At 62.7% G+C, this 57,671-nt stretch carries 45 protein-coding genes (1 of these 45 running past the window's edge); 28 read left to right on the top strand and 17 right to left on the bottom strand.

The features are described 5' to 3' along the window. Together H488_RS24155 and H488_RS24150 are read right to left on the bottom strand one after the other, a co-directional pair. A protein-coding gene (locus H488_RS24155; protein ID WP_017832713.1) for an endonuclease/exonuclease/phosphatase family protein crosses the window boundary here: on the bottom strand, positions 1-830 show its 5' portion. It extends 268 nt beyond the left edge of the window; only the first 830 of its 1,098 coding nucleotides appear in the window; its start codon is at positions 828-830; its stop codon lies off the left edge, out of view. A gap of 548 nt (positions 831-1,378) precedes the next feature. Continuing rightward, positions 1,379-1,969 (bottom strand): recombinase family protein, encoded by a 591-nt coding sequence (locus H488_RS24150; protein ID WP_017832712.1) that lies wholly within the window; start codon positions 1,967-1,969, stop codon positions 1,379-1,381. 239 nt (positions 1,970-2,208) lie between these two features. Here H488_RS24150 and H488_RS24145 point away from each other — a divergent pair, with 239 nt between their 5' ends. The 3 genes from H488_RS24145 (at position 2,209) to H488_RS37090 (ending at position 5,307) form a co-directional block, all read left to right on the top strand. Next, on the top strand, positions 2,209-2,685 hold the full coding sequence (locus H488_RS24145; RefSeq protein ID WP_017832711.1) for a hypothetical protein: 477 nt from the start codon (positions 2,209-2,211) through the stop codon (positions 2,683-2,685). A 156-nt stretch (positions 2,686-2,841) separates the two neighbouring features. Continuing rightward, complete coding sequence (locus tag H488_RS0118155) at positions 2,842-3,147, top strand: histone-like nucleoid-structuring protein Lsr2 (protein ID WP_031282613.1); 306 nt, start codon at positions 2,842-2,844, stop codon at positions 3,145-3,147. A 603-nt stretch (positions 3,148-3,750) separates the two neighbouring features. Further along, complete coding sequence (locus tag H488_RS37090) at positions 3,751-5,307, top strand: hypothetical protein (protein WP_150110316.1); 1,557 nt, start codon at positions 3,751-3,753, stop codon at positions 5,305-5,307. A 239-nt stretch (positions 5,308-5,546) separates the two neighbouring features. Here the strand turns inward: H488_RS37090 and H488_RS24140 are convergent, their stop codons facing one another. After that, entirely contained in the window at positions 5,547-5,888 is a 342-nt protein-coding gene (locus tag H488_RS24140; RefSeq protein WP_150110315.1) for a hypothetical protein, read from the bottom strand. Positions 5,889-6,212: 324 nt separating this feature from the next. On the opposite strand from H488_RS24140, the gene H488_RS0118150 reads away from it, so the two are divergent. The 3 genes from H488_RS0118150 to H488_RS24130 all read left to right on the top strand — a co-directional run bounded on the left by H488_RS0118150 (position 6,213) and on the right by H488_RS24130 (position 10,112). Beyond that, positions 6,213-6,701, top strand: a complete 489-nt coding sequence (locus H488_RS0118150; protein WP_150110314.1) for a hypothetical protein — start codon at positions 6,213-6,215, stop codon at positions 6,699-6,701. A gap of 131 nt (positions 6,702-6,832) precedes the next feature. Next, the gene (locus H488_RS24135) at positions 6,833-9,073 is read left to right on the top strand and encodes an N-6 DNA methylase (RefSeq protein WP_017832707.1); all 2,241 of its coding nucleotides are present in this window, start codon (positions 6,833-6,835) and stop codon (positions 9,071-9,073) included. An 82-nt stretch (positions 9,074-9,155) separates the two neighbouring features. Beyond that, on the top strand, positions 9,156-10,112 hold the full coding sequence (locus H488_RS24130; RefSeq protein WP_017832706.1) for a GIY-YIG nuclease family protein: 957 nt from the start codon (positions 9,156-9,158) through the stop codon (positions 10,110-10,112). Here H488_RS24130 and H488_RS24125 read toward each other — a convergent pair. Further along, complete coding sequence (locus H488_RS24125; protein ID WP_017832705.1) at positions 10,087-11,202, bottom strand: HNH endonuclease; 1,116 nt, start codon at positions 11,200-11,202, stop codon at positions 10,087-10,089. The two genes, H488_RS24130 and H488_RS24125, sit on opposite strands and share 26 nt — an antisense overlap. Positions 11,203-11,232: 30 nt before the next feature. On the opposite strand from H488_RS24125, the gene H488_RS24120 reads away from it, so the two are divergent. Next, a complete protein-coding gene (locus tag H488_RS24120; RefSeq protein ID WP_017832704.1) occupies positions 11,233-11,538 on the top strand; it encodes a nucleoside triphosphate pyrophosphohydrolase in 306 nt (101 codons plus the stop codon). Positions 11,539-11,684: 146 nt separating this feature from the next. Here H488_RS24120 and H488_RS24115 read toward each other — a convergent pair whose 3' ends face one another. The 3 genes from H488_RS24115 to H488_RS38505 form a co-directional block, all read right to left on the bottom strand. Further along, positions 11,685-12,623 carry a hypothetical protein gene (locus tag H488_RS24115; protein WP_017832703.1) on the bottom strand — a complete coding sequence of 313 codons (939 nt, stop codon included), beginning with the start codon at positions 12,621-12,623 and terminating at the stop codon, positions 11,685-11,687. Positions 12,624-12,941: 318 nt separating this feature from the next. Beyond that, entirely contained in the window at positions 12,942-16,403 is a 3,462-nt protein-coding gene (locus H488_RS36475) for an NACHT domain-containing protein (RefSeq protein WP_081615732.1), read from the bottom strand. Between the two features lie 584 nt (positions 16,404-16,987). Further along, the gene (locus tag H488_RS38505) at positions 16,988-17,500 is read right to left on the bottom strand and encodes a competence protein CoiA family protein (protein WP_441295097.1); all 513 of its coding nucleotides are present in this window, start codon (positions 17,498-17,500) and stop codon (positions 16,988-16,990) included. Positions 17,501-18,024: 524 nt separating this feature from the next. Between H488_RS38505 and H488_RS24110 the strand changes: the two genes are divergently transcribed. The 5 genes from H488_RS24110 (at position 18,025) to H488_RS24095 (ending at position 26,181) form a co-directional block, all read left to right on the top strand. After that, positions 18,025-19,998: an HIRAN domain-containing protein gene (locus H488_RS24110; protein ID WP_017832701.1), complete on the top strand. Its 1,974-nt coding sequence runs from the start codon at positions 18,025-18,027 to the stop codon at positions 19,996-19,998. Positions 19,999-20,113: 115 nt separating this feature from the next. Further along, positions 20,114-21,010, top strand: a complete 897-nt coding sequence (locus tag H488_RS36465) for a restriction endonuclease (protein ID WP_081615728.1) — start codon at positions 20,114-20,116, stop codon at positions 21,008-21,010. A gap of 597 nt (positions 21,011-21,607) precedes the next feature. Beyond that, positions 21,608-22,819, top strand: a complete 1,212-nt coding sequence (locus tag H488_RS24105; RefSeq protein WP_150110313.1) for a hypothetical protein — start codon at positions 21,608-21,610, stop codon at positions 22,817-22,819. Continuing rightward, on the top strand, positions 22,816-25,515 hold the full coding sequence (locus tag H488_RS24100; RefSeq protein ID WP_017832698.1) for a phospholipase D-like domain-containing protein: 2,700 nt from the start codon (positions 22,816-22,818) through the stop codon (positions 25,513-25,515). The genes H488_RS24105 and H488_RS24100 overlap by 4 nt, the downstream gene beginning before the upstream one ends. Positions 25,516-25,851: 336 nt before the next feature. Next, a complete protein-coding gene (locus H488_RS24095) occupies positions 25,852-26,181 on the top strand; it encodes a histone-like nucleoid-structuring protein Lsr2 (RefSeq protein ID WP_017832697.1) in 330 nt (109 codons plus the stop codon). Between the two features lie 470 nt (positions 26,182-26,651). On the opposite strand, the gene H488_RS24090 is transcribed toward H488_RS24095, so the two are convergent. Next, positions 26,652-26,999 carry a hypothetical protein gene (locus H488_RS24090; RefSeq protein WP_017832696.1) on the bottom strand — a complete coding sequence of 116 codons (348 nt, stop codon included), beginning with the start codon at positions 26,997-26,999 and terminating at the stop codon, positions 26,652-26,654. Then, entirely contained in the window at positions 26,996-27,766 is a 771-nt protein-coding gene (locus H488_RS24085) for a ParA family protein (protein WP_031282607.1), read from the bottom strand. The genes H488_RS24090 and H488_RS24085 overlap by 4 nt, the downstream gene beginning before the upstream one ends. A gap of 285 nt (positions 27,767-28,051) precedes the next feature. Between H488_RS24085 and H488_RS24080 the strand changes: the two genes are divergently transcribed. Beyond that, positions 28,052-28,249: an antitoxin VbhA family protein gene (locus H488_RS24080; RefSeq protein WP_017832694.1), complete on the top strand. Its 198-nt coding sequence runs from the start codon at positions 28,052-28,054 to the stop codon at positions 28,247-28,249. Then, complete coding sequence (locus tag H488_RS24075; protein WP_017832693.1) at positions 28,242-28,874, top strand: Fic/DOC family protein; 633 nt, start codon at positions 28,242-28,244, stop codon at positions 28,872-28,874. The genes H488_RS24080 and H488_RS24075 overlap by 8 nt, the downstream gene beginning before the upstream one ends. Before the next feature lie 81 nt (positions 28,875-28,955). On the opposite strand, the gene H488_RS24070 is transcribed toward H488_RS24075, so the two are convergent. The 6 genes from H488_RS24070 to H488_RS0118130 all read right to left on the bottom strand — a co-directional run bounded on the left by H488_RS24070 (position 28,956) and on the right by H488_RS0118130 (position 34,501). Beyond that, complete coding sequence (locus tag H488_RS24070; protein ID WP_017832692.1) at positions 28,956-30,569, bottom strand: replication initiation protein; 1,614 nt, start codon at positions 30,567-30,569, stop codon at positions 28,956-28,958. A gap of 164 nt (positions 30,570-30,733) precedes the next feature. Continuing rightward, complete coding sequence (locus tag H488_RS24065; RefSeq protein WP_017832691.1) at positions 30,734-30,952, bottom strand: hypothetical protein; 219 nt, start codon at positions 30,950-30,952, stop codon at positions 30,734-30,736. Positions 30,953-31,015: 63 nt separating this feature from the next. After that, positions 31,016-31,597 carry a hypothetical protein gene (locus H488_RS24060; RefSeq protein ID WP_017832690.1) on the bottom strand — a complete coding sequence of 194 codons (582 nt, stop codon included), beginning with the start codon at positions 31,595-31,597 and terminating at the stop codon, positions 31,016-31,018. Continuing rightward, positions 31,594-32,712 carry a transglycosylase SLT domain-containing protein gene (locus tag H488_RS24055; RefSeq protein ID WP_017832689.1) on the bottom strand — a complete coding sequence of 373 codons (1,119 nt, stop codon included), beginning with the start codon at positions 32,710-32,712 and terminating at the stop codon, positions 31,594-31,596. Before H488_RS24055 ends, H488_RS24060 begins: the two co-directional genes overlap by 4 nt. Positions 32,713-32,745: 33 nt before the next feature. Beyond that, a complete protein-coding gene (locus H488_RS37085) occupies positions 32,746-34,227 on the bottom strand; it encodes a hypothetical protein (protein ID WP_150110311.1) in 1,482 nt (493 codons plus the stop codon). 10 nt (positions 34,228-34,237) lie between these two features. Next, complete coding sequence (locus tag H488_RS0118130) at positions 34,238-34,501, bottom strand: helix-turn-helix domain-containing protein (protein ID WP_190274501.1); 264 nt, start codon at positions 34,499-34,501, stop codon at positions 34,238-34,240. Positions 34,502-34,630: 129 nt separating this feature from the next. Here H488_RS0118130 and H488_RS24045 point away from each other — a divergent pair, with 129 nt between their 5' ends. The 14 genes from H488_RS24045 to H488_RS37075 all read left to right on the top strand — a co-directional run bounded on the left by H488_RS24045 (position 34,631) and on the right by H488_RS37075 (position 54,976). Continuing rightward, positions 34,631-35,263: a DUF6668 family protein gene (locus H488_RS24045; RefSeq protein WP_017832685.1), complete on the top strand. Its 633-nt coding sequence runs from the start codon at positions 34,631-34,633 to the stop codon at positions 35,261-35,263. Then, positions 35,260-35,559, top strand: coding sequence for a hypothetical protein (locus H488_RS24040; protein WP_017832684.1), 300 nt, complete (start codon positions 35,260-35,262; stop codon positions 35,557-35,559). The genes H488_RS24045 and H488_RS24040 overlap by 4 nt, the downstream gene beginning before the upstream one ends. A gap of 42 nt (positions 35,560-35,601) precedes the next feature. Beyond that, complete coding sequence (locus tag H488_RS24035; protein ID WP_017832683.1) at positions 35,602-36,351, top strand: hypothetical protein; 750 nt, start codon at positions 35,602-35,604, stop codon at positions 36,349-36,351. Then, positions 36,344-38,191, top strand: a complete 1,848-nt coding sequence (locus tag H488_RS35995; protein ID WP_017832682.1) for a type IV secretion system protein — start codon at positions 36,344-36,346, stop codon at positions 38,189-38,191. The genes H488_RS24035 and H488_RS35995 overlap by 8 nt, the downstream gene beginning before the upstream one ends. Continuing rightward, on the top strand, positions 38,172-39,686 hold the full coding sequence (locus tag H488_RS24030; protein ID WP_017832681.1) for an SCO6880 family protein: 1,515 nt from the start codon (positions 38,172-38,174) through the stop codon (positions 39,684-39,686). Before H488_RS35995 ends, H488_RS24030 begins: the two co-directional genes overlap by 20 nt. After that, the gene (locus H488_RS37395) at positions 39,686-41,440 is read left to right on the top strand and encodes a hypothetical protein (RefSeq protein WP_017832680.1); all 1,755 of its coding nucleotides are present in this window, start codon (positions 39,686-39,688) and stop codon (positions 41,438-41,440) included. Before H488_RS24030 ends, H488_RS37395 begins: the two co-directional genes overlap by 1 nt. Next, positions 41,437-43,245 carry a type IV secretory system conjugative DNA transfer family protein gene (locus tag H488_RS24020; RefSeq protein ID WP_017832679.1) on the top strand — a complete coding sequence of 603 codons (1,809 nt, stop codon included), beginning with the start codon at positions 41,437-41,439 and terminating at the stop codon, positions 43,243-43,245. The genes H488_RS37395 and H488_RS24020 overlap by 4 nt, the downstream gene beginning before the upstream one ends. A gap of 3 nt (positions 43,246-43,248) precedes the next feature. Next, positions 43,249-43,680: a DUF4913 domain-containing protein gene (locus H488_RS24015; protein ID WP_017832678.1), complete on the top strand. Its 432-nt coding sequence runs from the start codon at positions 43,249-43,251 to the stop codon at positions 43,678-43,680. A gap of 415 nt (positions 43,681-44,095) precedes the next feature. Continuing rightward, positions 44,096-45,202: a hypothetical protein gene (locus tag H488_RS24010; protein WP_017832677.1), complete on the top strand. Its 1,107-nt coding sequence runs from the start codon at positions 44,096-44,098 to the stop codon at positions 45,200-45,202. Between the two features lie 52 nt (positions 45,203-45,254). Beyond that, positions 45,255-46,025 (top strand): DUF1326 domain-containing protein, encoded by a 771-nt coding sequence (locus H488_RS24005; protein ID WP_017832676.1) that lies wholly within the window; start codon positions 45,255-45,257, stop codon positions 46,023-46,025. A gap of 11 nt (positions 46,026-46,036) precedes the next feature. Then, the gene (locus H488_RS0118120) at positions 46,037-46,912 is read left to right on the top strand and encodes a DUF2182 domain-containing protein (RefSeq protein ID WP_017832675.1); all 876 of its coding nucleotides are present in this window, start codon (positions 46,037-46,039) and stop codon (positions 46,910-46,912) included. A 79-nt stretch (positions 46,913-46,991) separates the two neighbouring features. After that, positions 46,992-52,922 (top strand): multicopper oxidase domain-containing protein, encoded by a 5,931-nt coding sequence (locus H488_RS24000; RefSeq protein ID WP_150110307.1) that lies wholly within the window; start codon positions 46,992-46,994, stop codon positions 52,920-52,922. A gap of 107 nt (positions 52,923-53,029) precedes the next feature. Then, positions 53,030-53,353, top strand: a complete 324-nt coding sequence (locus H488_RS37080; RefSeq protein WP_150110306.1) for a hypothetical protein — start codon at positions 53,030-53,032, stop codon at positions 53,351-53,353. A gap of 108 nt (positions 53,354-53,461) precedes the next feature. Beyond that, the gene (locus H488_RS37075; RefSeq protein ID WP_150110305.1) at positions 53,462-54,976 is read left to right on the top strand and encodes a hypothetical protein; all 1,515 of its coding nucleotides are present in this window, start codon (positions 53,462-53,464) and stop codon (positions 54,974-54,976) included. Positions 54,977-55,346: 370 nt separating this feature from the next. On the opposite strand, the gene H488_RS23990 is transcribed toward H488_RS37075, so the two are convergent. After that, on the bottom strand, positions 55,347-56,267 hold the full coding sequence (locus tag H488_RS23990) for an ATP-binding protein (protein ID WP_441295096.1): 921 nt from the start codon (positions 56,265-56,267) through the stop codon (positions 55,347-55,349). 68 nt (positions 56,268-56,335) lie between these two features. Next, positions 56,336-57,671: Mu transposase domain-containing protein (locus H488_RS23985; RefSeq protein WP_017832671.1), on the bottom strand; the 1,336-nt coding region annotated here is incomplete at its 5' end.

Genomic DNA, 57,671 nt, shown 5'->3' with positions numbered 1-57,671 from the left:
CCGCCCGTGGAGGCCGGCAGCGGGTCTTGCACCCGCGGGTGCTCCAGCAGCTGCTGGATCGCCCCGGGCCACGAGTCACCGTCGTGCGGGTCCGCGTTTTGGTCGCCCATCACGACGAACCGCCCCCCGGGTTCCAGCCCGCCGCGCGCTCCGGTGTCGTCGTAGATGTACGACGACACCGCCGGGTCGCGCACGTAGTCGGCCCAGAAACGGATCTCGTCGTGGTTGCGCCGCCCGTTGCGGTCCTCGGGGCCGTCGAAGCCGGGCGGGGTGGGGTGGGAAGCGAGCACGTGCACGGTCCGGTCGCCGATCCGCACCGGCACGTCCCAGTGGGACTTGCTGGACAACCGCAGCTGCTCTGCCTGCTCGGGCGGGTAGAAGCCTGTGGGCAGTAGATTGCCGGGCATGTCCGCCCAGCGGAAGTGTCGGAACGTGCGGACACCGGCGGTGTCGATGGGGTGCTTGGAGTAGACGACCATCCCGTACTGACCCGGGAAGGCCCCGAAGCCCCAGGCGTCGCCACCGCCGCCCACCGTCCCGTCCTGGTCGAGGTCCAACCCCGAGGGCACCCCGGTGTTCACGGGCGCGGTATAGGCGTAGGGGTAGTCCACCGGTTCCTGGCCGTTCTGGCCGACGGCGAGGTAGTTGTCGCGGAACAGCTGCGCGGACCGGCCCTCGTCGTCGTGGTCGAACTCGTTGACGAGCAGCACGTCCGGGTCGTTGCGCTGGATCACCTCCGCGACCGCCTGCGCCTGGACGTTGCCCGGGGTCGCGAGGTCGCCCTGCAGCTGCCCCTCGGTCCCGCGGTTGAGGGAAGCGTTGTAGGTCATGAACCTCACCGACTCCCGGCTGCCCCTGGTGCTTCCTTGCTCGTGGACATGGTGCTGCCCCGCCACGGCCGGCGCACCGACACCCACCATCAGCATCGCGGCCGCACTGGCCATCACCATCGACCGATTGAAACCCATGGTGCTCCTCCTGCATCCGGCTCGTGCACCGACCGTAGCCAGAATCGACAAATACCACCTGAACCGGTGCCCACACGATAGTCACGAGCCAGCCGTAGAGGGTGGTGCACGAGCAGGGGCCACCCAANTAGCCAGAATCGACAAATACCACCTGAACCGGTGCCCACACGATAGTCACGAGCCAGCCGTAGAGGGTGGTGCACGAGCAGGGGCCACCCAATCCTGTCCCGTGACGGTTCACTCCGCTTGTCCACCGAGTCGGTGATGCGCTCTCGTTTGATATCCAGCTCCATTTGAGCCAAAGCGGCCATCCCGGGGAAGACCATCGACCCCATCGGAGTGCGAGCATCCACTTCTCTCCCACCGAGACTCAGCACCCACAACCCTGCTCATCCCAACTGAGCACCTCGTCAGATGGTCGCGTGTGGGAGCTCGCGAATCCGTCGGTAGAGAGTGGCCCGGGACATTCCAAGGTCTCGAGCCACCTGAGTGGCCGGCTCTCCGCCCTCGATGAGGCGGAGCGCATTGCGGATCTGGGAGTCAGTGAAAGTCTGCCTGCGTCCGCCGAGGTCCTTGCCGGCGGCCCTGCGCTTGGCCACCGAGTCGGTGATCCGCTCTCGTTTGATCTCCAACTCCATCTGCGCCAGCGCGGCCATGACGGTGAACACCATCGAGCCCATCGGGGTAGCCGTATCCACATCTCCCCCACCGAGATTCAGCACCCGCAATCCGGCGCCTCTCCCCCGCAGTGCCTCGGCGAAGGCCAGCATGTTCTGCGTGGACCGCCCCAACCGGTCCAGCGTGGTGATGACCAACGTGTCACCGTCCTCGAGCGCAGCCACCGCCTTGTCGAAGTGTGGACGCGAAGCACGCCCTCCAGACACTCCGCTGTCCACGTAGAGGTCATCGCGCCGCACGCCGGCACCCAGAAGGTCGGACACTTGACGGTCCGCGTCCTGCTGCCGCGTCGACACGCGCGCGTACCCGATCAGCTTCCCCACGTCTACCTCCCCTGTCTCGCAACTAACGTTGAGTATCCGATTCTAGAGGCATGGATAAAGCACAAGGATGCGAGACAGGCTGAACCGCGGAAACATGCGGGCGCAAATTCCTCGGACGAGACGTCTCGCATCCCTAGCCTTCAAAGACACCTCGATGAGCCTCAAGTGACTGTCGTGCACATGCGGGCAATGGTTACGATGAAGCTCACCGTTGTTTGTCATACGCCATAGGAGGAACAATGCCGTTCGAGGTGTTCGACAAGAGAATGACTCCATTGGCTAAGGCGCCGAGCGTGACGATCCAGAAGCGCGGAGTGATTTCGCTGAACAAAGCCGCTCACGACCTAGTCGATAACGCTGAGACCGTGGAACTGCTCTACGACCGTGATCGCCAGGTAATGGCGCTGCGCGCCACCGATGACTCCTCCCCGCACGCCTACGCTGTCCGCAGTGGGTCCAAGCGCGGTCCGGGGCAGGCGATCATCTCAGCCACGGCTTTCACCGCGCACTACAGCATCGACACCACCGCCACCAGACGATGGAAACCCTTCATGGAGGACGGCATGCTCTGCGTGGACCTCACCCAGGAGGGCACCGTCATCACCGGCAACCGCACCAAAACAACGGCACCGGCAAACGCAGTGGAATCAGCAGGAATATCTGACGCCAGGATGCCTTCCGCCACGTCTGCCCAAGATGATCCCTACCACCCCTAACCTCNGGAGGGCACCGTCATCACCGGCAACCGCACCAAAACAACGGCACCGGCAAACGCAGTGGAATCAGCAGGAATATCTGACGCCAGGATGCCTTCCGCCACGTCTGCCCAAGATGATCCCTACCACCCCTAACCTCGCTTCCCCACCCGAATAATGGAAGGAACGCCGCCTGTAGCTCAAAAAGTCGAAGTGCATTTCGAGGACGACCTCGACAGCGGACCCGCCGACGACGCCGTCACCCTCGCCCTCGCCGGCAAGGACTACGAGAATGATCTCTCTACCACCAACGCCGAGAAGCTTCGCGAGGCGCTGCACCCCTTCGAGGAGGCCGGCCGCAAGGCCAGCCGCCGCAGCAGCACCCGGTCCCGGGCCTCGGACAGCGCCCCGGACACCGCGAAGATCCGAGCCTGGGATAAGGAGAACGGATATAAGGTCTTCGACCGCGGCCGCATCCACTAGAGCGTGAGGGGCGCCTAATACGCCGCCCACTGACCCAACCAATTTACGGCACGTCCTGCGAAGACGAGCCATGGCGCCTCTCATCCCATTACAGCCACGAGGCACGAATAATTAGCGCACGCCATTAAAGCACCTACACGCAGGCATAGTTTAATGAAATGCATGCACGGCACTGGCATTGCCCATGCACACCGAAACAACCCCCGTAGATCATCACAAATAAATTTTACTTGACTAACATTAAACCCATTGATATAATTAGAGGTTATAAATAATTGCTATACTTAAGCGAAAAGGTAGGGCTAAAGGTGGCTGGAAGCACTGCGGAAAAAGGACTTGGAAAATCGAAAGTAATTTTCAAGCGACAACCGCGGGTATCTTCACGTCGACGGAAGGCTACCGAAGCGACGGCTGTGGATAGCAACTCCGCAGGCATCATGTCCCGTTTCGTCACCACCTCGAAAGTCTCGCGCTCCCGTGATGTAGCCCCCATCACGGGCCCCCGGGCTCTTTTAGTGCAACCTGCAAGGCGCAGTTAATAGCATTCCATGTAGAAATAACAGCATATCCAGGACCTCGAGGTCCCCTCCCCCCAGGACCATAGTGGAATCGACAGACAAAAAAATTGGAAAATTTTTTCTGAGATTATTCTCCGAGAATGACTGGATATCCCGGCGTGTCGAGCGGGTAGAATATCTGGACTTTGATGGAACTCGTCGGGATATTTCACTTGACATTGATATCAGCCGGCTTTTGTCCATTGCCGATGAATGCGGGCTCAAAAACAGCACACATCTTCCCATACCACTTGGCCTGGTGGACAAAAGCCTATATCTAGAATTCGATATAAAAGACTCACAAGGCATTTCTCAGTCTCTGTACACAAGCGACGAAAACGCCGCCATAGCTACAGAGGTGCTACTTGCAGTTATTGAAGATGAGGGATTTAACGCTGAGGGCTTACACGATGGAATTAAAAAACATATAAAATCCATAGCTCGTGGGGGTCTATCCCCTGAGGAAAGAAAAGCGTTCAGAGAGGCAGAAGAGGGCAAAGGTAGTCAAATTGATTCCTGGATGATACCTCAAGACTTAGTCAGTGAAGAGCATGTCTGGCTAAATCTATTTACAAGGGAAAAAATAGTTAGCTGGTTTATCGTATTTACGCGATCGTTTATGCCGATAATCAAGATTCCCACTAACGGGACAGATGGTCGCTCACTTCTCAAATACGGCTACCTTGAATATAACGATTCCAACCGGGAAACGGAATTGTTTCGCTCTGCTTTATCTTACTCGAGAAGGAATGAAGAAGGGTACTGGGCGAACTGGCTAGAAGCGCTCATTCATGCCTATCGCGTACTTCCTGAACGTCTTGCCATAAAACCACGGCCCTTATTTCTTACTGTCGATGGCATTGGCATGTCTAGCCGAGACCACGTACGAGTGAATGCACCGCCTGGAGTCTTTTTTACAGAGCTGGCTTTTGGTCCTTATGCCGAATCTAGCCCTGCACAGGAAATTTCCAATTCTGACGCAGCCGCCAACGATACCGAACAGTCGCAAGCTCCTGTTCGTCCCCGTTCTTCTTGGCAAGAGTATTCATGTCGCATTGCACCCGAAACAGCCGTAGTCTATTTCCGAAACATTCCCCGTCATGCCTGGGAAATTGAGCTGTACTGGAGGCCTAAGTTAGAGGGATTTATCCTCCCCTCTATCGTTGCCTGCATGTCAGGGGTCTTCCTTTTAATGGGAGGTGGCATCGCCCAACTTTTCGGAAAGTTCCTCGAAACAAGGATGTACTCTCAAGATGGGCTGAGTAATAGTGCAGGGGCGGCCGTGGCCATCATGTTGCTAGTACCGACTTTGTTTGCTGCAACTCTAGCTCGTCCGGGGGATCATCAGGTGCGGGCTGAGGCCCTTTTTTGGCCACGAGTAGTTGTTGGATTTTCTGGGCTTGCTACGGCCTTGGCTGCCGTGTCTGTCGTTATTGGCTTGAAGGGCCTACTGTTGGCTACTATATGGATTTTGCTGGGATCCATTTGCCTTATCGTTGCTACGATCCTTGCGTGGGCGCGTCATTGCGAGAAGTTAGATTTTATGGCAGTCGTAGGTGCGTCGGCAGACACGGACATCAGGAAGATTACGCTACCTAGCTAATTTTCAGTAACATCATTTATTAATTTTCAAACTCCCTCTAATGTATCAACTTTTGCTTTTCGCACCCTGGCTCAGCACGACCATTGGATGGGACTTATACACGTTGGAGTGGCAGCCACGGCACGGATATGTCTCGTAACTGGATTGCCTTACAGCCCATGACCTGCGAGACGCGCCAACGCGCCGAAAGCTGATAAGACTCGGTCTCACCAGCCGGCGAACCCGTACCGAATGCAGGGTCAGTCGGTGAAACGTTCGTAGGCACTCTGCCGGGAGGTGTTCAACGCCCAACCAACCCCGGCCCACGAGGCCCCACTCCCCCGGGCATCATTAACAGCATCGTGCAGCGCCACGCCGGCCCCGCGCTCGAGCAGACGCAAGAACCTCACCCGCTCCAGAGCACGGTCAGCGGCTTCGTCGGTCTTTGCGGCGGCCCACGCATCAGCGGCCATGCGCAGAAACTGAGCCACCGCCACCCCGTCACGGTCGTCCACGGGCACGGAGTGATCAGCCAGGGACGCCCCCAGCTCCCATGCCGCATGCGGCGCCGTCACGCCCTGCAGTCCATCGTGCTCGAGCACGCCCACCTCCGCCATGTCACGAAACCCTGACACTGTCAGGATTACCTGACATGACGGCAAGGTCAAGCACCAAAGTAAGCACCAGAGCGCGCACTTCTTCGCGCCGGCTCAAGTCTTGCAACGAAGGCATCGCGCAACCCTTGGCTTGAGAGACATCCGCGCTTTTCCGCATGTACCCCAAACTGCCTCCTCGCCAATGCGTGTCCTCCTGAAAGCCCACAGTGTTACGTTCACATCCAGAATTTTCGGGATTGCACTTGCGAACCCTTCTGGCGCCGTCTACGTTGTGAACACATCAGAAACACGTTTCAGGCGGGGGTAGTCATGAACATGCTGAAGTCGCACCGGGGGCGTTCCATCCACCTCATCGACATCGAGAACCAGTTGGGCACGCCGTTCTTTGTGGCTGAGGCGGTCAATGGGTGGTTCGAGGACTATGCCCGCCTTGCCAACTACCAGCTCGGGGATCTGGTCGTGGTGGGCACTACTGCCCGAGCAACTGTGTGGGAGATCGAGCGCTCTGCGGTGCCGTGCCGCAAGCTTTTCCGCCTCGGCCCTGATGGGGCGGATCGGGTTCTGCAGGAAGTGATGTGGGATGAGAATCTGCCCGCGCGGTTTGACCGCATTGTGTGCGCCAGCGGCGATGGAGGATTTACCGACGTGGTGGCCGCACTGGGCGCTGCCGGTGGGTGCGTCGTGGTGGTGTCACGGTTGTCCTGCCTGTCGAAGCGGTTGCGTATGGCCGCTGGCGAGGTAATCGTTCTGCCCGAGAACCGGTTCTACACGCCTCCGACCGCACGGCAAGCTGCCTGAATGCCCACCCCCACGAAGCCCCGACGCCCCTTGGACACCACTAAGAGCAGGATGACCGGGCAGATCAAGTGAGGGGCTGCGGCCTAGTGCCTGAATTCTCCTCCCGAGTCCGTACACACCCCGAAGGACACATGATGAACGCCACCCACACCTACCAGCACATCAGTCCTTCTGGGATTGCCCGATTGGCTGGGGTGTCTACCTCGACCGTGAGTAACTGGCGGGCCCGGTATCCGGACTTCCCGCAGGCCACCGCCGGGACCCAGAGCCGACCGCTGTTCCCCTTGCCGGCGGTTCTGCAGTGGCTGGAATCGAAGAACAAGCCGATCAAGCAGGACCCGGACCAGGCTGACTTCGCCCTGCTCAGCAGCCTGCGCGGCATCGTCCCGGCAGAAGATATGGTCCCGATCCTTCTGCCCCTCTTGTGGTGGGCTAAATGGAGCCAGGACCCGCAAACCCCTCTGCCGGACTATGCCCAGTTCCCCTTGGACCAGGCCATTAGAGGCCCCATCGGTGCAATGAGCTATGTGACCACGGCTTCGCGTTACGACAACGAGTACGTCTCCGATGCCCTTTGCCGGGTTGACGGCTGGCTAGATGGGCTGCCTAGTCCTCGTGGACAGATGCTCGAGCATATCGGCGCCGCCTTGGGGAATGCGGATCCTCACCGCGTAGCTGAGCAACTGATCAAGGCCGCAACGGAACGAGCCCGCGGAGGCCTGGCCGCCACCATGACCTCCCCCGCCTTGAGCCAACTGCTAGTCCGATCGATCGGGGAACATGCCACCACGATCGCTGACCTAGCGTGCGGGGCGGGTCAGACGCTGCTGGATGCCCACAACACTCATCCCCACGCCGAGCTGCACGGCAATGACCCCGATAAGGAAGCCCTTGAGATCACCGCCTGCCGGCTCTCCCTGGCTGACGTCCCGGCACAGCTGAGCGCCCAGGACGCTCTCACCATTGATTCCACTTTCGATGCTGTCATCATGCACGGCCCCTCGGGGATGCTGCATGGGGAGCAAAAGGCATGGGCAGCTCAATTGCCCTTCGGTGGAGTCACCGGCAGTAGGTCTGACCTCGCTTGGGCCCTGGCGGCTTATCAAGCCCTGAATCCCGGAGGCCAGGCCGCCGTTGTGCTGCCGCAGCNCACTTTCGATGCTGTCATCATGCACGGCCCCTCGGGGATGCTGCATGGGGAGCAAAAGGCATGGGCAGCTCAATTGCCCTTCGGTGGAGTCACCGGCAGTAGGTCTGACCTCGCTTGGGCCCTGGCGGCTTATCAAGCCCTGAATCCCGGAGGCCAGGCCGCCGTTGTGCTGCCGCAGCGGGCCTTATCCCGGGCCGGTAGCTCCAATCAAGCACTGTCCTGGATGATCGCCGAAGGAGTGATCGAGGCGATCATTTCCCTACCGGCCAGCATCCAGCGCTATACCAAAACTCCCAGCTACATCGTGGTCCTCCACCGCCTGACTGAGCCTCGATCCTCAAATGAGGTCTTGCTCATCGACCTCAGCCAGCATTCGGCTGCCGGAATGACCGAGGCGGTCCTCGATGAGGCCATCACCGCCCTGCACACCTGGCGCGCCGGCGAGCCCGTCGAGCATCCGAGGGCCATCACGGTGTCCGCCACCAAACTGCTCTCCCCCGACGCGTCCCTCATTCCGCAGGCCTGGCTCCAGACGGTTCAGCCAGTGGGTGACCAAGAACTGCTCGAAGGGTTCGAGCACGCCCAAGCAGAGTTGAAGGACGCCGAACAGGCCTTGCAGACCCTGTCGATCCCGTCCACATCTCTCGATGCTCTGGAGACGGCAGTGGAGACGTACCCCATTGGTAACGCCTTTCCCGCTCACCGTGGCACCGCCCAAACTCACCGCACCGACACCGACCCAGACGCTGAGCCGGTCCATGTACTCACACCGCAATCCGTCGTAGACGGACGCGCCGAGCACCTGCCGATCACGATGCCGGACTCCCCGTATGCCTCGATCACTTCCCGCCCCGGACAGGTCGCGGTCACCATCCGAGGCAACCGCATCATTGCCCGGGTCTGGAACACCGAAGGGCTGCCGGTCGCCCGAGGGGTGATCCTCCTCGACGTCAACCCCGCTACCCACGACCCGGAATTCGTCGCCCACATGCTAACGGCTGACATTAACCAAGCCACCCTCAGCGGCCAGATGACCCCCACCGTCAAGGTGGAGAAACTGCGCCTACCCCGGCTGCCCTTGGACGCCCAGCGCCAGGCAGGAGCCGCCTACAAACAGCTCCTCCTCGCCGCTGAGGCCGCCACAGAACTCGCCGAGAAAACCAGGGCGTTGCTCGATGTCGCGGGCAACACCGTATCCACCGGGCAGTTCATTATCCGCTAGAACGCCTACGGCCCTGTGATCCATTCAGTTGTCCAAGCACCACCCACCGCGGCTCCACCGGAATTATCGAGGGAATGCACCCATGGAATCCCTAATTTTCACCCATTACGACCTCACCAATGGGGATGCCCTGGAGGACAGATTCGAGCGCAACAAGTCCCGAACCGGGGTGTACGTCTTGCACTTCACCGATGGCACCCAGTACGTCGGGAAGGCCAACGACGTCCTGGCACGATTCCGGCAACACCTCGACTATTGGCGTGAGCCGATCCTTTGCGTCGAGTTCGCCCCCGTAGCCGACCTTGAAGAGGTGTTCCTGCACGAACGCCTGACCATTCAACGGCGACTGGCACAAGGACACACATTGCGCAACGATCAACACACCAAGGAAAGCGCGGCTCGAGCCGGGATGTCTCCTGTCGTTGACCTGGACACCGCTGAGGCCATCGAACGAGCCCTGCTGACGCCTGTCGAAGACGCAGATCAAATCCCCTATTGGATCCCCCAACCCGGCGGCGCCACCCCTCGGGGATACACGCCTAAGCTCCTTGCTGCTTCCTACGCCGACGACGTCATCGACGTCCTCGCCTACTGCGTGCGGTATGTGCTGCCAAACCCAGCCGTCACTGAGGGCCGTTACTGGAAGGTGAAAGCTCCCATGGCACAGGCCCACGACGGTGCGACGAACGTGGCGACTCTTATCGTGCAGAACGTCCCATTCGTGCACGTCCGGGTGGAACGCACCGGCCGAATCACCGTAGAGGTTCATTTGGATCCGCACCCCGTGGTGAGTCCCCACTACGGATTCGAGAACATCCCGTTCCCCTACATGCTCAAGGGAAGTCTGATCCAACGTGGACATCTGAGCCCGGAAATCCTGATCGACGCCCTGACCGACGACCCGGTCTTCCTCGAGGCAACCCGCCGCACCACTCACCGCCTCCAACGCAGAGGCCAATCCACCAACCGGCACATCCACGATCCCGCCCTGGCCGACATCGTGTTTGGGCGCATCACCCGCCTCGGGTTGACCCCATGACGGGCACGTCAGCCCCCAAGTCGGGGTGGTCCCGTTGGCCTTGTGAAACTGCTTCTAAGCTGCCACCCGTGGCGTGCGGCTCGGGAATATGCCCTTGCCCCGCCAAAAGGTGGACTCGCCGCACGAACTCGTAGCGGTCAGCGGAGGTCGTGGCGGGCGCACCGGAGGGCGTGGCCATGGTCCGCTCCAGGGTCCGTCGCAATGGGTGCGGAGAACCAGCGATGGCGTCGTTGCGAGCCAGCAGGCGTTCCAGCTCATCCCCCTTCGGCATACGGGCACTCTTGGACAGATTGCATCCCTGACATGCTGCGACAAGGTTCCACACCCCATTCAGGTCGGGGCCAGCCCAGGTAGTTCTAGTCATGAAGGAGAAGGCGTAGACGTGGTCCACGTGCACTGCTCCGGGTTCTGCGCTGAGGAGGTCATGGCAGTAGAAGCATCGGCCGTGCTGGAAACCCGTCAAGGCAGGCCGGACACCGGTGAGGGAGACGCGGCGTGTGGTGGTGAGCAGGTGTTCGCCGTCCTCGCTCACCGTCATCCCCGAGCCCACGAGACCGCGTCCTATACCGGCGTCGAAGGAGGCCTCCACGATCGCCCACCGGGCGGCCAGCTCGTCCACTAGCAGTTCATGCTGCGCCACCGTCTGAAGATCCTTACTCAGCACGACTCGCCGGGAGGTGCCCCTACCCCGCAGGTCATAGAAGGAGTGGTTGATCTGCCCCGTTCCGCGTAGGTTGTGGAATTTCTGCATGACCATGCCCGGCATCGACTCGATCGCCGCGGCGATCAACTTCTCGGTCGGATGGCCGGCAGCAAGCGAGGCCTCTCGTTCGATGGACAGGACTGTCAAGAAGTCCTTAGTACCTTCCACTGCTGTTGCTGGCCCTTGGGGATATTGGTCGGCGTGCTGCACCAGGCGCCAGGCGTAGGGTGCCGCGAGTTTCTCGACGGTGACTTCCTCCTGGCCCGTTTTAGCCAGGTCCAACAGGGCGGCGCCAAGAGCGAACTTGTAGGTGCGCGAGTTCGCGCCCATCAACACGGCCATTCGCCACGACGTGACCGGTGTCGGCTCAACCCTGTAGAACTCCATAACAGAAGTGAACAACAAGGAGCCGACATTATGGGCAAACTCGTCCGCGACCTCATCCCCGAGATCATCCGCCAGAACGGAGGTGAGCCGGTCACCTGGCAGCTGCCCGAGGAGGAGATCCTCGGCGCGCTTACCTCGAAGCTGCTGGAAGAAGCCGAAGAATTCCGCGCTGCGGAACCGCACGAGCAGCTGGAAGAAGCCGCTGATGTCTACGAAGTACTCCGGGCTATGGCCACCACCATGGGGGTGAGCATGGAAGAGATCGCATCCCGCGCCCAGCAGAAACGCGCTGACCGCGGCGGCTTCGACCAGCGGATTTGGTTGGAGTCGTGGTGAGGGCAGGGAAGTAACCGTGCTCCGTCGGTAGGCCGGCGAGGGCCCGCTCCATGGAGCTGGTCAGGATCGTTTTCCCGCCATGTCGGGGTATCCGCTGATGCGGAGTTCTCTTTCCCTGCGCCTATCCGGAGCAGACCCGTGTCGTGTCATCGGCGCGTAAGGCTGGTGTGGCGTCGTCGGTGGGCGGCAAAGAACTTGGCGTTCTTGACTGAAAAGTTGAGGACGGTTCGGCCGATCACGGCGTCTAGTGTGGGCGCCAGATCGGGGGCGTCGATGCCGCGGGGGCCGCGGATGATGCGGCCTGCGTCATTGACCACAATGAAGCCTCGTTCGTAGAGGCTGTCACACCCTAGGGAACAGGCGGGCATGACGACGTGCGGGTTGACGCGTTCGGTGTCGCTGCAGTCTGCTCGGCGCTTGATGTGCGCGGTGATCAACAAGCCCACAGGCAGGGCTCGGCCGCACAGAGCACAGGAACTAATCCTGCGGCCCTTTTTCAGGAAGTCAACGAGCTGGCTGTGCTCAGGACGGTATCCCACGATGCGGGTGCCATCGGGGCCGGAGACGATGACCGGCTCGTAGTGGTCCTCTTCCCCGCGCGGGACGACAGGTACCACGTCCTCATCGTCGGGGTTGGCGATCAGCCCTGCTCGTTCAAAAACCCACAGAGCGGTCTCCTCAGAGGGCTGGAAGAAGTACCCCTGATTGACCTGGCCTCTGGAGTCAAAGGGTGATCCGGGAGCGTTGGGACGACGCAGATCCGTGGGAATCTCCCCCAGGGGTATCGCGACCTCCAACTCCGTGTACGCCACACGAATCTCGCGCCCGTCAGCCTCCCACCGATCCCAGTCACCCCCTTGCGACAACGCCGGGGCCGCCCGGGAAGTGGTGAGCGCGCGCCCGACAGCTCGAATCTGTTTACGGGCGTAGTGAATGATCAAATCCCCCGGCTGGACGCCGTCCATGCGATCCCAGTGGTGCTGCCTGCCACCACTCGTGTTGCGGAACGGCGCCCAGATCGCCCCGGCATCCAGCTCCTCTTCATATGTCTTGCCCTGGTTGACCCACCAGTAATTGACCACCATGCACCTCCGCGTCTTTAGCTACACCACACACATCGACGGGATGAGACCCATCCCGTTGTTGACCCGTTCTCGACGTCCCTGGCAGCCCAGCAGAGAAGGCCACTCCTTTCACTAATCTCTTCGTATACGTGATACAAGATAAACAAAAATCTACTAAAAATGAAAAATCAAAAACCATCCTTACGGCCTTTAAAAAGAGAGCAGTATTCAAATTGATTTATTATAATCTGCACTACCGGGATTTACAAAACCCTAGTCATCGAGTTACCAATGACACAATAAAACAGCAAAGACGTAATTAAGGAGTTATGTTCAACGTCAAGAAAAGTATGAAAATTGAGTTTTCTGAACTGTATGCTTATTTTCAATTTCACTTGTAATAAGATTGTGAGATTGGCCGCATACAGTTAACGTAATTTGATGGTCCAAACGCAATAGCGGGTCCAAAGTTTTCAAGGACGGACAATCAACGTGAAGAGATTCAAGAGCTGACAAATTCTCTATACCGCTGAGGTCATTAAACATGATTGATCGAATGGAGAAATCAACCAACTTGGTGTTTGATTCAAAATTTCTTAGGGAGATCACTTTATCGCACCCATATAGGCCAAGTTCCTCGACGGAGGAAGTACATTTTAGAAAAGATGGAGAGAGATAAGGGGCATCAACAATGTTTAAATGCACAAGTTCCGATAATTCACAGATACCAGTGGCATCGACCAAGTTCGAAGCACCGCGAAGATAAAGACTTTTCAATTTGGGAGGCAGCCCTGACAAATTCTCACAGGAAAGGGTTCCCGACATAAATAGTGATTCAAGTTCGTGTAGTCTTGAAACGTATTCGATGCCCCCACCAACACCGGTCGTTATTAACACATCATCATCGCCAAACATAGATATGACATCGACGCTAAGACCTTTCAAACTCTTAATTGGCTTAATGCCAACTAGGTCAACTTCGGTCATACTCAATAATTCTAAGCGCTTAATATGAGCATCCCCCAGTAGCGACCAGTCGGGCATATCCCATGCCAGGGAAAGCGACTCAAGATCCGGAACGTAAGTCAGAGCCGACAGGTCGGTTGATGGGTCCACACCATATAATTCAATGTGTTTGATACTATTGGGAAGTAATGGAATTTGCTGTATTCGGGAAGACGAAATAGAAAGAACAGATAGCTTTGCATAATCCGTCAAATTTTCAGTATCGAATATCTGCGTGGTGTTGTGAAACCGCATAGTGTCTACAAGATGCTTATTCGGGACTTCCGATAAATCGGGTACATCTTCAGGTACATCAAAGGTAATTAATGGAGAATCAGCCAGGTATCCTATCGCTTCTAAAGACTCAACATCTCTTATGACCTTGTCGCGGACAATAGAGGATTGATTAACCAGAATTTCGCGAGCATAGTCGACGCGATTAAAGTAGTCCCAGCCTCGAATAAGTTCACGTTGAACAGTTTTTCTACTATCATCGCGATATTTTTTCAATGCATGAAGGGATTCATCATCGCCGATGAGGCACAATGACCTGATGCATGCTGCGACGGTTGTCGCTCGTTGATTATGCACATTGGAAAGTAATGGGACAGCTACCGATCCAGCTGATGCCACAGCACGGGCATCGGTCATGTTTGTTGGGGGTATGACCTCTTTAAGAACAGAGTGCACAACAGCCTGTGCTTCAGGGGACAGTTGAACGACAGTTTCTAGACAAGCCACCGCTAAAATATGCAAACTATGGCGGAATTCAATTGAGTTATTGCCTCTATTAATCAATCCAAGTATTAGTTCATCGCATTCTGATTGACTGCCGTGTCCAGCAGCTAAAATGACAACCTCCCGCCATTGATCGAGATGAGCATGGTCCACAAGGGCGCCTACCATTCCCTCAGCCATTGCCCACTGGGCTGCCAGATACTCCTGAAATGTCCTATGAATAAAGTCAAAACGTCCTTCAATTGGCTCCCTAAGAAGCCCACTTCGCAAAAGGATTTGATTAAAAACCAAATCCGAACTGCTACTAATTGAAGTCATGTACTTGAGACGAGAATCAAAATACTTTATAATATTTTCGCGTGAAACGTCGCTTTGCCCATTTAGTATCAAATTAAATGCCAAACCTTGCAGAAGAACCGACTTTTGGGGCATACTTAAGCGAATTTCTTCAGCTTGGCTCACCTTGCGTTCGGCATCTCTGCGATCAAGCAGGGTTTCTAGTGCGATCCTGTAAAGCTCCATACGATCACTTGGTAATTGGGTTTTTCTATCACGATTCAAGGCACAAAGCATTGCGCACAAGAGTGGCGTGCTGGCTAGTGAAGCAACAGATTTATTATCTCGTATTACGTTTATTAGCTCTCGTTCGTAACCCTCGAACTCGTCTTGTTTTTCCGGGCTTCCCGAAGTTGACTTCAGTGCAGCATCATGCCACTGAGAAACAAAATTCTCTACATCTTTTTTGCCCATGGGCAACAAATCGGTAGAAACGAATCCGTCAGTGCTAAGCCATTTATTACTTACTGCTGGTGGACGACTCGTAACTACATATTTGCAACCCGGATACATACGGACAAGTTCACGCAACCATTGTTTAGCCTCCGCACGTTGCTTTTCAGGTATTTCGTCAACTCCGTCAATAAGAAGAATGGCTTGACCGGATTCCAATATTCTATGCGCCCACCCTTTTGGCATGGCACCGCCTACTAATGGCGCTGATTCATTGATAAATGCTTCAGGAGCGGGAAGTTCACTATTGGTATATCTTCTTAGCTGAAGAAAAATTGGGACTGATTCCCGCCAGTGAATCAAGTCTCCAGATAATTGTTTTCGCGCTGCGTTAATCGCAAGCCATTGTAGGAGTGTGGTTTTTCCTGAGCCGGCCTCCCCTCTTATTAAATGACGATTTCCTTGAGCAAGTGCCTGCTCAACCCTCATGTCATTTGAATCAATTTCGTTGTTAGGCTTTTGCGTTTCTTTTTTTGAAGCGGTGTGATTTATGTTTGCATCGGCTTCTTCTTTCAATCTTTTTATGTAAGTGCCGTTCTTCTTCGCGCCGCTTGCGGTTGATAATGAAATGTAAGCCACATTAAGATCGTAGGAAGATGAGTATTCGTCTAATGGCACACCGAATAAGTGAAGGCGCCCCAAACGTGTCGCCACGTTTCTTCGATAGGCGAGCTCGAAGGTTTGGTCACTGTTTTGTAGTGCACCAATTGCTTGTGGCATTCGTTCCAGAATTTTTCGGGCAGTATCCTCCAGCTCACTTTGACGCTTTAGAATTTCCACAAGGGCGTCGCTGTTGAAACTAGGCAGGCCTTTGGCTGTTTCGATAATTATATGGCAGTTTTCGTCTACCAATCTGTCGTAGAGGTTTTGCGCTGCCGCTATAAGGCTGGCGCGTTGACGATATGCTGGGCATTCCTGGATCAATTTGACTAATTCAGCCGGTTCTAGATTGACTTTAAAAAGGAACTTTGAGTCAATAGTCTGAATACTTTCTAAGGCGTCTTTGGCTCCTAGTATTGCAGCTTGCTTTTCATTATCCGCCAACCCATTGTATTCAGCATCTATAATGGGCTCGAGTTGCTGCGCTATTCGGTCCGCTATTTGCTCGAATTGACGTGTTGTTTTTTTGCGCGTGAAGTAGTCCGATACTCTTGGCGATAATTGGTCCATCATGTGGTGTGAAAGATCGACTGCTGCCTCACTTTGGAGCCATAGTCGCGCAATAGCCTTTGCTGAGGCTGTTCCAATTACAATTGATATAGGTTCCATTTTCCCATTTAATTTATTATGTCAAGGGTCTAGTTGATATTAGGTGCGGCGAGGACGCTGGCCGGGGATGTCGCGACAACGCATCACGCCCAACTCGGTCAGGGTTGTCAGCGTTGCAGCGTGCTAGCGCATTCAGGTGTAGGAGTCGAGGGCGCGGAGACCAGCATTCATCGTGGGCATGAAACGAGCATATGGTCTTGGCGCGGGGATCATGGTAGGAGGCCCTCTGCCGGCGAGGCATCCGTGTGCGGATGTATTCCGCGTTATGTGACCACAGCACCGAGTCATGGTGACTCAGCCACTCTGCTGCGCACTCACGGGAGCCGGGGTGGACTGCGTAATCCGTTGCTACCTTGAATCCACACACCAGGCACACGGCTTTGCCATCCTTGTTCACTGGTCGTCCGGCTCGGATGGAAGCGTCTGTGTTCATGAGGGACCGCACCAGGTCATGTCCTTTGAGAAGGATTCTGGCCTTTGCCGGCGTCCTGGTCCCGAACAGGCGAGGCTTCTTGTCCACCTCACGCTGGAGCTGCTGCCAGCTCTGCTCCGCCTCGTGATCCAGCCGTTGCCTCTTTTCTTGTTCAGCTTGCTGCTGCTCTTCCCATAGCCCCTGAGCCTCTGCTTTTCTCAGGTCCACCATGCGTTGATGCGCTGCCCGACGCGTCTGCTCCTCGTGCCGCTTCTTTCCGACGGTTTGCTCCGGCCGACCACACAGGATGGGACACCCCCTGGTGGGCGTGAAGTTTGCACTCCTCTAAGAAAAACTCCGGTGATCGGAATCCGTAGACGTCGCCAAGACGGAGTCGCAGTCCTGCCTCCGTGATGGTGTGGGCAAGTAGTAGGGGTCGGGCGGGCACGGGGTCGGGGCACACTCGTGAGCTAAGTAGCCAGACCACCACCCCTCCGTCGCGTGCGTATAGAGCACTGCGCCGGTCAATTTCTTCGGGATGGATCGGGGACCGCTGCACCTCGACGCTATACACGACTCCTCGGAGGACGCACCGAACGTCGGCACGTCCCCTCTCCACGGACACTTCCAACTGAACCTGCTTAGCTCCTTGGGCGGTGCACCACTCCGCCACACGGTGCTGCATCCACAGATGGGTATACCGATCCGGGTCGCCGCGGAGGGAGCATGAGGAGCCAGCGCGATGCCGGAGGTGAGGGGTGACCTTGCGCCCCACCACGATAGTCAGCAACTGACCGCACCCACCCAGCATTGCGGAGCAATAGGGGCGCCGGGAAAAGATGCGGAACCGCCTAGCTTCCTCGCGGTCAGTTGGAAACGCCTGCACCTCGACAGAGTCCGGTGTCCCCTCCACGAACATCAGCTCGTGCTCCACGATGACCTCCGCTCACCTCTCGCCCCAATCGGAGCGACACATAAAACACGCCGCATCAAGACCTTGTGTGCGAATGCTAACGAGACCCTCGGACAGCTTTCTCTTGACCCCCAAGCCCACGCTCACGCCCAGATGTCGATGGGACAGCGGATGGGCGAGAGCCTCCTTCGGAGATATATGCTTTTGCAAAAGGAAACCCCTGTTCTCTTCCTCTTCCTCAGGAGGACACACCAAGAGCCATAACGGGGTGAGCTAGGGAAGGACGGCAGGTTTTCATGGTGAGCAAGGTCTTTACGATTCCCGCGACCGGCGAGCTGATCGACGCTGTCGGCGAGAGGAACTATCAGAAGGCGCTGTCGCGTCACTTCCGGCCCGTACCTGGGGCCGGTCCGCTGATCCAGGAATGCACGTTCGAGCTGGTGCCCGAGCCAGACAACCCTTACGACGACACCGCTGTGTCCATCCGCCGCAACGACGACGTCCTCGGGTACCTGCCAGCCGAGGTTGCTGAGGGCTACTTTCCAGTGCTGGCCACGGTCGCAGCGAAGGGTCAGTTGATCCTGGCTTTGGGCACAGTATGGGCCAAGCGATCGGCCTACGACAGCGGCATCGGGGTGAATCTGCGAATCAACCTCCCGTCAGTGCGGGCGGTGGCTGCAGCGGCCGGTGGACGGACCAAGAAGTCGGTGAAGCTGTCGCGCACCCACGGGCGGAAGAACCCCTGCTATCGGAAGGGTCTGCACACTGGTGCCGACCGGCCCATTGTCGGCACGGACACTCGCCGCTCCTCGAGTACCCCGGCTGCCCTTGCGGCTCGGCCGTCCTATGAGGTGGTGCTGCCCGCCAACGTCCGCGACGCCAAGGCCATCCTCGGCGGAACCGTGCCGGCCGCGACGTTCCCGATCCTGCCGGCCAAGACCACACGTCTGCAGGTGTCGCACCCGCGCGCCGAGACCGTGGAGAAGCTGTTCCAACCAGTACTAGGCGACAAGATCACTTCCGAAGAACTGGTTTTCGAGCTCGTCACCGAGCCGGACAACCCGCATCAGCCCGGGGCCATCTCCGTGCGCTTAAAAGGCGACGTCCTCGGCCACCTCTCTGCGGAGGATGCCGACCGCTACGCCCCGGGCCTCAATCGCATCCAGGCCAGCGGCCAACCGGTCGTCGTACCGGGAGCCCTGACCGTGGATAAGTGGCAATCCAGTTTGGGCCCAGCCCTGGACATCACCGCCAAGCTCTCCCTGCCGACCCCGGAGCAGCTGGTGCCGCTCAACGCCGGACACGTGCACGGAGTGTTGCTGCCCTACGGGAACACCCTGCAGGTGGTTGGAGAGGAGGACCACTTCGATCATCTGTTCAACTACGTCCCGCCCACCGGAGAAGGCGCCCTGTTGCTCGAGTTGCGCCGCGGCACCCAGCGGCTGCGCACCGGAGAGACCAAGGACACCGTGCGCGTCTACCTCGATGGGGAAGAGGTCGGGGGCCTCACCCCGGCCAGTGGCGCGCACTTTATCGCCACGCTGCGCCACCTGGAAGATTTCGACCACCGCGCCCTGGTGTGGGGCAGAATCCAAGGCTCGGCGCTTAAGGCAGCCCTGACCATCCAGGCCGCCAAGGCCCACGAGATCCCTGACACCTGGCTGCAGCACCCTCCGCAGGTTGACTATGACCTCGCTCCCGAGGACGACCGCTACTCCCTACCCAATGCCTACGTGCCCACCGCCGGGGAACAGGCCGAACAGCGCCGCCGGGAGCACGAGGGGGCTGAGCAGCGACGCCGTCAACAGGTCGAGGCTGAACAGCGCCGCCGGGACGCAGAGCAGGGCCAGCGGCGTCAGCAGGAGGCCGTGGAGGCACCGGCGCTAGCGCCTACGTCCCCGACCCTGGCATGGACCCCAGACCCCGCTGCCCCCCAGCCGAAGCAGGCCCACCACATCACTAGTTCCACGCCGACCACCCATCCCGGGACGACTCAACCTGCCGCAGCACAGTTCACGACACCAGGACAGTCCACGCCACCGGCTGCGCCGAAGAAACCCGGTATCCTTTCCGCCATCCTGATGTGGTTCGCTTTTGTCGCGGCCCTGGGAGTGTTCGTCGAGCCGATCAGCGGACTCGTCTGGCTCGCAATCGGCATCTTGACCTGGAGATGGCGTAAGAAGCGCCGCCAGGCATCCCAGGATCACCATGCCACCCAAGGAGCACCAGCTCCATACGGTTCCTCCACAAGACTGTTCAACCACAGATAAAGACCGGTTTAGTCGTGACTGTCAAGTGATCGTTGTTCTTATTGCCTCGGCCGCAACGCTATCGGTGACACCAGTCGGCCTCACGACGGACAGCTGTCGCGGGTAGGCTGCACAGGTGACCATCGAACCTAAGATTCCTAAGTACAACGAATTCCATTGGCCGGTTATCATTGCCCTGCGTGAACTCGGGGGCTCCGCGACTATCGAAGAGCTTACTGACAAAGTCATCGCGGACGGCGGATTCACGGAAGAACAGCAATCCGTCCTTCATAAGGATGGCCCCTCGACAGCCATCGAATATCGGATAACGTGGGCCCGCACATATCTAAAGGGAATGGGGCTGGCCATCAACTCCGAACGCGGGGTCTGGAGCCTCACTGACGACGGATGGGTGGTGACCGAGGATGAACTTGAGCCACTTCGCAAGGCATATTTAGCTCCCTATCGAAACAAACGCAAATCTACTGACGACGAAAAATCGGTATCACCTTCAGTTGACGCAGAGTCGGCCTTGCCAACAATTGATGAGGAACGGCAGGAAATCACGTGGCAGGATGAGCTGCTTGACGAAGTGATGAAGCTTTCCCCCGCCGCTTTCGAGCGACTGGCTCAGCGGCTACTGCGAGAGGCGGGGTTCGTCAACACACGTGTCACCGGCCGGGCTGGCGATGGCGGAATCGATGGACTGGGCGTTTATCGCCTGTCGTTGTTGTCTTTCCCGGTTTTCTTCCAGTGCAAGAGATACGTAGGAAGTGTGGGGGCAGGGGCCGTACGGGACTTTCGTGGTGCTATGGCCGGTCGCGGGGAAAAGGGGTTGTTGATTACGACCGGTACGTTCACTGCTGATGCGAAATCCGAATCGACCCGGGACGGGGCGGTTCCGCTGGATCTCATTGATGGAAAACGTCTCTGTCATTTACTGAAGGAGTACGGGCTTGGGGTGTCCGTGTCGACACGAGTGGTGGAGGATGTGACCGTCCTTCCGAGCTTCTTTGCCGACCAATTTGAGTGACGAAGAATTTCGACATTATGGAGTTCCGCCACAGAAACGTGGTTGCGGCCAGGGGTACTGCGGCAGATGTCCTTGATTCCTTGGCCCTCGATTCGCTTGCAATCACCGTATGACCTCGAGCATCCCTGTCGGCGCATCGCTATGTCTTAGCCTGAGTTAATGACGACGCTCAGGGTGACAGATGGGACCGTGGCGATGGGTTCTGCATCGCGATGGCTGGCTCCTTCGCTGAGCTTGAACGAGGGGCGAGATCCTCTTGGCTTGCAAACCACGACGCAGGACCGCCTCATGCCGCTTCTGCTGCCTGGGCTTTTGGAGCTGTCCCGGCGAGCCAGGTACTTCTCCTTTCACGCTTATCTTTTAGACGAGTACCGGCGCCGGCGCTTCCCACCGGACACGGGGAGTCTCTCTGACTTCATCAGGCGGCGCGAGTGGGAGTACGGATTAGCCGTCCAGCGATGCCCCCGACGGTGTGGTTCCAGCCCGGTCGGTGCTCGAAAGCTTGGGGCCTTGGCCCGTGCAACCGACCCACTCCCCCGGGGCGAATCGGTGGAGACGCCCTTAGGTGGCTACGGCTTGTACTACAGGTCTCCCTTGGTGGACTTCGGTGTTGTCGCACGCTCGGGAACCTTGTTGGGCGACCATCCCATCCCGATCGATGTGCTCCGTCCTACTGAAAGAGCAACGAACCTCGCTCAGGGCTTTCGCGATGCCGTCCAGGACACTGCCTACCACCAGGAATGGATGGTGACCGATAGGCCCATTCCCGTCGAGGTCGTCGACGAACTAGCCGAGGTCGCTTGTCTGTGCGGACTCGACCGACGACCCGAGGAACGGGCCGCCATTCACGACGCCATTTTCGGTACCGATGCGGAAGCAGAACCCAGCTTCGAACCGGCTCAGGACCCTTCGGAAGCGGTCCTTCAACGCCGTCGCAGCGTGGCCCATTACCTTAGCATCGTGCGTGAGCGCCCCAGTGTGGTGTCCAGTGAGGCGGACTACCGCCAGGCATTGTGGTCCATGGTTGACGTGGAGGGGGAGGAGCATCGTCTGGTGGCAGGACAGTGGTCTGCTTTGATCGCCAAGGATGTCTGGCAGGAGGCCCTATGCTCGGTCTGGGCTGAGTTTTGTTGCCGTGGCCTGGACAGAACGCGTGCAACGGGCCGGGGGCTCACCTGGCAGGAGACCAAAGACATGGCAGAGGCCATGGTGTCGGGGCCTCCCCTGTTGGCCGCCGGGGAGCGCACCTCCAGTCTTCTCCAGCGACTCGTTCCAGGGGGCCTGTCTGTGACCGATGACGACGGCATCTCCCTGGAGGTCGCCACCGCTTCCCTGGAGGAGCTGCGCGCGTGGACCGAGGACGAATGTAGCGCTACCTCAGGGCTAATTGTCCTATTGGAGCTAGCGCAGCGCATGCGGAAGCGTTCCGGTGCGGGGTGGATGATGGCATCCCACGTCGAATCCGGGTGGCAGCCCTCCGTGGCCGCGGTGGCAGCCGGCCTGGAGGTTCACCTCACCCATAATCCGCGCATTGGGGACACGTTGTGGTGGCTGGTCTCGTCCTTCATACTTCCGGTGCATGAGCGGATCGCTTACTCGAAGTTCCCTGAACTCACGTTCCGCTTCCGGTGGGAAGAGGGGCTCCTGCGCTTCCAGGATCTTGGGGTGGGTCGGTTCCCCCTGGCGGCCATCAGAAACGCACCTCTGGCTCTACTCACCCATGACCTCGGCTTCTGGTCCAGGGACGATACCGATTCTGCTGTGCTGACGGAATCCGGTAACGCGTTCCTTGCGGAGACCTTTCAGTGACCGAGCAGAATCCGCCGCCTCCCGTGGCGCAGCCCATTCAAATCGTCGCGGAACTCTTCACCGGTCGCTGTAACGCGTTGTGGGCGACCACCTACAACGTGGACCTTCACCTGTTCAACGAGTTCCTTCTCCCGCGTCTGGGGAATCCGCCCTTGAACGTGGTCGTGCTGGTTGACCAGCATCGACTCGCCCGCAGTCTTGATCGGGTCCCTCCAGAGCGGGTCGATACTCTGGCGACCGTCAATCGTCGGTGGCTGCTCCGCGGGGTGAGAGCCGGTGGGGCGGCCTTCCACCCCAAGACCTATTTGTTCATCCAAGGAACCGGCGTCACCCTGCTGGTGGGCTCGGGCAACCTCTCGGCCGGCGGCATCAACGATGGGCGAGAGGTCTTCACGGCCTTCCACGCCGGGACTCCGGAGGGTGATGCTGCTATCGCGACCTGGCGGTCCTGGATGCGTCGACTGGTGACAGTCGTTGATGACACCACCCTGGCGGAGAGGTTCACCGCACTCGAGGAACAACTGTCCGCCCTGCCCACGACCACCTCGGAGGTGGAGTCTCCGTTGCTCCACAATCTCGACGTCCCCATCGTGGATCAACTGCTGTCTCGCCTCCGTCTCCAGATCGCTGGCCGTGTCGACGAGCTCCTGGTGACGGCCCCGTTCTTTGATGCCGACGCGCAGGCGCTGGGGCGCCTGATCGATGACTATCGCCCCCAGCGCATCCGGCTCTTTCTGACCGGGCAGACCAGCGTCAACGGGGATAGGCTGCGCCAACGCTTGAAATCAAGTGGCGCCACGATCGAGGTGTCGTTCTACCAGCCGGAGCAGTTCGTCCATGCCAAGCTGGTCGGGGTGGTTGCTGGCTCACGGGCGTGGCTGCTGTCGGGCTCCGCCAATCTCTCGCGGGCGGCGTTGATGTACCCCGCTGGCCATCACGGGAACTACGAGATGGCCGTGCTCACAGCAGTCGATCCAATGACCATCACCCAGATGTTCCTCCCACCCGACACCACCACCGCCAACCGGCCCCTGGCGGAGCTGGCATCGCTGTTTTACGAACCCGAGGAGGATCCCGCCCCTCCCCCTGTGGTTCTCCTCCGAGCCGTGGCTCTGGGTGATGGGCGTCTTGAGGTGACCACGGACCCGCCCCCAGAGGAGGGCTGGTGGCTGAGCGATCTCTCGGACATCCACGTTTTGCATCCCCGCCCCGGGGTGGACACGGCGGTAAGTGAAGGACCGGTCCCCGGGCGACTCGTGGAGCTTCGCGATGCCGAGGGTGACGTGATCTCCAACCGTGTCATCGTCGACGACGCCGTAGCTCTTTCCCAGGCGTTGACCTCGTCACCGGCAGGCGGTGAGCACAATCGTCCTGCCGAGCTGACCGCCGCAGATCTCGACAATCCCTTAGGCAGCGTGATCACCTGGCTCCATCGCAACCTCGTCATGGACGTCACCGAGCGGGTGTCAGCGGCCTCCACCGGTGGTGTTTCTTCCACCGAGGTCAGTGAGCAAGCCGATGACGAGTTGTGGGAGCGGCTGGAGCGAGAGCAATTGGCCCGAGATCCCCGCACCGACACGTACTCGCGGATGTGGCGGGCCCATTCCATGGCCGGGGGTGACCCGATGATTGAACTCCTCGAAGCCTTCAGCGGCAGAGCGCCTACCGCAATGGGCGGCCCAGAAGCCGGCTCGTCGATCCTGGCGGAAGTGATCCGGCTGGCCCTGCCCGCTACAGATAGTCCTGAAACAGCGGAGGAGGGAGAGGGCAGGCCGTCGCGTCGGTGGAAGCCGGGAACGCGCATCCGGGTGCGAGCACGCAATGCCCTGCGACGGTGGGCCGCTGCTCAGACTGACCCGCGTCTGGCCTGGGTTGATCCGCTGGCTCCTGCGGGGAACTTCACCATGATCGCCACCACCTTCGTCCGTCTGCGACTAGACATCGCCCTGAATCCCCAACGAGTCGAGCTCACCGAAGACGATCTTGATGACCTGTGGGTTCGATGGTTGGTGCCCTTTGTCGGTACAGGCTCAGGCGATGGATGGCTGGATCGACAACCGGAATCAGCACAGGACCAGGTGCACGATCGATTGACTAACGACTTGCCCGAAATGGTCGCTGCCCTGGTGTGGCTAGTCATCAGACCGGGGCCCGACCACCGACGACGCGTGATAGAACTCCAACCCGCAATCATCGCAGCGGACAAGCATGGACTCCTTCAACCCACGGATCACACCGCACAATTTTTAACCGTCGTCACCGGGACTTCACTGTCTCGCGCGACTATCGAGCGCGATCTCCACAAAGCACAGCATTTTCTTGATGACGGCTTGTGGTGTCAACGGTTGGCCACTGAACTGGATCTCCCATCAATCAGCATTAAGCCCTCCCCAGGGGCACCTCACATCCAAGTGCGGCTCGAGGTCGACGGGATTGAAGATCCACGAATAGACCCTCGTGTCCCACGACTAGTAATCGAAGCCCAGCACTACCGCGGATGTGATGGCGTAGCGATCTACGCGAGCAACCGCTCGTGGAGATTGGTCATACCGCAGAACAAGCCAGCAGGGTTCATGACAGAACTCGGAGAGACGGACCTCTCGACCTTGACCCCAGTCTCCCCAGAGCACCTCGAATCACTGGTCTCATCATCTGGTGTACTCGCTGATCTCTTCCCGGCCGTTGAAGCTGCGTAATACCTGTGAACAGCATCAGCATCCCGCTGTCCATTGGCAACCAGGAAACGTACCACCATGACTGGTGTAAGGAATGACCATAGCCCTGTGACCCATCCCGGGCGGCATACGCATTTTCATGCAGACCCAACAGGCGTCACCTCATTCACCTTTGAACCCAGAGTGTCGAATTTACCGATAGAGTGGACCGGTCAGCGAAGACGCATACGGCAACCTCATGCCACAATCTCCTCGACATTCCTCAAAGCCTGCCGGAATATCTGGGCGATCACGGTGTTCTAAACCGTGAGTCTTTTATGGCACAAGACATGACGAGATCAACAGGAAGGTGTTGTGATGGCCCAGAGCGTGCAGATCATTCTGGAGGACGACCTCGAGGGCGGCCCCGCCGATGAGACCCTCCAATTCGGCCTGGACGGCCGACAGTACGAGATCGACCTCTCCACCAATAACGCGGAGAAGCTGCGGGAGGCCCTGCGCCCCTACGCCGCCGCCGGCCGACGGGCCCAGGGCAAGCCCGCCCGGACCACCGGGACCCGTTCCTCCACCGGGGGGAACCCGGAGACGGCGAAGATCCGGGCCTGGGCTAAGGAGAACGGCTACGAGGTCTCCGACCGCGGCCGCATCCACCAGTCCGTCAAGGACGCCTACTACGCCGCCCAGTAGACCCCCACTCCCCCACCCGGACACGCCCTCGGGCCTATCCGGGTGCTCCGCGACAGCGGGATCTTGATGCCTGCGGCCACGGCCGCGGCATCACCGGGGAACGTCTCAGGGCAGGGCTCGAGCACGAGGGCCCTCACCGTGACCCCTCCGCACGATCAGCAGCCGGTGACGGGCTGACGGTCCGTTCCCGGCCACGGTGCCCCCGGGACGCCCCGCGTCCAGCCTGGACCGCGTTGGTCGCCCCTTTGGCGCCTGAGAATTGCCCTCGCTGGGGGTTGGCCTTGGCAGCTTTCGGACCGAGCGCGGGCACCTGCGTCGTTCGAAGACCCACGGAACCACCCGCCCCATCCCGCCGCCTGTCCAAAGAATGAGAGAACCCGGCCCACCTTCAACGGTGAGCCGGGTTCCTTCCTCGCCGACCATGGGAAAGCCGCCCGCAGCCAGTCCCCTCCCCTACCGGGGTCCGGGTGTTATCGGTTGAGCTGTTGGGCGTAGGCGCGCACCGCGTTCTCGATCACCGCACGGGCGGTGCCATCGTGCTCGGTGAGCTCTTCAATCAGATCGGAGACGTCCTGGGCCACCCGCACCCCGAGCTGGATCGTGGGTTCCCGGCGCGGCCGGCCACGCCCACGCTTAGGCGCGGCCGTGGGCTCCGCCGCCGGTGCCGCTTGCACCGGCGGGGACGACACCACCGGTGTCGCGGACTGGGGTGAGGTAGCGCGTGGGGGCGTGTAGTCGACCGGGTCGATGTGCTCATCCGGGGCAGGGCGGGGCCGGCGACGGGCCAGCGAGGCGGGACGCTCGGGCTGCTCGGTCATCGCAGCACCTTCTTCGCGATCGCGGTGTAGGCATCCAGGACCCGGGCGCCCTTGCGGTACTGGCCGTACCACTCCCCCGAAATCCGCACCTCCTGGACGATGGCCCGGTCCGGGATCAACGGCTCCAGGAACAACCCGGTGGCACGGAGCTCCTCGAGGCTGGCCACCGCCGCCCGGCTCATGATCGTCTCTTTCACTCCACCGACGACGATGCCGGCCTCGGTCAGGGTGTCCGGGGCGCCGAGCTGCTGGCGGTGCCGACGGAACTGGGCCACCGTGCGCCTCGCCCCGTCCACCCCGTCGATGCCGTCACTGGTGGCGGTGGCGGCGTAGACCACGGTGTCCGCCGCATTCAGAGCCGACAGCGTCAACGGCCCACCCTGCCGGTTCGGGCAGTCAATGACCACCACATCCGCCTGAAGGCCGGTCAGGGAGATCTTCAGCCGCAGCTCCGCGTGATCGGCCCGGTCGGCTTCTCGGTTGGAGACGTTGCGAGCCGAGGGAATGACCCGGAGGTTCGGGTGCCACCCACTCGGCACCGCGAGATCCTCGGCCCAGCCTTCAGGATTCTCATCGCCCAGGATCGCTCCGACATGCATTCCTTCCGCCGAGGGCTGCACTCCGAACCACTTAGTGGAGGCCGCGCGGGGGTCGAGGTCAACGAGGACGACTCGACGCCCCTCGGCGGCGGCGACCATTGCTAGGGAGACGGCGGTAGTGGTCTTAGTGACTCCACCGGATTCGCTGTACACCATGAGGGTTTGCATGCTTTCAAGCTATCAAGCTCGCGGGCCATCAAGCCACCTACCTAGTTAGCTGGATCCCTATCCAGCTAACTAGGTAGTTATCTAGCATGCTCACTAGCTAGCTATCTACCATTTATTATACAGATCATGCTTCTGGGGTGTCGTCGTGGACAGGGATGTTGGACCAGAAAGTACGTCTCGCAACCGAGGCTGGCATCCCCGGCGCGTATGACGCCAGGTGCTGGTCAGGGGCGCTTGGTAGACTAGAGCGCATAGCACGGCCCAACACACCACCGGGGAGGTTCCATGGCGCAGCAGCACATTCTGCCACCGGCTCTCGAGGTAGACCGGGCACAGCAGGTGGCCTCCGTGGTGCACAGTGCTGGCATGGAAGGACTTCACGTCACTGCCGCGACCCGTGCGGAGCTGGATCGTTTCGCCGAGGGTGGGCTCGAGGTCGAGGAGCTGGTTCGGCGCACGCGCGCCCGCTACGGCCTTGAGTGAGGCCCCCGGCCCGCACCGTGATCCGTATCTGGACCCGCACACCGGGATTCTGACCAATCTGATCGGCGCCCGCACCGCCGTAGAGCTCGCCGCCGCGGAAGCTGACCTGGTGGCAGTCCGCACCGTGCAGCTGTGGCGCCATCCACCGGCGCCCACCCGAGATCTGGTCGAGCTGCAAGCCATTCACCGTCACCTGTTCCAGGACGTCTATCCCTGGGCGGGGCAGCTGCGCACCGTGGATCTGCGCAAGACGGTCCCGGGGGCGCAGCCGTTCCTGCCGGTGTCGATGATCCCCCGCTCGGCCGGTTTCGTCTTCGATCAGCTCCGCCAGGACCGCTACCTGCAGCACCTGAATCGGGACCGGTTCATCGAACGGTTGGCCTTTCACTACGACCAGGTCAACTATCTGCATCCGTTCCGGGAGGGCAACGGGCGCACCCAGCGCTTCTTCTTCGATCGTCTGGCGGTAGCCGCCGGCTGGTGGTTGGACTGGACCCAGATCACCGGGGCGGTCAACGACGCTGCGTCCCGTGCCGCAGCCGAAGACCATGACCTCGCTGCCTTGCAGGAGATGTTCGCGGTGATCCTCACTCCCGCACCTCGCCGCCGTCGGCCGCGTTCCTGACCGGACCAGCTAGCGCTCGGACAGGCCCGGGGACAGCGAAGTTCCTGAGAGCACTGTGACACTGACCTTGGACGCGACGCGTCAGTGGACGATGTAACCGGGGAACCGTGCTGACCACCGGGAGTCGCGGGTAACTCGTGTGACCTCATAGGAAACCGCGGTCAGGTGTGGGAAGCGCAGTCCGTGGAGTTCGCCTACCCGGGCACCCACTTCAGTGACATGCAGTTCTCGGCCACCCAGCGCAGCGCCGTGGAACGGCCCGTCCTTGACTGTCTCCCAGTAGTCAGAGGCGGTCGTGAAAGACCAGTACCCGGAGCCAATGGGATGATCCTCCAGGTAGTCCAGGGGCACCCAGAGGGTGAGGCCGCGGTGCTCAGGGAGGAGCCGGTCCTGGAAGTCGGGGTCTGGTTCTCCGGGCAGGACGCCTTCGGGCCACTGGTAGGCGGGTTCACTCGTCACGGGGGCATCCTCTTCATCTGCAGGTCCGGGGGGCACTTCTAGGCTAGGGGAGGGGGCGGGGCACACCTGGGGGGCGGAACCAATACCTGTTGCTTGGAGAACTTCACCCTCTCCCACGGTGTTGTAGATGGGCGCGTTCTTCAGCCAGGCCATCACGGTGCGGGCGGTACGCCCCACGGCCTCAGCGATGGCCCGATAGGTCGCCCCTGCCGCCCGCAACCGCACAGCCTGGGCCCGCAGCTGCCCCGCACGGTCGGTGCGGGCCTGGCGGGCGTGGGCGGCGTTGTCCGCCGCCGCCCGCACCTTGGCCTCGGTCCTCGCCTTCCCACCGCGCCGTCCCATCCGGGACAGGTACTCGTGTGCCGCATCAGAGCCGCTGGTGGAGGTAGGGCGTCCTTTGCCGGCGTTGACCTGACGTACGGCCGAGCGCGCCAGACACGTCACCTCCCCATCAGCCAGGGGGTGGGGCAGCTGGGCGTTGAGCGCCCTAGCGTGGGCGATCGAGGCGGCCTCCGTCGGGGTCTGCTGGCGGGCCTGCCGCTGGTCCCACAGCCACCGGCGGGTAGCGCGGAAGACCGCGGTGTTGCGCCCCACCTCCGTCGCGGTGTCCACCACCGGGACCCGCGGGATGCCGGACTGTCCCAGCAGGGGCGTGCCCGGGTCCCAGGCCGGTGCTGCTGGCCCGTCGATGGCCTCGTCGTGGAACGGGTCGGTGTACTCGGCCATGTGCGCCTTGAGATCCCCTAGGGACCATGGGCTGGTTCTGCGGCCCCACCACACGCGCCCGGCCGGGAACGCAGCGGCTGGGTTGCGCACTAGGTACCGGGTGAAGCACGGGTCACCGTCCACCAGCCGGTCTAGGGCCCGCTGCACCGCCTCCGCGTAGCGGATTGGACCCGGCCGAGCACCCTCGCCCCGGTAGACCGGTTCGATCGCCCACCCGGCCTGGGCATGACCAGTCTGCGGGTTCTCGATGATCCAGGTCGGCTCGGGCACGGCCGGGTGCATCAAGTTCAACAACGCGTCCTCGTCATCGACGTCCACGACGAGGAAGTTCAACCAATCGGCCGGATTGAGTTGGATGAACGCGAAGTCACCAGCAGGTCGCCCACGGTTCGGGAACGCCTGCGACTTGGTCTGACCGCACCGGAAGTACTCGATTCGGTGGTGCGCCAGGAACCGGCGGGCCGGGGTCTCGGGGCAAAAAAGGGCAATGTCGAGTAAGGCGGGGTCCACTTGCGGACGCGCCTCAGGTACACTAGGGGACACAACGGTCCCCTGGTAATGGGTTCATATGCAGTTCTCATCCAGTTTCTGTTGAACCAGCTGTTCTAGGTCGCCAAACTCACGACAGCTGATTGACTTCGACGGCCCGCCCTCCACGGCGGGCCGTCAGTCGTTTAAGCGGTTTTGGTGATGGGGAGCTCCTCAGCGTTCTGCCGATCATCTATCGCATTCGGCAATCCGTGGTCACGGTCGATCAAAGCGCCGACGTAGTCCGCCTGGGACAGCCCGAGAGCAGCTGCCTTCTCCGCCGCACGGCGGTGCTGCTCGGGCAGGACGCGCATGCTGAACGCCACTCGCTTCCCGAGCAGCTTGGGCGGTGTGTACTCCGTCATACGCCCACCCTCTCACATTGCTTGTACTAGCGCTAGAAGTTCGTGGGTGTGTCGGTCGGATCGCTACAGGTCATGGGATTGGTGGCCCACAACGTCCCACTGGCCGTTGTGCTTCTCGAGGTAGATGACGACTTGGCGTTGGCCGGTGGCCTCGATCTGGTGGTCGTCGCGGCTGATCCATCGCCAGGTGAGGTCGTAGGCGCGGATGGCTTTGTCCTTGGCGACGTCGCGGGAGACGTCTCCGACAGCCGGCACGAGGCTGGGCGCGCTGTAGGCCTGGTGCTCAGCGGGTTCCAGCCAGGCGGCCTGGTTGCCGTTGCGTTCAGGCTCGACCTGGTGGTCGGCCCACTCTTGGGACATCAACGGTTTGGCGCGGATCGCGGCGGCGGTTTGGGTGCGGTCGGTGGCGGTGTCCCAGGAGTGCAGCATCAGCGCGGCGGTTTCGGCGGTGGCCTCCACGTCGCTGCGCTCCACGGTGTCCGGGTCGGGGAAGGTACCTTCCCCGGGGGTGAGCTCGGTGGGGGAGGGCGTAGCCGTGGCAGGAGCGGTGGTCTGCTCGCTGGTCTGCTGTGCTCCCTCGGGCCCGCAGGCGGTCAAGGGCAGCAGGCACAGGGCCAGGGCGGTGATCAGGCGGTGTCGGGTCATTCCGGCCATGCTCCTTTCTGTTTGAGGATGGGCTCGGGGTCGAGGTTGTGCCCCTGGTAAGGGAAGACCATCTCCGGGGCGTCGGGTTTGTAGATCTCGAAGTGCAGGTGCGTGGCCATGCCGAAGCGTCCGCGATTGCCCTCGGTACCGATGACGTCACCGCGTTTGAGCTTCTGGCCCTTGGCCACATCCCAGGAGTGCAGGTGGCAGAAGGCGAAGCCGAAGTCGGGGTCGTCCCCGTTCTCCTTGGCGATCACGCACCCGTCGGTGGCGTTGAACCCGGTGATCCGTAAGGACGTGGGGGCGACGACGACCCCACCGCGGCCGTTGCCGGCTCCGGGGGTGGCGATGTCCACGCCCTCGTGCTGGTTGGCCCACCCGGGGACTCCAGCCAGGGCGCGGCCGCCGTAGCCGGAGGTGAACACGCCCCCGGGCAGCGGGGTGGTCCACTCGCCCTCGCCCAGGTCTCCGTCCCAGGCCAGGGCCCCGGTGGGGGCCTGGCAGTGGGCGGAAAACTGGGACTGGCCGGTGTCCAGGATCGTGTCGATGTAGTCGCGGGTCTCCTGGTACGGCGGCACCCCCTGGTGCTGCTCCACGGCCCCGGGGCCGGCGTTGTAGGCGGCCAGGGTCAGGCGCACGAGCTCACCGGCGTCCTCCCCGGCGATCGGTCGCACGTCGGTCTTGAGGGCGGCCATGTAGCGGCCGTAGGCGGGGATCGCGTCGTCGGGGTCGAAGGGGTCCCCGCCGTTGCCGTAGGTGGCCCAGGTGGCGGGCATGAACTGGGCGATGCCTTGGGCGCCGGCCGGGCTGGTGGCGTCCGGGGTCCACCCGGATTCCTGGGCCAATTGTGCCGCCACCACGCTCACCGGCAGCCCGGCGGTCCGGGCGGCGTCCTCGACCAGTGGTGCCCAGCCGTTGGGGATGTTCGGTGCCCGCTGCTGGCCGCTGTCGTTGCCCGTGGTGACGGCGGTGACGGTGCAGGAGTTGGCTGAGGCCTGTTCTTCGTCTTCGGCCAGGGTGGCGACGAGCACGGCTAGGGCCACGATCGAGCCGATGGCGAAGACGAGCAGCAGCGCCACGACGGCGCCGAGGGCACGGGGGGATCCAGCCGACATCACAGCCTCCTGGGGGGATGGGAGGTCTGCGGGTCAGAGCTGGTCGATCAGCGTGGCGGTGGCCTCCTCGTAAGCCCGCACGGTGGCTGGGTGCAGGGCGTCGTAGTGGAAGGCGCGTCCTTCTTGGAGGGACTTGTCGAAGGGGATGACCACGGTCCCGGCCAGCCCGACGGCCTGGGCGTACTCGCGCAGGCGGGTGAGGCGTTCGGTGTTGTTGGTGGCGGTGTTGGAGACCACCAGCACGGACCGGGCCAGCTTCTGCCCGTGGCCCTCGGCGGCGACGGCGGCCACGGTGGCTTCCAGCAGCCGGGCGTCGTCTTCGCGGTTGTGGGCCACCAGCACGAGGGAGTCCGCGACATCCACGGCGGCGCGCCAGGTGGAGGACTGGGCGGAGTTGCCGGTGTCGAGCAGGATCAGGCTGTAGAGGGACCGCAGCGTCTCATGGGCGGCCCGTACGGAGCGTCCGTCCACCCGGGTGCGGTCGGTGCCCTCGGGTGGGGAGGCGAGCACGTGGATCCGGTCGTCGCCCTGGGGGCGCACGTAGCGCACGAGGTCGGCGGTGCGGCGGGTGACGGTCTCCAGATTGCGGATCAGGTCCAGGGTGGTGCGGTCGTGGCCGCCGGCCAGGGATCGTTCGGCCAGGGTGCCCTGGTTCTCGTTGAACTCCCCGGCCAGGATGTTGCCCCCGCGCACCCGCCCGGCGGTCGCGGCCAGGTGGTAGGCGGTGGTGGTCTTCCCGCCCCCGCCCTTGAGCTGGAGCACCGCCACCGTGCGGTGGGTCTCCAGGGGCCGCTGGATCCGCACACGGCGGGCACGAGACGCCTGCTCGGCGGCCGAGGCCGCCAGGGACAGTCCAAGCCTCTGGTTGCACCATCCTCGCCAGCCGTGGCGGGCGGGGGATTCGGGCTGATCCGTGGCCGTCTCCCGGCGCAGCTGCAGGCGGAGATCTCCGGCCTCGGCGACGACCGGGGTCGGTGTGGAGCTGCTGGGCGCCGGGTCGTCGGCGGGCGTGTCGCCCGCGGTGGTCTCTGGCCGTGGGTCCGCGTCTGAGAGCTCGGATGCGTCCCCTGAATGGGGGACATCGGCCTCGGGAAGCGTCTGCGGGGTCTCCGCGTCGATGGAAGATTCTGCGGGCTGGTGTTCGCTCGGGTCAGCGGTTGGTTCGGTGGCCGCTACCGGGCGTGTCGTCTGTTCAGGCTCCGGTAGGAGGTCGTCGACTGTGACAACACGTGAAGAGCCTCCACGGGAGGGTCGTTTCTTGGCCGAGGCACTGGCATCTGCGGTCACGGATCCGTCCGCGGCGACGATCAGTCGCGTCTCCGGCTCGGTCATCGAGGCCGGGTCGATGGCCGTCAGCTTCACCGGTCGGCCCAGGTCATCGGCGATAGAGACGACGTGGGCGATGGCTGCCGGCATCGAGGCGAACTCGTAGGGGACCCGGTCGACGGTCACTTCCACGCTGTCGTCGGCGGCGATCCTCGCGGTGCAGACCGGCCGCTCTAATGCCTGAGCCATGGTGCTCTCCCTACTCCTGGTTTGGTGGTGTCCCGTCATCGTCGGTGGAATGGGGGACGTTGTAGTTGGCGCGCAGATGATCCTTGATGTCATCGCGCAGGATCAGCCAGGTCTTCCCCAGCTTGATCGCCGGCACGATCCCGTCGCGCAGCCAGCGGTAGGTGACCGTGCGGTCGGCCAGCCCGAGGACTTTGGTGAGGTCATCGATGCCGAGGCGTTCCGGCAGGCCCTCAAAGAGCCGGTCGAGCGCATCAGCCACCACAACCACCTCCATCCACGCATTCGCCATAGTACACAAGAGTGGCTATAGTAATGCTCAAGTTCACTAGCACTGTCTATTCCCCCCAATAGTTGTTTAGTGGATACATCCTCAAGCTTAGGCGAGCCCCCGTGAGGAGATGTGATGGACAACCGCTGGTCAGACCTGGTTTCACCTGGGCCGACCCCGGTTCACCCCCTCTTCGAAGACGTCACCGAGGAGACCGTCACGGTCCTCCGCGGCGCCTCGGGACCCCAGCGAGGCGTGACCGGGCTCTCCGAAGACGAGGGGCGACTGGGGCGGTTTCTCACCGACGCCCATGACGTGTTCTGGCTCGGTGTCCACGGTGGGGCCGGGGAGTCCGTGCTGGCCGAACTGCTCGGCGGCACTGCTTGCCACCACCGGTGGCCCGCCCGCCTTGATGAGGAGATCCAGCACGCCCCCGCGCCGGTCTTCCTCGTGGCCCGGCAGAACAAGCGGGGCCTCGATGCCGCCCGTCTCGCCGCCCGCGACTGGGCGGCCGGCGCCCACCCCGATGTGGATCTCCAAGGCCTGGTCCTGGTGGCTGATGCCCCGGGCCGCACCCCGAAGTCCTTGGTCGCAGCGACCCGGGTGATCTCCGGTGGTGTGCCCTCCACCTGGGTGGTGCCCTGGATCGAAGAGCTCCGGCTCACCGGAACCGTGGACTGGGAGTCCATGGCCCGGGAGCCGAGAAAAGTCCTCACCGCCCTCGGTGAGGCAGCCGATGAAGCACTTTCTGAGAGGACCCCCCAATGATCGACCTCGTACTGGCTGCACAGGACACCGTGCTGGCACTGCCGGCCGCCCTGCCCGACTCCGACCCGCTGGCCCCTCCCGGGATCGGCGACACCTGGAACCGCATGGTCGGTGTCGGCAAGTGGATCGCCCTGGGCATCGCCGTGCTGGGGCTGCTGGTGGTCGGCGGAAAGATGGCTTTCGACGCCCGCCGTGGAGAGACCACCGAGGAGGTCTCCGGGATCATCAAGATCGTGTTGGCCGTGGCCCTGATCTCCGGCGGCGCCTCGATCCTCTCCTTCATCTCCGGAGCATGACCGTAGGCATCCCGAGGAACACCCCCACCCAAGGAGCAGCAGGTGACAGACCAGATCGAGACCGACGACAACAACACCTGGTGGAAGGCCCCCCGCTTCCTCATCTCAGCCGTCCTCGTCGCGATGCTGATCGTGCTGGGCATCGTCCTGTGGCTATGGCCCGACGGCGAAGAACCCACCCAAGCCGCCCCGGCACCGGCCACGACCGCCGAACCGGTCTCGGACGGGGAGTCGGTGTGCGGCCTGGACGCCACCGGCGGCACCACCCTCACGAAGGCACCCGAGGACGTCGAATGGACCGCCCTGGGCGCGATCTACGCACCGTCCTCGGAGGAGCACGGGCCTGGCACCGTGGATGAGTCCACCGGCGTCCGCTCCTGCTACTCCCACACCCCCGAAGGGGCACTCCTCGCCGCCACGAACATGCTGACAGCCAGTGGCGACCCCGAGCTGCTACTGGAGACCACACGCCTGCTCGGCATGGAGGGCCCCGGCAAGGACGTTGCAATCGGGCAGATCCAGCAACGGATCGCAGGAGGGGATAACACGTCAGTGCCTGTGCAGGTCGCCGGCTTCCGGCTTCTCTCCTACACCGGGGACACGGCCACCGTGGAGGTTGTGCTGGCCGGCGATGACGGATCAGAGAAGGTGTACAACACCACCGGTGGCAACCTCGTGTGGCATGAAGGGGACTGGCGCTTTGCCTTTGATGACGACGGCAGTGGTGGCCCCGTCTCTGGGCGCGTCTCGGACCTAAGCGGCTACATCGCGTGGGGCCCCGGCAATGGCTGAGCAGGAATGCGGCTTCTGGGACGGCGTCTGCAAGACGAAGGAGGGCATCAGTGATGCCCTGACTGGGGCGGCCGGAGATGCCCTGGATCAGATCGCGGACGGCGTGACCGCTGCGGTGGTCGACACGATCGCCTCCCTGGGGTCGATGTGGACGAGGATCGGCAGCGCGAACCTCACCAGCGACAGCGCACCCGCCTCGCAGGCTCCGGTTCGTGGGGAGTTCAACGCCTACATCGATCTACTGCTGAGCTACGCGAGCTGGATCTGGCTGGGGGTGTGCGTGTTCGGGGTGCTGTTCCTGGGCATCATCCTGGCCACCAACGCCCGCCGCGGCGACGGGGCCGGCCTGGTCAACACGGCCACCGTGTTGGCCTCCGGGGCGGCGCTGATCGGTGGAGCCACCAGCCTGATCGGTTTCCTCGTCCCGGCCCGGGCGCCGAACCTGTCCGGGTCCGTGGGGTTCATCCAGGACCAGACCTTCTACCTCACCCTGGCCGTGGCCGCACTCAGCGTGATGATCGCCGGGGCCCAGATGGCCTGGACCCAGCGCGCCGAACCGGCCCGGGACCTGCTGAAGAATCTGCTCACCCTGGCCGTAGTGACCGCTTCCGGGGTGACGATCCTCAACGTCCTGGTGGCCGGCACCGACGCCCTGGCCGTGCAGATCATCGACTCGGCCATCGGGGAGGACTTCCAGACCGATGTGCTCAAGCTGTTGGCCCTGGACAACGCCACCAGTACTGGGGCGGCGGATCCGGTGTGGTTGGGCGGCAACGTCATCCTGATCATCGTCGGCGGGGTCGTGGCGATCATCGTGAACATCATCCAGCTAATGCTGATGGTGCTGCGCACCGGGATGCTGTTCCTGATGGCCGGGATCCTGCCACTCTCCGCCGCGTTCCTGAACACCGAGACGGGCAAGAACTTCTTCCAGAAGGTCATCGCCTGGACCCTGGCCTTCGCCTTCTACAAGCCCGCCGCCGCCCTGATCTACGGGTTGGCGATCAAGATGTCCACCACCGGGGTCTGGGAGGACTCCGGCAGCGGGCTGATCCAGTTCGCCGCCGGGCTGATGATGATCGTCGCCTCCGTGTTCGCCCTGCCCGTGCTCATCGGGTTCCTCAGCCCCGTGCTGGGCTCGATGTCCTCCTCCGGCGGTAGCAGCGGCGGGGCGCTGGGCATCGCGGCAATGGGCGCGGCGATCCCGCAGGGAGCCTCCCACCTGGCTCGCTCGGGACGCGGGTTCGGCTCTGACTCTTCCTCCGCTTCCTCCTCCACATCGCCCTTGAAGGGCGGGTCGGGTTCCGCGCCTGCGGGTCCGTCCTCGGCTGCAGGTGGGGCCAGTGGCACCGCTGGGGCCAGTGCCACGGGCACGGCGGGCTCCGCTGGTGCTGCGGCGGCGGGTGCAGCGGCGGCACCGGTGGCTGCGGGCATGGCGGCCGCCAACGCCGTGCAGAAGACCGGGGAAGCCGTCTCCCAGGCCACCGAGTCCAGCGCGAAGGCGGGCACCTCCAGCACCGGCGGAAGCACCGGAGCGGCGGGAGCGTCCGCCACGGGCACCCCCGGCCAGGACGGTGCGCAGAGGTCCTCTGCGGGGACCGGGGCGCAACCGGCCCCCGGCACCGGGGCGGCACCTCGCGCCGGAGCTGGGACAGGGGCTCGTCCCACGCCGGGGTCCGGTGCTGGTGCAGCACCGGAACGCTCCGGGGCCCGTCCCACGGGCCCCACCGGCCCAAGACAGGCGGCGAAGGCCGCCCAGCAACAGGCACGTGCGTTCAAGGCGCAGATCGCCAACGAGACCGGAAACGAGGGCCGCCCTGATGGCGCAGACCGAAGCTAAGACCGAGAACCGTCCGCGGGTGTACGGCAACTTCCGCACCCCGACCTCCAAGGGCCTGGCCGGGCTCTCCACCGCCGGCACCGTGCTGCTGATCGGCGGGGTGGTCGGCGGGATCCTGCTGATGATGCTCAACCTGTGGCTGGTGGCCCTGGCCTTCGAAGCAGTGATCCTGGTCCTGATCGCCCTGTCCATGCAGAAGAACAAGCACGGCCGCACCCTCATCGAGCGCATCGTCCGGCGCGCCGGGTGGGCCAACGCCGTCTACTCCGGCGCCAACGTCTACCGGGCCGGCCCCGTGTCCCGGGTGCCTTCAGGCACCACGAAGCTGCCCGGGATCTCGGCCCGATCCAAGATCACCGAGCACGTCGACGGCTACGGCCGCCCCTTCGCACTGCTCGAGGTCCCGCAGAAACACCACTACACCGTGGTGTTCTCCTCCGAGCCCGACGGCGGGGGCATGGTCGACCAGGAGCACATCAACCGGTGGGTGGACCGCTGGGCGCACTGGCTGGGCATGCTCACCGACGAACCGGGGCTCACCGCGGCCTCGGTGACGATCGAGACCGCCCCGGACTCCGGGTACCGCCTCGCCCGGAAGATCGAGGCCCGCATGAGCCCCGATGCCCCGGTCTTCGCCCGCGACGTCATCAACGAGTCCGTGCAGATGCTGCCCACCGGCGCCACCGTCACCCGGGCCTACATCGCGGTGACCTTCAAAGCCTCCGTGCGGGCCGGCGGGCGCATCCGCAAGCCGGAAGAGGTCGCCGATGACCTGGCGGCGCGGCTGCCCAACCTCACCCTGTCCCTGAACGACACCGGGGCCGGGGTGGCCGCCCCACTGACCGCTCAGCAGCTGTGCGAGGTCATCCGGGTGGCCTACGACCCGGCCGAGGCAATCCTCTTCGACCGGGCCCACGCCCAGGGGGTGGCCCCGGAACTGGACTGGAGTGAGGTCGGCCCCCAGGCCGCCGACACCTTCTGGGACTGCTACCACCACAACAACTGTTGGTCGAAGTCCTGGGCGATGTCCGTGCCCCCGCGCTCGACCGTCCAGGCCAACGTGCTCCAAGCCCTGATCGCCCCGAACCCGGAGCTGGTGCGCAAGCGCGTCACCCTGCTCTACCGCCCCATCGACCCCGCCCGGGCCGCGCAGATGGTGGAAACGGATATCAACACCGCCACCTTCAACGCCTCCTCCCGCAACCGCGCCACCGCCCGGGACACCCGCGAGACCCGCGCCGCCCAGGCCACCGCTGCCGAGGAGGCCGATGGGGCCGGGCTGCTGAACTTCGGGCTCGTCGTCACCGCCACGGTGCGTTCCAAGGGCGAGCTGGATGAGGCCGAAGCCATCATCGAGAACCTCGGCACCTCGGCGCGGATCCGCCTGGAGGAGGCCTACGGCGCCCAGGACTCCACCTTCGCCGCCGGCCTGCCGTTGGGTGTCGTGATTCCCGACCACCTGGCCCTGCCGTCGACCGTGAGGAACGCCCTGTGATGAAGCAGAAGCAACGAGACGAGATCATCCTCCCGGCCAGCCGGGGCAACGCCTCAACCACCGTCCTGGACCGTGCCTTCGCCCGGACGAAGCTGGGCAAGGTCTTCGCTAAGTCCAAGCGCACCGGCAGCACCTCGGTTGCTGCCTCCTCCACCCGTCGCCCGGGCCCGCGGGGCCACAAGGGCCGGGGACTGGGCGAGGCGCAGCTGCTGCACCCGATCCGGGAGATGCGCGGCACCAACTATCAGGTCTGCGGACTCTTCCCCTTCCCCATGGGTGGTGGCTCCCCGTTGGAGGGGGTGCCGTTGGGGCGCAACCTGCTGTCGGGGGAGCCGGTGTGCTGTGATCCGATCTCCTGGTTCCAGAAGCTGCGGGTGATCGCCAACCCCTCGGCCTTCATCATGGCCAACCCGGGGCTGGGCAAGTCCTCCCTGCTGCGGCGGATGGCCATCGGGCTGGCCGCCTTCGGGGTGTGGCCGATGGTGCTCGGAGACATCAAGGGCGAACACGTCGCCATGATCGGAGCCCTCGGCGGGGCCGTGCTGCCGCTGGGCCGCGGGGTCGGGCACATCAACCCGCTCGATGACGCCGGCGCGGTGGCAGCGGCCAAGCTGCTCTCTGCTGCGAAGGCGGAGGAGCTGCTGGCCGATCTGCACACCCGGCGGTTCGACCTGATCCGGTCCCTGATCGCGATTCTGCGCAAGAAGCCGCTGGACGAGCGTGAGGATCAGATCCTGGATCGGTGCCTGACCGTCCTGGAGGCCCGCCACGCCGAGTTCGGCACGGTCCCGGTCATGGCTGACCTGCGCCAGGTGCTCAAGGACAAGCCGGTCGAGGTGCGCGAGGTGTCCCTGGATCGCGGCAACGATGAGCGTTACGAGGCCATCACGGAGGGTCTGGAGTCCTCGCTGAACTCCTTGTGCGGGACCGGGGCCTTCGGGCAGATGTTCGCCCGCCCCTCCACCAACCGGATCGACGCCTCGAGGCCGATGGTCTTCGACCTTTCGCGGATCTCCCAGTCCGAGTCCGATCTGCGGGCGGCCACGCTGTTGGCGTGCTGGTCCATCGGGACTGGAACGGTGCGGACCTCCAACATGCTCGCCGATGACGGGGTGATCGCCCGGCAGAGGTTCCTGCTCATCCTCGATGAGCTGTGGAACACCCTGGCGGCCGGGCCCGGCATCGTCGATCAGGTCAACGCCCTGACCCGGCTGAACCGGGAGATGGGGGTCGGGCAGATCATGGCCTCCCACACCCCGTCTGACCTGATGGCCGTGCGCGGTGAGGAGGACCGGGCGAAGGCCAAGGGCATCATGGACCGCTGCGGGATCAAGATCCTCGGCGGGCTGGCCAAATCGGAGATGCCGCTGCTGACCGAGTCCGTGCCGCTGTCGATGCGCGAGCAGGAACAGCTCGCCGCCTGGCAGGACCCGCCCGCCTGGAACCGCCGGGGGGACGAGGAGATCCAGTACACCAACGACGACGTGTACACCCCCACCGACGCATCGGCCATCAACGAGGCCGAGCTGCGGGCCTGGCTGGAAGACCCCGAGAACCGGGAATGGTACTTCGACGACCGCACCACCTCCCCGCCGCCGGGCCAGGGGAAGTTCTTCATCAAGGTCGGTGCCAGGGCCGGCATCCCGTTCTCGATGGAGTTCACCCCCACCGAACGCCGCTCCCAGGTCCACGACACCGAGAAGAAGTGGCACGAGGCCAAGTTCCGTGCCGCTCAGGAGAGGGGCGAACGATGAGCTCCCTGGACCGCAAGTACAAGGCCGGCGGCGGGGAAGTCGCCCTGCTGCTTACCCTGCTCTTCGCCCAGGTCGGTATCCCCGCGATCCTCTACGTGGTGAACACCGCCGGACATGCCCTCACTCCGCGCACCGACCCGCTGCCCACCGGGTACTGGGAACGGTCCCTGGGCGTGGTCACCGAAGACCTCCCGTGGCGCACCACTGAGATCATCCTGGCCGCCACCCTCGGTCTGGTGGCGGCAGCACTGTTCGTGCTGTGGGCCTTCACACGCCACCAGAAAGCCCAGAAGGTCGTGAAGCACGACCGTGCCGCACCGCGCATGGCCACCGTCCGCGACGTCGCCCCCTTCACCGAGAAGCAGGCGCGCGCCAAGGCCGCTCGATTCGGCGTCGAGGCCCCGGGGGTGATGCTCGGGAAGATGGTCCGCGGCGGGCACACGCTCTACGCCTCCTGGGAGGACACCCTCCTGCACATCTGGGGCACCCGCACCGGCAAGACCACCTCCCAGGCCGCCCCCTCCATCATCGAGGCCCCGGGCCCGGTGATCGCCACCTCCAACAAACGCGACCTCTCCGACCTCACCCGCGACATCCGCGCCGAAGGCGGCGACGTCTGGGTCTTCGACCCCCAAGGAGTCGCCGGGGAGAAACCGACCTGGTGGTGGAACCCACTGACCTACGTCACCGACAGTGAACGGGCTGCGGAGATGGCCACGAACTTCTCCATCGGCTCCCGACCCGCAGGGGCCAAGATGGGTGATGCCCACTTCGACTCCGCCGGCAAGGACCTGCTGGCCGGACTGCTCCTGGCCGCGGCCGTCGGTGGGGAGCCCATCGAGCGCGTGCACTACTGGCTGACCCGCTCCACCGACGACACCCCCGCCAAACTCCTCGACGCCCACGGGTGGTCCAAGGAGGCCGACTCGGTGGCCAGCACCATCCGCCAGCCCGAGAAGTACCGGGGCAGCGTCTACTCCACCGCCCTGCAGATGGCCGCGTGCCTGAAGAACGAGAAGATCGCCGCCTGGGTCAACCCCACGGGCCCGGACGATGACCGCCCCCAGTTTCACCCCCAGGCGTTCGTGGCCGGCAAGCACACCCTCTACGCCCTGTCCAAGGAAGGCGCCGGCACCGCCGGGCCCCTGGTGACCGCCCTGACCGTGGCCACCGTAACCGCCGCCGAAGAACACGCCGTCACCCAGGCCGGGGGCCGGCTGTCCACCCCGATGATGTGCGTGCTTGATGAGGCCGCCAACGTGTGCCGGTGGGCGAACCTGCCCGACCTCTACAGCCACTACGGGTCGCGGGGCATCGTGGTCTCCACGTTCTTGCAGTCCTGGTCCCAGGGCGTGGACGTGTGGGGCGAATCCGGGATGCGCAAGCTGTTCTCCACGGCCAACGTCGTCACCTACGGCGGCAACGTCAAGGAAGAGGGCTTCCTCAAGATGCTCTCGGAGCTGATCGGCAAGTACACCTATACCTCGGTGTCCTCTTCGAGGCAGAAGGACAGTGGGTCCACCTCCCGGCAGGACGCCACCGACGACATCCTCTCCGTAGCCGACCTCGCGGCTTTGCCCAAGGGCAGGGCCGTGATGCTCGGTTCCGGGGCACGAGCCGTGTTGCTGCGCACCGTCCCCGTCAGCGCACGCCCTTACGCCGACGCGGCAGCGGCTTCAGAAGCCGCACACAACGCACCTACCGACACCCCCACTGCAGCAGAGCCCGCACCCGAGCTCCAGGGGGCTGAGCCGAGCCCGACCGCACCCACGGGCAACCGGTGGGCGGCCCTGGTGAAGGAGTAGCCCATGGACATCGGTGCCCGCCGCACCAGCAGTCACGACGACATCGACGACGAACCCCTCGAGGAAGCCGAACCGGGGGAGGGGGAGCGGGAGCTCGTCTATGCGAACGTCGCCGAGTTCGTCACCGAACACCTGGCCTACCAGTACCGGCGCGACATCGACCTCGCCGGCCGGGCCACCACCTTCACCTGGTGCGCCCAATGGTGGCGCCACGAAGAAGCCGTCAGCCGCCTCACCGGCCTCTGGCGGGCCTGGGAGAATCTGCGCACCGACCCCACCACCGGGCTGGCGGTGTGGTGGCGCGACTACGCCGATCCCACTATGCGGTCACTCTTCGACGAGAAAGGCCCCTTCCACGGCTGCACCCCTAGGATGCATGCGCCGAAGGGGATACCGCTTCCGCTGGATCCTCCCCCAGCCGGGCTTTTCGAGTAAGCGGCCCATACCTACTCCCCAGTTTCGGTCATGGGTCTCTGAACGGGTAGGAGTCCACTGAGCTGGAGCAGGAGTTGAAGGAGTGGTTACGAACTCGGTCACGGATGGACGTTCGTCGCCTGGAGGCGCCGATGCGTAGAGATTGAAACCAATTTGTTGTCATGTGATTTTAATAAACCAGCAAGTAATCAAAGCCCTCTCCAGGAGCGATATTACTGTTCGGTGTTTATGCCACTGTGACTACGTAACAGCAGGTCACGAGCCGTTTTCCCTCTATTTTGATTTGCATATACCTTCTGTAAATGCTTGTGCGATCGTGGGGTGTGCGGTGCCAGGAAATATGGAGCGTTTAAGTGAAGTAGGACCTACGGATCCCCGGACGGGTTATCCACTGTGGTACGAAGACGCCACGGGCATGCGTCTGGATCTGGCGTGGCAACGCGATGACCCGAACACCCCGGTCATCGCTGGCCTGGATGAGAGCGGGACGCTGCGGGGCATCGCCGACTTCCCAGGCGAGTCGTTCTACATGACCGCGGAGGCGGAGCTGCCTCTGGGTGGAGGTGGGCAGGACGGGGAAGTAAGGGTGATCCTGGCCCTGGAGGCGACCTTCGCCACCGAAGGCGTGGCGGATGGCCAGCAGATCGTCTTCGGACGCATCCGGTTCCGGGTCCGCGACGGCCGCCCCGAGACGACGTACACGCTCACGCACCCGTACGGCACGGTCCAGGCCACCACCGATGACAGGGGCCGGGTGACTGCCACGGAAGACATCGGCCTGACCCCGTTGGAGTTCACCGGGGCTCTGGGCGGACAGATCGCCCCTTTCCTGCGGTGGACCCCCGACCCCGCACTTCCCGAGGGCTACATCGGTGACGGCGCCACCGAGCACACGATCACGGGCAGCCCGTTCAACACCGACTTCGCCCTGGTGGATGGCCCCGGAGCGGGTACAGCTGGGGGTGACTCAGATCCGAATGATCCTGGGAACCCGGACAAGGTCTACACGGACCAATTCGTGCTGCAGGGCCGAATCGCCACGATCCACGGGGTGGAGATCACCCGCGCGATCTACGGCCGAGCGGCGTCGGGGACGGTGACGGTGGAGGTGTTCGCCCGATCTATCCCCGGACAGCAACTCGGGGCATCCCTCGACGGTGGGCCGCAGACGCTCCTGCAGGGCGGGAACACCCCCAACTACCTCTTCCGTATGTCCGCGGGCAACACGGTTCCGACGCAGGTCACCGTGACCAACTTGACCGATCCCATTGCTCTGCCGGTGACCGCGGGGGTCACCGATGCCGTGGAGATCACCCAGGCCGACTACGACAGCACCAACCAGACGCTTACCGTCAGCGCCACTTCCAGTGACCAGAGCGGCGCCCCGGCGCTGACGGTTACCGGGCGTGGCGGGCTGTCCGGCCCGGTTGGGGCCTTTGCTCTCGATGCACCGCCGGCCACGGTCATGGTCGTCTCCGCCGCCGGTGGCACCAGTACAGCGACTGTCAGGGTCGTGGCCTGACCGGATCCTGCCGGTCGTTTTCCGCCCATCATTCAGAGATCAGGGGACCGTCATGGAATACACGCTGACAGGCGACTTTCTCGAAGCCTGCGACTGCACCGTCATCTGCCCCTGCTGGGTGGACGACGACCCCGTGGAGGGACACTGCACCGGGTTCGTTCTGTGGGAGTTCACCCAGGACGGCCAAGGCACCGAGTCGAGGATCGATGACCTCGTCGTCACCGGGTGCAAGGTCGTCAGTGTCGCGATCCACTCGGGCAACCGCCGCGACAGCGCGGCACCGGCCACTTCGATGATCTACATCGACGTCTCGGAGCGCACCAATCAAGAAGCCACCGAGAACCAGCTCATTCAGGCCTTGCGGGGTGCTTTCGCCGAGCACCCCACGAAGAAAGGAGGGGGCATAGGGCCGCTGGCTGAGCTGGCCGAGATGAGTGGAACCGTGGTCGGGGCCGAGTCGGCCAGGATCTCCTTCAAGCTCGACAAGGACGATCACGCGGACAAGAACGAAGGCTCCTGGACGGCCACCGTCACCCGCACCCGAACGAACCCGGAGGAACCGGAAGCGAAACCCACTGAAGACCGGCTGATCCATGCGACCGGGAAGCCGGAGCGATTCGACGTGGCCGAGGACGCTAAGAGACAGCCGCTGGAGCTGTCCAACACCGCGCTTTCCTACGAGCTGCAGGCCCAGAACCCGGTGACTGCCCAGGCGGGGGAGAAGTTAATTATCAACGTCGGGGCCCTGCCCGGAGGCAACATCCACGTCAAGGACCGCTCCGGCATGCGCGGCACCTTTCGCTACCACCACCCCGCATCCTAGGAAGCACCGGCATGACTACCACCTCCCCGACGACGCCTCACCGGTCCGTGGCGCGCCGCCGCCTCGACATGAACCTCCTTGTTCTGGGCACGCTTGTGATGGCGGCGATGGCCTGGGGAGTCCTGTTGTTGACCCACGGGTCCGGGGGCCACGGGCTGGAAGGCCACACAGTGACCTCTGAGGTGCTCGCCCCGGGCGGGGCCGGGGAAGCACACGCTCAGCATGGTGGTACGGCCGCGTTCGTGATTCCTCCTGCTCTGGTCGGTGGTGCGGTTGCCCTGGGCGCCTGGGGTTTCATGGTGGTCGCCATGATGCTTCCGCCAGCACTCCCGCTGCTGCAGACGGTGCGACGGCTGGTCTCCCACCAACCGGATCCGTGGCGTCTGACCGTTTTGAGCGCCATGACCTTCGTGGGGGCTTGGATGGTCGTCGGGGCGGTTCTGGTCGCAGGCGACCTGGGTGTCCGGGCGTTGGCTTCCAGCGGATGGCTGACGCTCGATCCCCGCTGGGTGACAGGGGCCGTGCTGATCGGCGCCGGCGTCTATCAGTTCACGCCGCTGAAGGATCTGTGCCTGCGTGGCTGCCGAAGCCCACGCAGCTTCGTGCTGGCGCACTGGCAGGGTCGACGCTCCTCCAGCGCGGAGACCTTCGCCCTGTCCGGTGCTTACGCGCTGTCATGCATCGGGTGCTGTTGGGCGCTGATGCTCATCTGCTTCACCGTCGGCACCGCGGCCCTACCGGCGATGGTCGCGTTGAGCGTCATCATGGCCGCAGAACGCCTCGTCTCGTGGGGCCGGCGCCTGGTACGGCCAGCAGGGTTCGCCCTCATCGCTCTGGGAGCGGCTACGGCGCTGATTCCCGTCATTTCACAGTCACATCTGATGTAGACCTTCTCTGCCGCTGAGCGGCTCGATCACGGAGCTCACCATGTCGCCCACCCGATTCCGCACCTACCACGTTGTGGCCATGTCCTTCCCGATCGTCTACTCGCTCGAGGGCGATCACGATCCCAATGGTCTGCTCTACACCTTGCGCGTGTACCAGCCCCTCCTGGAGTGGGTGAGGCAACAGCGAGAGAAGAACGGCGAATACCTGACCCGGATGCACCGCAAGACCCAGCTCATGGAGACAGTGGTCTACGCAGTGCCCCGGTTCCTCGAGATGCGCCGGATCCTCTCCGAAGGACCGGAGAAGAATCGCTATCTTTTGAAAGAATTCGGCGGCGAGTCCGAAGTTCTCGACCGGGAGGACCGGGACGCCCACAGCCCACGATTGGAACCGCACGACCGTGCGATACGCCAGAACTACCGGGCCACGGTGGATGAGTTGATCTCCGCTCTGAAGGAGCTGACCGACGGGCGCATCTCCAGCCTCCACCCAAAGGCCCTGCAGGATCCGGAGCGCCTAGAGGAGCAACAGGCCCGGGAAGCGCATGACGTTGATGAGCAGATCCTGAAGCAGATCCTGGGGGAGTGTCGCACTTCGTGGCTCGGCCAGCTGGAGGAGGCAGAGGGGGCCGTCGAGGGACAACTGGAGGAGATCCGCCAAGGGTGGCCGGAGTTGTTGGCTTGGTACCGGAGGCAGCGTCCCGGGTCTCAGCTGAGGGATAAGGACATCGAACGGCTGATGTTCAACGATCACAGCCCTGGACTGCTCGGCCAAGGGGAAAGGGCGCCGGCGTACAACCGGTGCAATCCGCTCAAACCCATCCCCCTGGTGCGCCCGTTGGTGCTGCGGGCGTGCCGGGGAGAGCAGGTGAAGGTGCGATTCGAGAACAGCATCCGCGGCCGCGAAGTCGGCATGCACGTGCAAGGAGACGGACTCGGGGGCACCGTCCCTGGACGCGGCACCGGCACCGGGGTCCGGTACGGGGATGGGGCGTGCGTGGGCGACAACGACCCCACCACTGTCCCCTACCAATCGAGGATGACGTACCGCTGGACGTGCGCTCGGGAGGGCGTGTGGCCGATCAACGATCTGGGCGACATCCGCGGAACCGACCGCGGCACCAACAACCACGGATTGTTCGCCGCTCTAGTGGTCGAACCCGAGGGCGCGAGGTGGTACGACCCCGAGACCGGGCAACGGCTCGACGGCACGGATCACCCCGACGGGCTCTACGCCGACGTCGTGCCCCGGGAGGAACACGGCCTCAAGGACGGAAAGATGGCCGCTCCCCGGACGGAGTGCCGCGACGACCAGCATGAGGACTGCGGTGCGGGCAACCGGTGCCGGAAATGGCGGGAGGAGAACTTTGTCGACTTCCACCACGCGAAGAAGAAGCCGGAGCAATTCGCCGGCAATTGCAGTTTCCGCGAGTTCACCGTCTTCTTCCACGACGAGCCCGAGACACACAGCGGCATCCCTCACCCCCTGCCCCACTCCGCGATGCCTCTGTCCTACCGCGCCGAACCCATGCACAACCGTCTTCCCTACCGGTTGCACCAGCGCCTGCGCAAAGGCGCGCCGAAGGCAGAACCCGACGCGAACAAGATCGACCACTCAGCCGTCGAGATCAGGATCGACGAGAAGACCCTGGGTGAAGAATTCTGGGTGGCCAAAGACGAGAACGGCAAGTCCCTCGAACGCGTCTCTGGTGAGGAGCAGCACCACAGTTCGTGGCTGTTCGGGGAACCGGTGACTCCGGTCCTGCGCGCTTACCGCGGGGATCCCAGCCGGGTGCGGCTGGTGCACGCCGGGGTCAAAGAGACCCACGTCTACCACCTGCACGTCCACCAGTGGCGAGCCGTCGCCCAGGACACCGCTGAGCCCTCCGTGTGGAAGACGGGCGAGCACCACGGCTCGCAGCTGCTGGACTCCGTGTCGATCGGCCCGCAGACCGCGATGACCATCGACCCGCTCTATGGCTCGGGTAGCCGCCAGCACGCGGTGGGCGACATCATCTGGCACTGCCACCTCTACCCCCACTTCCATCACGGCATGTGGGGACTGTGGCGCAGCTTCGACCGCGAAGTGACAGGGAAACGGGCCTACCCCGACGGCACGCCCTGTCCCGCGCTGAAACCATTGCCCGGCCGCAACCCCGACCCCTCGACCGACCAACAACCTGGGTTTCCGTGGTTCATCGACGCCACCTACCCCCGCAAGTCCCCACCGCCGCCCTCACCCAACCAGGAAGACGTTGAGGAGCGAGACCCGGGGAGGAGGGCCCCGATCGACGGGCGACGTCAACTGCTGCAAATGGGCAACTGCTCGCAGAAGGAACGGGCGGCCTTTGCACCCAACTGCCGGTCAGGTGATCAGCCCGGTGCCCTCTTCGTCGATCTCGATGGCCTTGCCCAGGACTGGAACACCAAGGCGGAGGTGCCCGAGAGACGGATCATTCACTACGACATCGCCATGGCGGAACGGGGGATGCTCTACAACTCCGCCGGCTGGTACGACCCCCACGGACACCACTACCAACTCAAGGGCATCTCGGTTACCCGCCTCCATGAGAACGGATCTCCCGACGGTGACCCCATACCCTTCGATTACCCGGTCACTGAGGAGGAGGGCGGGGTTGACGCGTTCTTTCCGCGAGCCAATCACGGCGACATCGTGGAACTGCGCCTGTACAACACGGTGAGAACCGTCGAGGGCGACCACTTCGATTTCCCTGGTCACCCGGTGGAATGTGGCTTGCACGTCCACCTGGTGAAGTTCGATGTGCTCGCTGCTGACGGCTCAGCCAGTGGCTGGAACTACCTCTCGGGCGCCAGTTCCCCCGAGTCCGTTCCGGACAACAGGATCGGCGATCCCCCCGCGAATGTTTCTTTGCACCGGTGGGTGGTGGACGAGGAGTTCGGCCCTTGCTTCTTCCACGACCACCTCTTGGCGAACTTCCGGCAGAAGCGGGGCCTGTTCGCAGCACTGATCGCCGAACCCAACGGCACCCGCTGGTACCTGCCCGACCAGAAGACTCCCGCATGGGTCGGCTCCCAAGCCGTGATCGTGCCGCGAACTGCAAACGGGGACGGGGACGTCGCTTTGAAGGAACCCTTCCGGGAGGCCGGATTGGCCCTTGGGGACTTCGTTCCGCTGAACCGTCCGAAGGACGACCGCCCTCCACTCCCGATCCCTCCTCGACCTCGACAAAATGACGATCCGCTGAATGAGCCGAACCTGCTGGGCGGTGATGACGACCCGGGTGTTATGGGCGTCAACTACCGGTGCACCCCCATGCGGTACCGCGGCAAGGACCCCTCCGAGTGGTTCAGCTCCAGCCGCTCCTCGTTGGAGAACGAGGACGAGAAGCAGCGGCAGGTCCTCGACGTCCAGGCGCCGCAGATGTCTCCGCCGCTGCCGGTGCCGCCGAAGCACAAAGGTGACCCTGACACACCGGTGATCTACACCTATCCAGGGGAACGACTGCGCATCCGCATCTTCCAGGGCTCCCACGAAGAGCAACACAGTTTCATGCTCAACGGCATGCGATGGCGCAAGGACTGGCAGAACCAACAGTCGCCGTGGGTCAACCAGCAGACGCTGGGCATCTCTGAGGCCTTCACCATGGACATCAATCCGCCGGAAATCGGAGCCGACGGGAAACCCGTGGCGACGAGCCCGTACGGGGTCGGCGACCACCTGTGGCAGTTCACCGTCATGGACGACCTGTGGCTGGGATGCTGGGGACTGATCCGTTCGCTCCAGCCCAGCTCGGAGAACTTCCGTGATCTCCCCCCGTTGCGGCACATCACCAAGATCGTGCCCGAGACAGAGGACGAGAGAGGACACGGAGCACCTCCCACCGAACAGGAACTGAAGGAGGCACTGGGCAAGTTCCGCCTCGCCCAGTCCAACGGATTCCTGCCCACACGCCCCCTCCGGATGCCCGGAGGAACGTGGTCGACTGGGAAGGTGCGGGAGTACGTGGTGGTCGCCCAGCGCCACGAGCACCAGTACGCCGGCCAGGCGCTGACCGACCCGTGGGGCCTGATCTACCGCACGGCCGAAGAGGCTGTGCCCGAGACCAGGACCGACGGAAGCGAGACCGGCAACCTCCGGGCGGTGGACGTGGACGATTCCGACCAGCCCCTGGTCCTGCGGGCACATCCCGGGGAATGGATCAAGATCACCCTCATCAACGAGCTTCTCCTACCGCAGGAGAACCTCCCCGACCAGGACTTCACGATAAAAGACCCCCGGCTGCCGGACTTCGGACCGGAAGTGAGCCCGCCGCGACTGCCCGTGGAGCACCGCGACCACCTGGGCTACCCGGACCGTCGGACGGTCAGCCCCCGAGTCTCCCTGCACCCCAGCCTGCTGCTGTACGACGTGCACAGCGACGACGGCGCGTACGTGGGGCTGAACCAGGACGGCACCGTGGCCGCCTTGAACGTGGACGATGCTGCTCATGTCGTGCACGGTGGGCACGACGCAGTCAACGCTGTGGTGCACCGCACGGACCATGGCATCGGGCACCGGGACGCGAACTGGCGGGAGTATTGGTGGTACGCAGATCCGGGCCTGGCTTTTGACACCTATCAGGACGGTCGTGAACGAGGCCAAACCTGCTACCTGTTCGATATGGGGGACATCCGCAATCACCGACACCACGGCTTGATCGGAGCTGTTGTGATCGAACCTAAAGACATCACCCCGGTCGACCCGCAGAACGAGGACAAGCCGAAGTGGACAGGCGCCCATGTCCATCTGGAGAGCGGTGACGAAGTTATCGCCCAAGAATTTGTTTTCTTCCTCCAGGATGGACTGCGTCACTTCCTGCACGGCGATATCGATCAGCCGCTTTCTGACATATCTCCGAGCGACCCGCCCGTGGATGTCGGGCAAAAGGCCATCAGTTACCGGTCGCCGTTGACGCCACACCAGAATCCCATGGCGTTGCCCAACCTCACCGCCCCGATCCAGCACGCGAGCAGGGACCTGCCCATCTGGTGGCGGTTGGTGTGCGCCGGCGACAAGCCCCGCAATCATACCTTCACTGTGCACAACTTCGCCTGGGACGTTGCCCCCTGGGTGCGGAAAGTAAAGAACTCTAGTCCCGAAGCCGGATCGGTCACCGCCATCTCCGCCGGCTTCACACAGGACCTGGTCATGGAGCCCGAAGGACGCTGGGATCCAGGAGACCACGCCTACCGCAGCGGCTCCTTCCGCTGGGCAACCGCCCAGGGGATGTGGGGCATCCTCCGCATGGAGGATCAAGACGCCCAATCTCGAAAAGAAACGCAACAACCATCATTGCAGCTGTTGTGGTCACGCTGGGCTCGCAAGTTATCCAAATTGGATAGGTCACAGCGTCGTCGAGGGTCGAGGCAGAAAGGGAAAAAAGGAGTGCGATCAACCAATGACAAAAGTGATGAAGGGGGGGCGGTAGGACACGGCGGTGGAAATACTGGGCGGCCATTCGATAACACGGGAGGCGGGCTGAATGATGAACGCACTGTCACAGCCTATGATTACCTGCACGAAGTGCGGGAGTATCTGCAATGGCATATCGAGGCCGACACATCGGATTCCGCCCTCCGATTTCTATTGAAAGACAATCCACAAACTTCAAATGACCTGATGAGAGAATTCCGCTATAGCTCAGATCAGCTTGGCGTGATTCTCCGCGAGATGCCCGACTCGAATAGAATTCTCGCGATGGAGCAGGGAGACCCGCCCCGAACAAAATCAGAGAAAAACTGGTTCGAAAAGTTGGAGCGCCATCGGGTCACCAGAGCCGGCATCAGATTGAAGTTGAAACTATTTCGCCGGGCAGCTGGCACACTCATAAGCGAAAAGTTCAGGGACATAAGTAACCCTCGCAACGTAGCAATGGCCCTAGACACCGCCAATACAGTTGTGGGAAGCATCTTGGAAGGGATTCCCGGCTCGGGCGCAATTTCAGAAGCGTTAGAACTAGGAAAGCAAGTTGCGGACTCTTATAGTTAAGAAAAACTTAATTCGCAAATCGACTACACCGAATTTGCTGATAAATAAATATCTTCCATAAAGACCCGAACCTTGAGGACTGGCTCAACTAGCAGACAGGTAGATCGATGGATGTCATCGTAACTCTGACATGTGATGCACCCGCAGCACAAAAAGTTGGTGAGCAATTGAGCGAACAGGAAATGGTGTATCAGTCCTCCCCTCGGGGCAACCTGGACGGAAGTGTGGCTGAATGGGTGATTATCGCCAGCGTAGCCATCCAAAGTTTGCCAGCTATTCTGACATCGATCAAAGACTTAATGGGTCAGAATCGTGTATCCAGTGTAAAAATTCGAAAGTTGGACAACCAATCCAGCGACGCTAATGAGGTGGACGTAGAGATCAAAAATCCCAGTAAGGCTGAAATCCAAGAAATATTGGACACCCTGTGAAAAGCAGTCCCCATGGATCATCAAGACTTGATACTTGAAGAGGCAGTCCGGTCTCATGTCGGACCCTTCGCCGACGTACAACGCCTTGTCCGCCGATATCACACACCGATGCTAGTGGCGATCGACGAGGCCTTGCGAGACATGCATTCGGATGTCGCCGTGTTTTGGGTCGACGGGGGACTGCCCGAGATGTTTTCGATGCCAGGGCTCGAGCCGCCGGTCGTAATTTTCAACTCCCGTTATATAGAAATATCGGCCCTATTCAGAAACTTAATGATGGATGAGACGATATCAAGTGAACTGATCGTCGAATCCTCAGAACGCATATGTCTTCGGGTGATGTCCGAGCTTGTTCTTAGATACGGCGACCCGTCTTTGGCGGCTTATTTGACTTCGCGCGCCGTAGTCGGGCAATCAATATTCTACAATACCGGAGACAGTGTTACGGATCTGGAGGTTGCGGAGAAGGACGAAGGTTACATGGCGGTTTGGTTTTTCGGCCTACTTCATGAAATGGGTCACATTGCGACGTCGGACTCGCACAGGTCATTGATCGCGGACCAGGACCCGGAGTTAGTGAGCGAAAACATAAGACATCATCTCAGCAATTTTCCTCTCTACTCCGAAATGCCGAAATCTTTTTGGTTCCCCGAAGGGGACTTGGAGGCGGGCCACCCGCTCCAGCCGGAACCTCTAATCGTAGAAATTGCATGTGATGTGTTCGCCGTGCGGAAACTCCTCCTTTCTAGCGCGAGGGTCGCCGAGGAGGTCGGGCGAGCAGGGGTAGACCCCCAAGTATTTTTTGTCGAGGTTCTCGCAATGCTGAACACAATTTCCATGATGGAGATATGTCATCGCGCAGTGCGGAACATTTCTATTTTTCCTCGCGATATATCACAGCAACAAAAAATGATACTGAATCCGGTTGCTCTCGCAGTTCGGTCCAGCGCATTGAGCCACGAGCTGTCTTATCTTTTGGGTATGGCATATCCCAATCTTCAGCCCGACGAGGCCGCAAAAAAATGGTCCGCCTTCCATACCGCCTGGCTCGACAGCACGCAAGGCCGCCTCGAACAGATGGAGGTTGGATTGGCTCGGGCCATGCGTCAATTGTTCTTCCCATGGGAAAGAGAGGCAGGACTAGCCCGTAAGCTGCATGCGAGCTTGCGGGAACCCGGGGGAGTCATGGCACAACTCGAGTTAGAGAGCTTTTGCCGACTTGCTGATGATCTGGACATAGATCATCCCGATGTGGATTTCCTTCGACAGGCTGGGAAACTCGGTGAAAATGGAACTGTGGTTTATCTAGTGCCTTGGGTAACAGCTTCGGATGGGTCGCATGCGCCCTTCTTGTTGGAAACCAAGTACGGTTACGTCATTTTTGCGTTCTTGGGCAACAATGAGGTGATAAGAATTTATCTTGAGGTGTCAGAGAGCTGGCTTCCGTCCGGCTTTTCCCTGGAAACCGCCGCGGTATTGTGCAACTCGGAGTACGAATTGTCTCCACGGCTTCTGAAAGACGTTCCTGCTCAGTACCGCGCAAAGGCCGTGGTCGTGGTGGAGGGATCGCCCAGGTTTGACCGGTGGATGGGTGAGCTCGCTACGGGTGAAATTTTTGGCTAAGGGGATCCGCTGATTAACACGGTGGAGTGATGACTTGGGACAGGCACGAGGCCCGGTCAACATGGATTTTTTGAGGATCATTGCCTTGGCCAGGAGAATTCGTGTTTGCTGTTCCACTCTGCCGCATCGAACCCCTCTGGAACCAGTTCCAGACGCTGGTCCCGCACGTGGCCGACAAGCATCCGCTGGGTTGCTATCGGCCACGGATCCTTGCCTGGGTCGTATTCGGCAAGTTGGGGTGAAGAACTCTTCCGCATCTGCCAACGTCCATTGTCAACGGTCAGCGGGACTTCCCGGTAGGCGGTCAGGTGATCTCCCCGTGGGCGGACAGCTGATTTCCCTGTCTGCGGTCAGTTGATCTCCCTGCCGGTCAGTTCAGTGGGACCACCCCGCGTCCGGCGGTGGCCTCGGTGAGCCGCAGCGAGGTGCCCTCGGTGAGGATGACGTGGGCGTGGTGCAGGAGCCGGTCCACGGCGGCGGTGGCCAGGGTCTTGGGCATGATGGTGTCGAACCCGGCCGGGTGGATGTTCGAGGTCACCGCGAGGCTGCGGCGTTCATAAGTCGCATCGACGAGGCGGTAGAAGGCCTCGGCGGCGGCCTGGCCCGAGGGCAGCATCCCGATGTCGTCNGCGAGGCTGCGGCGTTCATAAGTCGCATCGACGAGGCGGTAGAAGGCCTCGGCGGCGGCCTGGCCCGAGGGCAGCATCCCGATGTCGTCGACCACGATGAGCTCGGCCCGGGTGATCCGAGCGATGGTCTTGCCGATCGATCCGTCTACCCCGGCGCGGCCGATCGCGGCGGTCAGCGACTCGAGGGTGAACCAGGAGACCCGCATGCCGGCGTCGATGACCTGATGGGCCAGGGCCTCGAGGAAGTGGGTCTTGCCGGTGCCCGAGGGCCCCGAGATGGCGAGGTTCTCCGCCCGCCCCACCCACTCCAGGGTGGCCAGGGCCGACTGGGTCGGGACCGGGATCGAGGAATCGGCTTCGCGCCAGGAGGCGAAGGTCTTCCCGGCGGGCAGTCCGGCGGCTTTGCGGCGGGCGGCCCGAGTGGCCTCATCACGCCCGCGNGCCGACTGGGTCGGGACCGGGATCGAGGAATCGGCTTCGCGCCAGGAGGCGAAGGTCTTCCCGGCGGGCAGTCCGGCGGCTTTGCGGCGGGCGGCCCGAGTGGCCTCATCACGCCCGCGCACCTCTTCGGCCAGCAGCACCCGCAGGACCTCGGTGGGGTCCCAGCGCTGGGAACGGGCGGTGGCCAACACCTCGGGGGCGGCCGCGCGCAGGTAGGGCATCCGCATGCGCTTGAGCACCGCGGCGAGGTCTTCCGGTAGCGGCGGCGCCGTCGGGGTGGTGGCTCTGTTCATCGGGCGGTCTCCTCGGTTGTGGTGGTTGTGCTGGTTGTCGTGGTCGCGCCGAAGGACGCCCAGGCGGCGGTGCCGGGCTGGGCGGAGTGGGTCTCGTCGGCGGCCACGAGCCCGGCGGCGGTGGCCCCGGTGGCTTGGTGGTCGCAGATCGCGGTCAGATCGCCCTCGCCGAAGCGCCCGGCGGCCGCGGCGATCCCGAGGGCGGCGTCCACGGGCCCGTCCCCGATGAGGGCGGCGAGCTCCACGGCGGCGGCCATCTTCGCCCGGATCCGGGTGGCCCCAGCCGCGGAGGCCTCGATCAGCCAGGTGTGGGCCCCGGCGCCCAGGGCCAGGAAGTCCTTCTCCGCCGCGCTGCGGGCCTGTGGCCGGGGCGGGCGTGGCGCACCGGTGGGGTCCTGCGGGTGGTCAGGGTAGTGGGCCAGGTCGATCCGCGGATTCCCCGGGGTCGAGAGGCGGTGGCGGGCGACCTCGGCGAGCCCGGCGCGGCCAGCGGCCCAGCCCGGCATTGTGGGGAGGACGTCGAGGTCGGTGACGACCACGAGCTCCTCCCCGGCGACTCGCACCCACACCTCGGCCCCGACGAGTCCGGGCGGGGTGGAGTAGCGCACCGAGCCGAATCGGATGGTCTGGTCGGTGCCCACCGTGCGGGTCACCCCCAGGGCGGTGGTGTGCGGGGCTGTCGGTAGCACGTGCAACCGAGCCCGCTCGTCGACCAGCGCCTGGTCGGGGACCCGGGCCGACTCCCGGTGGGTGCGCCCGTTGACCTTGGCGCAGAACGCCGCGCAGGCCGCCTCGAGGTCGGCGAAGGAGCCGTAAGCGGGGCGGAGGTTCGCGTCGGTGGGCACCAGATCGGCCTTGGCGATGCGCACCGTGGACTCCGACCCGCCCTTGGACTCGGGGTCGTAGGGCACGCAGGTGTGCACCTGGGTGCCGTAGTGCCGGCCGGCTTNGATGCGCACCGTGGACTCCGACCCGCCCTTGGACTCGGGGTCGTAGGGCACGCAGGTGTGCACCTGGGTGCCGTAGTGCCGGCCGGCTTGAACGATCTGCGGGTGGCGCACCGGAACCCCGGCCACGTGATCGACGGTCACGGTCCTGGGGTTGTCGGTGAGCACGTAGGTGGGCACCCCGCCGATGAGGGCCAGGGTCGCATCCAGGCACCCGATCAGCGTGGGCAGGGTCTGGTCCCAGACCGGGATCACGACCCGGTAGCGTGACCAGGCCAGCCATGCGCAGAACAGCCACGTGCGCCGCGGCACCCCGTCCGCGCCGGGCACCTTCGGGCCTTCGCCCCAGTCGAACTGCAGCCACAGACCCGGTTCGGTGATCCAG

Origin of the sequence: Kocuria sp. UCD-OTCP, from assembly GCF_000349605.1 — a bacterium.
Lineage (GTDB): Bacteria > Actinomycetota > Actinomycetes > Actinomycetales > Micrococcaceae > Kocuria > Kocuria rosea.
The sequence above is the reverse complement of the archived record's forward strand: the minus strand, read 5'-3'. Positions and strand labels throughout refer to the sequence as shown.

Coding starts and splice junctions, on each gene's coding strand:
- H488_RS24145 (WP_017832711.1), top strand. CDS start 2,209: ATGCCGTTCGAGGTGTTCGACAAGAGAATGACTCCATTGGCTAAGGCG.
- H488_RS0118155 (WP_031282613.1), top strand. CDS start 2,842: ATGGAAGGAACGCCGCCTGTAGCTCAAAAAGTCGAAGTGCATTTCGAG.
- H488_RS0118150 (WP_150110314.1), top strand. CDS start 6,213: ATGAACATGCTGAAGTCGCACCGGGGGCGTTCCATCCACCTCATCGAC.
- H488_RS24130 (WP_017832706.1), top strand. CDS start 9,156: ATGGAATCCCTAATTTTCACCCATTACGACCTCACCAATGGGGATGCC.
- H488_RS24125 (WP_017832705.1), bottom strand. CDS start 11,202: ATGGAGTTCTACAGGGTTGAGCCGACACCGGTCACGTCGTGGCGAATG.
- H488_RS24120 (WP_017832704.1), top strand. CDS start 11,233: ATGGGCAAACTCGTCCGCGACCTCATCCCCGAGATCATCCGCCAGAAC.
- H488_RS24115 (WP_017832703.1), bottom strand. CDS start 12,623: ATGGTGGTCAATTACTGGTGGGTCAACCAGGGCAAGACATATGAAGAG.
- H488_RS36475 (WP_081615732.1), bottom strand. CDS start 16,403: ATGGAACCTATATCAATTGTAATTGGAACAGCCTCAGCAAAGGCTATT.
- H488_RS38505 (WP_441295097.1), bottom strand. CDS start 17,500: ATGCAGCACCGTGTGGCGGAGTGGTGCACCGCCCAAGGAGCTAAGCAG.
- H488_RS24110 (WP_017832701.1), top strand. CDS start 18,025: ATGGTGAGCAAGGTCTTTACGATTCCCGCGACCGGCGAGCTGATCGAC.
- H488_RS24095 (WP_017832697.1), top strand. CDS start 25,852: ATGGCCCAGAGCGTGCAGATCATTCTGGAGGACGACCTCGAGGGCGGC.
- H488_RS24090 (WP_017832696.1), bottom strand. CDS start 26,999: ATGACCGAGCAGCCCGAGCGTCCCGCCTCGCTGGCCCGTCGCCGGCCC.
- H488_RS24085 (WP_031282607.1), bottom strand. CDS start 27,766: ATGCAAACCCTCATGGTGTACAGCGAATCCGGTGGAGTCACTAAGACC.
- H488_RS24080 (WP_017832694.1), top strand. CDS start 28,052: ATGGCGCAGCAGCACATTCTGCCACCGGCTCTCGAGGTAGACCGGGCA.
- H488_RS24065 (WP_017832691.1), bottom strand. CDS start 30,952: ATGACGGAGTACACACCGCCCAAGCTGCTCGGGAAGCGAGTGGCGTTC.
- H488_RS24060 (WP_017832690.1), bottom strand. CDS start 31,597: ATGACCCGACACCGCCTGATCACCGCCCTGGCCCTGTGCCTGCTGCCC.
- H488_RS24055 (WP_017832689.1), bottom strand. CDS start 32,712: ATGTCGGCTGGATCCCCCCGTGCCCTCGGCGCCGTCGTGGCGCTGCTG.
- H488_RS37085 (WP_150110311.1), bottom strand. CDS start 34,227: ATGGCTCAGGCATTAGAGCGGCCGGTCTGCACCGCGAGGATCGCCGCC.
- H488_RS0118130 (WP_190274501.1), bottom strand. CDS start 34,501: ATGGAGGTGGTTGTGGTGGCTGATGCGCTCGACCGGCTCTTTGAGGGC.
- H488_RS24045 (WP_017832685.1), top strand. CDS start 34,631: ATGGACAACCGCTGGTCAGACCTGGTTTCACCTGGGCCGACCCCGGTT.
- H488_RS24040 (WP_017832684.1), top strand. CDS start 35,260: ATGATCGACCTCGTACTGGCTGCACAGGACACCGTGCTGGCACTGCCG.
- H488_RS35995 (WP_017832682.1), top strand. CDS start 36,344: ATGGCTGAGCAGGAATGCGGCTTCTGGGACGGCGTCTGCAAGACGAAG.
- H488_RS24030 (WP_017832681.1), top strand. CDS start 38,172: ATGGCGCAGACCGAAGCTAAGACCGAGAACCGTCCGCGGGTGTACGGC.
- H488_RS37395 (WP_017832680.1), top strand. CDS start 39,686: ATGAAGCAGAAGCAACGAGACGAGATCATCCTCCCGGCCAGCCGGGGC.
- H488_RS24020 (WP_017832679.1), top strand. CDS start 41,437: ATGAGCTCCCTGGACCGCAAGTACAAGGCCGGCGGCGGGGAAGTCGCC.
- H488_RS24015 (WP_017832678.1), top strand. CDS start 43,249: ATGGACATCGGTGCCCGCCGCACCAGCAGTCACGACGACATCGACGAC.
- H488_RS24010 (WP_017832677.1), top strand. CDS start 44,096: ATGCGTCTGGATCTGGCGTGGCAACGCGATGACCCGAACACCCCGGTC.
- H488_RS24005 (WP_017832676.1), top strand. CDS start 45,255: ATGGAATACACGCTGACAGGCGACTTTCTCGAAGCCTGCGACTGCACC.
- H488_RS0118120 (WP_017832675.1), top strand. CDS start 46,037: ATGACTACCACCTCCCCGACGACGCCTCACCGGTCCGTGGCGCGCCGC.
- H488_RS24000 (WP_150110307.1), top strand. CDS start 46,992: ATGTCCTTCCCGATCGTCTACTCGCTCGAGGGCGATCACGATCCCAAT.
- H488_RS37080 (WP_150110306.1), top strand. CDS start 53,030: ATGGATGTCATCGTAACTCTGACATGTGATGCACCCGCAGCACAAAAA.
- H488_RS37075 (WP_150110305.1), top strand. CDS start 53,462: ATGCTAGTGGCGATCGACGAGGCCTTGCGAGACATGCATTCGGATGTC.